We start from the raw sequence: 57,671 nt of genomic DNA on the forward strand, positions 1-57,671 counted from the left end.
ATAAGTCTGCTGCTTCGAATGAGTCGCGTGAACGAAGTGAGAAGAACATCATACACATACTAAATGAAGCACCGCCTGCAGCACCTAATAGAATCATCCAGATAACAGAATAATCTGTCCAGCCCATAATTAATCCAGCAAATCCAACGATGTAAAAGACTGCAAACATCGCAACAACAGGACGCTGGTCTTTTAGACGGCCCGCTAAAATCGGTGTAATGAATGTCATTGGAATTTGAGATACTTGCATAATGGAGAACATTAATCCAGCTTGAGCAGCTGTCATACCTTGTTCTTTAAACATCTCTGGGACCCATGCTGCAGTTGTATAGAAAATCATCGATTGGAAACCCATCGAAATCATAATGACCCATGCGAGCGGATAGCGCCACATTTGTTTCTTTTCTTTTTGAGCAGTAGTCGGTGCAATTTCTTCTTTAGAGATATTTCGTGTTTGCGGAAGCCAGATGAAAACAGCGGCAATCGCTAAAATAATCCACACACCTAAAGAACCTTGCCAACCGAATGACAATGTTGATAATGGATAACTTACACCAGCTGCAATACTGGCTGATGAGTTCATTGCGACTGTATAGATTGCTGTAAGTAAACCTACTTGGAATGGAAATTTAAGTTTGATTAGACTAGGTAATAGTACATTGCCAAATGCAATTCCGATTCCGATTAAGGTAGTACCGATAAATAATAACGATGTCACGCCACTTGAACGAAGTGCCATACCCACGACTAAGATAATCATAGATAAGAATAGAGAGCGTTCAACCGTAATTCTACGCGATATTTTCGGTACGATTGGTGACACGATAGCAAATGCAAGTAGAGGAATGGTTGTAATAAAGCCAGCTACTACATTTGAAATATGTAATGAGTTTCGAATATCCTCGATTACGGGACCAACAGATGTTAGGGGAGAACGAAGAGTTAATGCAATGAAGACGATTCCAAGTACAAGAAGCCACGTTGTCGAAGTCCATTTAAGTTTTTTTGAAGCAACATTTTCTGTAGGCGACATAACTTTCCTCCTATATGTAATATTTGATTTATCGTAACATTATGCCCCTACCTATTCAATAACAAATTCGTTTCACGAAAGTCTTAATTGTATAATAGTTGAGAGTTTTTATGTCTTGAATTCGTCTGTAGAATATATTAAGATAATAGTAGAAATAATATAAATATTGCAATGCCTCATCCGTTCGATGAGGTAGAGGTCGCAAAAAATAAAAGTAATATAGTCGAGATGTAAAAGCATTGGTGACATTATATGAAAGGATTTTTTGCCGAAGTAGTGGGTTGCTTTTACAATCAATTGCTGGGGCTGTCGCTTAATAGGTGCAGAACTGTCACATCTGTGAGGGTGTGTTGAGCTATCTTTTTCAAGGTTGATGAGTGTCATTGTGTGATTACAACCATCCAAGATTGCTTGAGATGGTATTTTTATTTTCCAGGAAATAATCACTTACGAACACCTCAACTAACATATTCCCTGCAATAAAAGGAAAGAGGAAATGAAATGAGTCGTACAAAAGCAAGTCAAGAAGCGCCTACAACTCTAAAAAGAGGATTAAAAAGTCGTCACATTATGATGATTTCACTCGGCGGTACGATTGGGACAGGTTTACTACTTGCAAGTGGTAACTCAATCGCACAGGCTGGACCAGGTGGAGCGCTATTAGCATATGGTTTAATCGGTATTATGGTATTTTTCTTAATGACAAGTTTAGGAGAGATGGCTGCGTATATGCCTGTTTCAGGTTCGTTTAGTACGTATGCAACAAAGTTTATCGATCCAGCACTTGGATTTGCATTAGGATGGAACTATTGGTATAACTGGGCAATTACAATCGCAGCTGAAATTGCAGCTGTTTCAATCGTTATGAAATATTGGTTCCCTGATACAGCTTCATGGATTTGGAGTGTATCATTCTTAGCTATTATTTTCTTGTTAAACTACTTATCGGTGAAAAGTTTTGGTGAAAGTGAGTATTGGTTCGCATTCATTAAAGTAGCGACAATTGTCATCTTCTTAATCGTTAGTATTTTAATGATTTTTGGTATCTTAGGAGGTAAAGCACCTGTTGGTTTTACGAATTTCTTTGCAGGTGATGGTCCATTCCACGGTGGATTCTTTGCGACACTCGGTATTTTCTTAGCAGCAGGATTCTCATTCCAAGGAACAGAGTTAATCGGTATTACAGCTGGTGAAACAAAAGATCCAGGCAAATCGATTCCAAAAGCAGTGAAGCAAATCTTTTGGCGTATTTTATTATTCTATATCTTAGCCATTTTAGCGATTGGCTTATTAATTCCTTATACAGATAGTCGTCTAATCAATGATGGAGAGACGGTTACGACAAGTCCGTTTACGCTTGTATTTGAAAATGCAGGTATTGCTTTTGCAGCTTCGATTATGAATGCAGTTGTTTTAACAGCGATTTTATCTGCTGGTAACTCTGGTTTATATGCTTCATCACGTATGCTTTGGGATTTAGCGATGGAAGGTAAAGCACCAAAAATCTTTAAAAAGTTAAATCGTCGCGGTGTACCATTTGCAGCTTTAATCGCAACGGTCATTGTCGCAAGTTTATCATTCTTAACATCTATTTTCGGTGAACAAGTATATATTTGGTTATTAAGTGCTTCGGGTATGTGTGGTTTTATCGCATGGTTAGGTATTGCAGCCAGTCACTACCGTTTCCGAAAAGCACTGATTGCGCAAGGGAAGAACTTAGATGAAGTATTACCATATAAATCGAGATTTTTCCCATTTGGTCCATTATTCGCATTCATCCTGTGTGCATTAGTTGTCTTCGGACAAAGTTATTTTGCATTTGAAGATGGGCAATTTAGTTGGTATGAACTACTTGTTTCTTATATTGGTTTACCGATTTTCTTCTTACTGTGGTTCGGTTATAAAATCAAAAACAAAACGAAAATGGTTAAATTAACAGAGGCAGATGTGGAACCGACTAAAAATCTTTATACAGAAGAATAGCAAAAAGCACTCGGGATTTCCGAGTGCTTTTTTATGTAGAAATAATGAATTTTGAATTATTTCCTAAAAAGAAAATCATGAATAATAGAGAAAATTATGCAAAAAATATAAACAACATTAAAATGTTATTTAAATTTATTTATTTCCTTTTTCATCCATTTTAATGGTTAATCACGAACGAAAAATTAAATAACTAATATAAATGTTCATAATAAGGCTCTATTTTCTTATTTTCAGCTTAAATATGCTCGATTCGTGTCAGAATATTTTTAATTTAAGAAATCTAGTTGTAAAAAGTATTTCCCGTGATATAATTTGTACATTCTTTAAAAAACATACACACGCATTCACTCATATAATAGTGGGAATATGGCCCACGAGTCTCTACCGATTTGCCGTAAACGAATTGACTATGAGGAAGCATGATTTATTGTCTATTTCGTATATATATGAAAAAGCTCAAAGTCATTGCTCCACTCGTAGAAGAATTGGGGCAATGACTTTGAGCTTTTCTTTATATGAGGAGATTGCATCTATTAAAAAAGGTAATTTGAATTTGAAGGGAGATCCTCATAGTGAAAGCACTTCAGGACAAAATCATTAAAGACGGTAAAGTATTATCAGCAGAAGTTTTAAAAGTAGATTCATTTTTAAACCACCAAATTGACCCAGAGTTAATGCAACAAATTGGTCAAGAATTTGCTGATTTATATAAAGATGCAGGTTTAACAAAAATCGTAACAATCGAATCTTCAGGTATTGCACCAGCAGTTATGGCTGGCTTAATCTTAGGAATCCCTGTTGTGTTTGCACGCAAACGTAAATCTGTCACATTAACAGACAATTTCTACTCAGCAGAAGTGTATTCATTCACGAAGCAAGTATCAAGCGACATTTCAGTTTCTAAAGACTTTTTAAATAAAGATGATGTGGTATTAATTATCGACGATTTCTTAGCAAACGGTGAAGCAGCAAAAGGTTTACTAAGTATCGTAGAACAAGCAGGCGCAACAACAAGCGGTATTGGAATTGTAATCGAAAAAGGATTCCAACCAGGTGGACAAGCACTTCGTGATCAAGGTCATCGTGTAGATTCATTAGCCATCATCTCTTCATTAGAAAACGGGAAAGTACAATTTGCTTAGGAGGCAACCTTTCAGATGAACAAGCTTAAACTAACGACTCTTGCGTTTCAACATCTATTAGCAATGTATGCAGGTGCAATCCTCGTACCATTAATTATTGGTGGTTCTCTTGGTATGACACCTGAACAATTAACGTACTTAGTTTCAATCGATATTTTAATGTGTGGTATTGCGACATTACTTCAAGTAATGCGCGGTAAAGTATTCGGTATTGGTTTACCACTTGTATTAGGCTGTACATTTACAGCTGTAACACCAATCATTACAATCGGTAAAGAATACGGTTTAGGTTCAATTTACGGAGCAGTTATCGCTTCGGGTGCAATTGTTGTATTAATCGGTGGTATCTTCGGTTTATTAGTTAAGTTATTCCCACCAATCGTTACAGGTTCAGTTGTAACAATTATCGGTATTACACTAATTCCAGTAGCATTCAATAACGCAGCTGGTGGCGATGCAAATAGTCCAGATTACGCATCATCAGAAAATGTATTATTAGCATTTTTAACACTTGCGATTATTATTTTATTCTATCGTTTCTCAAAAGGTTTTATGCGCTCAATTGCGATTCTAATCGGTTTATTAGTTGGTACAGTTGTTGCATCATTCATGGGATTCGTAAGCTTTGATAATGTACGTAATGCAGATATGGTACACATGGTTAAACCATTCTTCTTTGCGACACCAGAATTCAATCTTGTACCGATTGTGACAATGACTATTGTTGCGATTGTATCGTTAGTTGAATCAACAGGTTCTTACTTTGCACTAGGTGAGATGACAAAAACACCTGTAAATAGTAAAAATTTAGCACGTGGTTATCGTTCAGAAGGTTTAGCATCTGTTATCGGTGGTATTTTCAATGCCTTCCCTTATACTGCGTTCTCTCAAAATGTTGGTTTAATGCAATTAACAGGCGTTAAAAACCGCGCTGTAATCGGAATTATGGCTGTTATGTTAATCGCTCTTGGTTTCTTACCAAAAGTAGCTGCATTAACAACAATCATTCCAACACCAGTTCTTGGCGGTGCAATGATTGCGATGTTCGGTATGGTTATCTCTCAAGGTATTAAAATGTTAGGACGTGCAGTAGTAGAATCAGAAGGTAATGCGATGATTATTGCTTGTTCAGTTGGTATGGGTTTAGGTGTAACAGTTCAACCAGGCATCTTTAATTTCTTACCAGGTTCACTAAGCATCTTAACAAGTAACGGGATTGTAGCAGGTTCATTAACAGCGATTGTTTTAAATATAATCTTCAATATGATTCCTTGGAGACGTGATGAAAAAGCACCAATCGAAGAGTCGGCTCCTGTTCAAATGAAAGAAGAAGTTGTTTCTACAACAGAAAAACACGCTTAAGCGATGAAATACCTTAAAGTGCTACTCGCATTTTAAGGTATTTTTTATTATCATTAAGAGAAGGTTAAAGAGATTTGGGGTGTTTTAAAAGTGGAGTTGGGGCAAGTATTAAAAGAGATTCGCTTGAATCGTGGACATAGCCAGTTAAATGTCGCGCATAAGATCATTTCACAGGGGGTTTATTCAAAAGTAGAAGCAGGTACAAGGGACTTAGACGCAGTTGGTTTTTTGAAAATTGCGAACCGTTTGAATGTCACACCAGATGAAATTGAATTTATAAGCAATGGCTATAATTATAATGAAAAACAACAAATTTTAAATGAGTTCTTTCAACTGAATTATAATGACCCAGAGAGATTAAAAAAGATTAAAACAAAAGCGATGGACTATTTAAAACAAGGTGATGACTTAGAATTACGTGAGATTCATCTTCTTTGTGATGCCTTATTAGTCGTATCAGATTCAGAAGATTTCGATCGTGCGCGCGAACTCATTGAACCAATTTGGAGAAGGTTAAAAAAGTATGATCAATGGTATTTATACGATATTCGTTTAATTAATACGATTCTCTTTATGTATCCTCTTGATACGACGATTGCGTTTTCGCAGCGTGTACTTGAAAGGCTAAAAGATTATGAGAAGCACGAAAAGGTAGATCAGTTAAAAGATATTTATAATATCAACTTATCACTATTATTAATTAAGGCTGAACGCTATGAAGAAGCGCTTGAAGTAGTGGAGGAACGTCTTGAAAATCGCAAACGTATGAATTATACAATGTTGGCATTGCATCTTGGAAGACGCGCACTGTGTAAGAAGCTACTGCATATCCCTGGATATGAAGAAGATCAAGTATTGATGCGCTATGTTTTAGAAGCATATGAAGCGCATGATTTATTAAAACGTTTAGAAGAAGAGTTTGAACAATACACAATAGAAGGAACACAGGTTTAATCAAAAGAGGCATTTCGCTATGATGAAATGCCTCTTTGTCTGTTTAAAAATCACGTTGATTGTCCCATTCCTTCATTTGAATTTCTTCAGCAATCATTTGCAAGTCGTAAGCATCAATTTTGATACATTCATAAGCGTGATTTTCCATATACTTTTGTGCGAGTTCATACATATATTTAGGAGAACCTTCATTTTCATCATCATACACAATTAATAGTGCGTCCGAATGTGTTAAAAACCATTTGTTTTTTTCAATGAATTGCCACGGTGCTTCATAAGGTCTATTTGTAATGCTGCTTGTAAAGTTGGCGTGTTGCATGATTTCTTGATATTTCTCTTTTTTAGCATCATTCCAATTTTTCTCTTGTTCTAAAAATGGTGTGACGATGGCGAAATGTAGTTGTGGAAATTCTTTTTGTAGCGAAATGACAACATCTGCTGCCCATGTTTCGACACCTAATTGGCCACTCAACAACACCCATTCTAAACCTTGTTCGATTAAAGAACGTAGCTTTTCCTCCAAGGCCTGTTGAATGACTTGAACGCCAGGGTGCTCTTCTTGAAAAATGCCGAGTTCCTGCGCTTTATATCCTGTAAGTGCGATTTTTTTAATGACCATATACAACACCTCTCTCTTTTATTGTGCCACAATTTAATTTTAAAAAAACATTTAAATAGCAAATATAATTCTAAATATTTGTTTTTTTTCTTCTTGTTACTTTACAATAACAATGTAAGGCAATCATTTTGTAGGAGGTAGGATAGTATGAAAGCAGCAGTATGGTATGGTGTGAAAGATATTCGTGTAGAAGAAAAAGAACTAAGAGAATTACGTGACCATGAAGTAACGGTTCGCGTTGCATGGGCAGGTATTTGTGGTTCAGATTTACATGAGTATGAAGAAGGCCCTGTTTTTGTTCCTGTTGATGCACCAAATGATTTAACTGGTGAAGTCGCTCCAATTACGATGGGACATGAATTTTCAGGTGTAGTAGAAGCAGTCGGAAAACATGTAACGAAGTATAAAGTCGGTGATCGTGTTGTTGTGAATCCTACTTTAACATATGGTAAAAAACATGAAGAATTAGATATTTATGATGGTTTTAGCTTTATTGGATTAAGTGGTGATGGTGGATTTGCACATTTTGCAAATGTACCAGAAGCAAATGTATATGCCTTACCTGAGTCATTAACTTTACAAGATGGTGCATTGGTTGAACCGATGGCTGTTGCTGTACAAGCTGTAAAAGAAGCTGATATGCGTTTTGGTGATACAGTCGCTGTATTTGGTGTAGGTCCAATCGGTTTATTAACAATCATTGCAGCAAAAGCAGCTGGCGCAAGTAAAATTTTAGCTTTTGATTTATCAGATGAAAGACTAAATAAAGCAAAAGAATTAGGTGCAACCCATATCTTTAATTCAGGTAAAGTAAAGCCAGCTGAAGCTGTTCGAAAAGAAGTGCCAGATGGTGTTGATGTAACATTTGAAGTAGCAGGTGTAGGACCAACATTCCAGTCGGCTATTGAAGTAACAAGAGCGCGTGGTACGATGGTTATTGTATCGATTTTTGCTCGTCCAATTGAATGGAACCCAATGATGTTGACAAATACAGGTGTAAAAGTAACTTCTACAATTGCTTATTCACCAACTTCGTTCCAACAAACAATTGATTTAATGGGAACGGGACAAATTAAACCTCAAGGGATTATTACGTCACAAATTCATTTAGAAGAAATTGTTGCTTCTGGATTTGAAGCATTAACAAATGATAAAACGCAGGCTAAAATTCTTGTAGAATTAAGTGGAGAATTTTAAAATATTATTTGAGGAGAGAGCGTTTAGGCATCTATGTCTAAGCGCTCTTTTTTCTATTTTCTATGATTTTTTAGCAGTTTATTACCTGGGAAATAATGATATAATAATGAAAAAATACACTTTAATTTATGAGAATTTTAATAAATTTTTGAAAGAAGGGTGATGGAATATGCATGATGAAGAACCAGAATGCGAAATGGAAGAAAAACAAAAGAACGACATACAAGATGTAGCAGAAAAAGTTGAAAATTACTGTATAACACGCACAAAAAACTCAGAAGAAGCACTTGAAAGAGCTGTGTCTAATTTGATTGAAAAACACAGTCATTACAAGGAATGATCGTAGATGAATAAGCCAATACAAATAAAAGGATTAACCCGTAACTAGAACGGATTAATCCTTTTTTTATGCGAATGTATGAACTGCTTCTTCGACATACTTAGGTAGTTCACGATAAATACGGCGCTCTTTAAATGTGCATTTTTCACCATTAATAAATAGTGTAGGTACACTCTTTACACCACGCTTAATGGCTTCTGCTGTAACAGCTAAACTGATTTCTGTATTTTCTTCGATTTCTTCTTGTTCCAAATCATATTTAGAAACAAGTAAATCTTTTAATTCGTGCTGTGTTAAGTGTAGCCATTCTTCTTGTGTTTCAAATAAATCATCAATGATTCTAAGTGATTTTTCGGGCTGGTCGTATTGGAGACTAAGATGTACGAGAGTACCTAATAATAGTTCTTCACGCGGCTTATTATAAAAGTATAAAATGACTTTTGCTTTTCCCTCTTGTACTAAAGGTGGCAATAATTTTTTAGCATCTTTATAAAAGATCGCGCTTCCAGGGCAAGACATATTGTAGAAAATTTCAAATGTAACTGGTGCATCTTCTGGACCAATTAAAAAATAAGGTTGTTTCATGAATGTTTTACCTCCTGTCCTTCTTTTAATGCATTTTGTGCGAGTTTTGTAATCGTCATATCATCCATTGGTGGATTGTGTAGTCCAGCACGAACATCACGATAATAACGGTTCAATGGGTTTTGACTTTGTAAACTTTTTGCGCCAACAATACGCATCGCTAAGTCAACAATCTCAATTGCATTGTTTACGACAACATGTTTTGCTAGACCTAAATCTTGTGCAGCCGCATCATGTGTTGTAGGTTGTTCAAAATGGTCTGCAACGCTATAAAGAATGTGACGAGCTGTTTTTAACTTCACTTCGATTTGACCTAATTTATCTTGTACATGTGGTAATTCACCAATAACAGTTGGTAAGCTGTTCGGTTGATATGTGCGTGCAAAATGTAGTGCATAATCACGTGCAGCCTGTGCAATTCCTAAATAAACAGCAGGAATGTGAAGCGCCCAACCATTGATATTATTACTTCTAGGGCCATCATTCACTTCTACAAGTGCATCTGCTGGAACGATTACATCTTCTAGAATTAAGTCATGACTTGCAGTGCCTCGCATCGCGACCATATCCCATGTTTCTTCAATTGTTAATCCGTCTAATGTACTTGGAATTAAGAAGAAACCAATTGCTTGTTTTTCTTCAATCCATGCTGATGTTAAAAAATGAGTTAAGGCATAAGAGAGAGTTGTAAAACTTTTTCTTCCTGAAATATGCCAATTTCCATCAATGAACACTGCATTTGTACCAGGACGTCCTCCGCGAGTAGGACTTCCTGTTACGGCTTCACTCGCAATACGATTTACAAGTGCGCGATGTTGTGTAATTTCTTGTGCAAAATGTTGTAGCTGTTCTTCAGACCATTTCTTCTTTTCATAAATTTCACCGACAACACCAAGTTGCCATCCAATCGCAAGAGCTGTTGCACCATCGAAACTAGCTAATGTTTCTTGAAAAGAAATCATTTCTGAAATACCGAATCCATCTCCACCATACTCTTTCGGTAATGTAAGTTTGTTATAACCAATTTTCAGTAGTTCTTGAAAACTTTCGGATGGAAAACTATTTTCACGATCAGCCTCTGCACCGCGTGCTTGAATTCCCTCTTTTAATGTGTGTAATTTTTCAATGACTTCTTTTTGTGCATCATTTTTTATAAACATCGTTAATGAATTCAATTCAATCGCTCCTTTAAATTTATTATTAAAACTATCATACTACAAAATGAAAATTAAAAACATACTTTACAGGTAGGATTAATTATGTTAAATTGTCGTTATATTCTAAAAAAAGCAGTTTTATTTTAAGGTAGGTGATTTGGTGATTAAGTTGAGTGGTATTTATAAAAAGTTCCAACAGCATGAAGTGTTAAAAGGAATTGATTTAGAAGTGAAAAAGGGTGATGTTTTAACAATCATCGGGCCTTCGGGATCAGGGAAGACGACTTTTTTACGCTGTATCAATTTCTTAGAGAAGCCAGATGAAGGAACAATTGAGATTGGTTCCACTTTAAAAGTGAATGCGATAAAACCAAGCAAGAAAGATATTTTAGCGTTACGACAAAAAACAGCGATGGTTTTCCAAAACTATAATCTGTTTCAAAATAAAACAGTACTTGAAAATATAATGGAAGGTTTGACTGTCGTACAGAAAAAGTCGAAACAAGAAGCACGTGAAGTTGCAGAGCGTTTATTACATAAAATTGGTCTTGAAGAAAAGCGAGATGCTTATCCTTCTAGCTTATCTGGAGGGCAGCAACAACGTGTCGGTATTGCGCGAGCTCTAGCACTTAATCCTGAGGTCATCTTATTTGATGAACCTACTTCAGCACTCGACCCCGAAATGGTAGGGGAAGTGCTTCAATTGATGAAACAAATTGCGGCAGAAGGTATTACGATGATTGTTGTGACACATGAGATTGACTTTGCACATGAAGTATCCAATCATGTGGTATTTATGGATGGTGGTCACATTGTAGAAGAAGGAACACCAGAGGAAGTCATCGTACATCCACAAAAAGAACGAACACAACAATTTTTAAAACGATTACGAAAAAATCCAGAATACATTATTTAATAGAGGAGAATGAACATGAAATTTAAAAAATTAACAGCACTAGTGGCAACGATTGGTATTGCAGGTGGATTACTTGCTGCATGTGGTACATCAGATGAAAAAGCAAAGTCTGCAAATGGCGCGCAAATTGTAAAAGTAGCACTTAGTGATGATGTAAACCCACCATTCCTATATACAGACAAAGAAAACAATCCTGTAGGTTATGATATTGATTATTTAAACGCAGTAGAGAAGAAGTTGGATGGGAAATATGATTTTCAATATCGTTTTGGAGCAGAGGAAAGTAACTTAATCGGATTGAGTACAAAGAAATCAGATTTTGCGATTAACTGGTTTTTTAAAAATCCAGAACGTGAAGCGAAGTTCTTATATGGTAATCCAGAGTATGGCTATTCAATGACAGCATTAATCGTAAGAAAAGATGAAAAAAATATTGAGAAGTTAGAAGATTTAAAAGGAAAAAAACTAGCACCAATGGCTCCAAGTGGTGGCTTACGCACGATTTTAAATAACTATAACGAGCAAAATCCAAAAACAGCAGTTGAGATTGAAACAATCGATCAGCCATCTAATGCGGATAACTTAAAAGGATTAGCAGATGGCAAATATGATGCAGTATTTTTAAATGTTTCAACATTTAAGGCTGTACAAAAAGAATTAAAGTTAGAAGATTTAAAAGTGGGGGGTATTGTATCAAAAGAGCCAGTCTTTATCGTGTATAACAAACAAAATGAAGCAATTCAAAAAGATATTAATGAAGCGACAAAAGAATTAACAGAAGATGGTACATTATCGAAATTAGCTGAGAAATGGTTCGAAGTCGATTTCTTCAAAGATGTTGATTATATCAACCAAAAACAATACCAGTTTAACAAATAATAGAGACATCGTGACGGAAGTGTAGCGCATTTCCGTTTTTTTATTCGTATGATTGGAGGGGAAATCGAATGGGATCACAACAATGGGGAATACTATTTGCTCAAATTATGGAACGATTACCGATTACAATTGCGATGCTTATTGCCGCACTAATACTCGGTTTAATACTTGGAACAATAATCGCGATTATTCAAATTAAGCGTATTCCCTTCTTACATCAATGTATGACACTTTTCATCTCATTTTCAAGATGTACACCACTATTAGTCCAACTATTTTTAGTGTATTTTGGTGTGCCTCAACTATTGTCAGCTTTCGGTATTTATATTAATGACCTTACGCCATTTATTTTTGCAGTAGTCACATTTGCTTTACATATTTCAGCATATTTAGCCGAAGTAATTCGCTCTGCTTATTTAGCTGTCGGAGAAGCACAATTAGAAGCTTGTTATAGTATCGGTATGACGTATACACAAGCGTTACGTCGCGTTATTTTACCACAAGCTTTCGTATTGGCACTTCCAAACCTCGGAAATACCATTATTGATTTATTCAAAGATACGTCACTCGCCTTCACAATTGGCGTAGTCGATATTATGGGACAAGCGCGTCTTATTATTGGGAATAATTATGGTTTAGGTATGTTTAAAGTGTACATTATCATTTCCCTTATTTATTGGGGCGTATGTATCATCATTGAAATTATCATCCATCAAATTGAACAGCGCTTTAAAAAAGGGCGCGTGAATGTAGCGAAAACGTAGAGGAGGGAGCATATGACAGTTTTTGATTGGGAGTTTGCCATTGATCACATACCAGAAGTATTAAAGGGTGTACCCATCACTTTATTAATTGCAGTAGTATCGATTGTGATTGGTTCATTCGTCGGTTTGTTTATGGCACTTATACGTGTATACCGTGTGCCTGTTTTAAATCAAATGACATTAGTATTTATCTCGTTCATTCGTGGAACACCATTATTAGTGCAATTATATGTATTTTTCTATGGTATTCCTGCTCTTGTAGAAGCACAGGAATGGCAAGTGAATCCAGATAAAATTTCACCTTTATGGTATGCATTCATCGTCTATTCAATGAACGCTGCTGCCTATACAGCGGAGATTTTTAGAGCTTCTTTAAATTCCATTGCAGCAGGGCAACTAGAAGCGTGTCATAGTGTAGGTATGACAACATGGCAAGGATTAAGACGCGTTGTCTTCCCTCAGATGATGATTATGGCATTACCGAATATGGGGAATATTTTTGTGAATTTAATTAAATCGACTTCGCTAGCCTTCGCGGTAAAAGTAGTTGAGATTATGGCGATTGCGAAAATGTTAGCGAACCAAGGATATAACTTCTTAGAGATGTATCTTGTCGCGGCAGTAATCTACTGGGTGATTTGCTTATTACTAGAAGTAATTTTCCACTATACTGAAAAACGTCTAAGTATCTTTAAAAGAGCTGTGACAGTTTAAAAATACTTTTGAAGGTGTCCAAGCCTTCAAAAGTATTTTCTTTTATAATAAAAGAAAAGGAGGAAGTAATATGAAATCAATTGCAGTTTTTTGCGGTTCACGCTTTGGTAATAACCCAGTTTATGAAGTATATGCGAAAGAGGTTGGTACCTATTTAGCAAATGTAGGTATTCAGCTCGTGTATGGTGGTGCAAAAGTAGGGGTTATGGGAACAATTGCAGATGCCACACTAGCAGCTGGTGGAGAAGTCATTGGGGTCATGCCAAAATCATTAGAAGAAAAAGAAATTTCACATGAAGGATTGACCGAACTTCATATTGTGGAGAGTATGCATGAGCGTAAAAAGATGATGATGGATTTAGCAGATGGTTTTATTGTATTTCCAGGTGGGATTGGCACAATGGAAGAATTTTTCGAAGTGTTTACATGGAATATGATTGGTATTTTACATAAGCCATGTGCCTTGTTGAATGTAGCAGGTTATTATGAAGGACTCATTCAAATGCTAAAGCATATGGTGGACGAAGGATTTTTACAGCAGCAAACCAATCAAACGCTTATTGTAGAAGAAACAGTAGAAGCTGTGGTAGAAAAAATGGTCGAACAAAGTGCCACATTAAAATAATACAAAAAAAGACACATCGTTATATGAACGTGTGTCTGTTACTGTAATAAGTAACTATATTTATACCATAATGGTTTGACAACATATAAATAAACCGGAATGGCAATAATTAGATAAAGAAATAGTTTGAAAATCACTTTGAAAAAAATCTTGAAAAAGAGCACAAATAATAAAATCGCAACGATTACCGCGATCATAAATGACATAATGAAGACTCCTTTCTCTTCATTTACTAAGACTACATTGAGCAGTAGAAGTTGCGTCATTTTCACACATTAATTGTGAACAATTTATGTGTGTGGAAATCAAACAATATGAGAAAAGGAGAAATTCCATATGCAATGGCATTCCTCCTTTTTCTCTATAACTATACTTTAAATTGACGTACGTGATTTTGTAATTCTTCTGCCATACGTGATAAGTTTGAAGCAGAAGATGAGATTTCTTCCATTGAAGCAAGTTGTTCTTCAGAAGCAGAAGCCACATTTTGAATATTTGCTGCTGAAGCTTGTGCGATATGAGCGATTTCTTCGATTGAAGCATCGACTTCTTCCACACTTGCAGACATTTCTTCTGATACTGCTGAAGCTTCTTGCGTTTGAACGGTTACTTCTTCAATTAATTGACGGATTTTTTCGAAGCCTTCTTTTGCTTCTAATACAACTGCTAAACCTTCTTTTACTTCATCTGTACCTTTTTCCATTACGTTCACTGCATGATCAGTTGAGCTTTGAATACGTTGAATTAGTTTTATGATTTGGTCTGCGGACTCTTTTGATTGCTCAGCGAGTTTACGAACCTCTTCTGCTACAACGGCAAAACCTTTACCATGCTCACCTGCACGAGCTGCTTCAATCGCAGCATTTAATGCAAGTAAGTTCGTTTGATCTGCAATGGATGTAATCACTTCAATAATTTTGCCAATCTCTTTTGAATGTTCACCTAAATCTTTAATGACTGTTGCAGAATTATCTACAGCCGAACTAATTGAGTTCATTTGCGTATTCACTTTTTGAATCGATTGATTACCGCGTGAAGCTTCATGACTTGTTTCAACAGCTAATTCGGATACAGCTGAAGTTGTTTCCGCCACACGTTGGATACCGATTGCCATTTCGCGCATCGCAAGTGAGCTTTCGTTTGCACCTTGACCTTGTTCTTCTGCACCATTTGCAACATCTTGGATGGATGCTGTAATTTGTTCTGTTGCGCGTTTTGTTTGTTCAGCACCTGCAGTTAATTGCTCAGAAGCAGAAGCCACTTGTTGCGAGTTCATGTTTACTTGTTCAATTAAACGACGTAAGTTGCCTTTCATCGTATTGAATGAAGTAGCTAGCTCACCAATCTCATCGTTATTTTTGATTTCAATATCTTGACCGTTTAAGTCACCTTCAGCAATACGTTTTGAAGCACTTGCGATATATGTAATTGGACGTGCAATTAGTCGACCGATGAATAGCGCAATACCAATGCCTAAAAGAATCGCAATAACACCTAAAATGATTAATTGTATTGAGATTGTTTTTACTTTTGATGTAGTTGTTTTATTGTCCATTTGTAACAATTTATTTTGATGGTCCATTAATTTACTTACTTGATCATCAAATTTAAGTGCAATATCACGACCTGTAGTTGCGACAAGTTGTGTATATTCTTTTGTTTTGTTTTCTGCTTTTAATGCAAATGCATCAGCAGTAAAATCACGAAATTCTTTCTCAGTTGTACCTAAGTCTGTTAATAATTTTCTTCCTTCAGGATTTTTAAAGTTGCTTTCTAAATTATTATAAAGTGCTTGGAAGCTATCTTGTGCTTTTTGATTTGTATTTAATTGTTGTTGATCGCCAGTCAAAAGATAGCCACGCATAGATGTTATTTCTTGTTTTACGTTGATTTGTAAATCTTTAACGTCCATTGTTTTTTGAACTTTATCACTTAAAAGTTCCGTGTATTGTTTATTAATGTTATTTAGTTCGTAAAAGCTAAGCGTTGTGATAGCGACAAGGATGGCTAATACTACGATAAAGCCACCAAAAAGCTTCCTATTGATTGTCCACTTCATATGAAGTTCCTCCTAGTAAGTTGTAGTGTCATCGAATAACTTTAAAATTGTTCGTCATCTGTTTGCTATGTATCCTTAAATACCTAAAAAGAAAAATAATTTTTTAATAGAAATTTAAGTAGTTTTAATAAATTCCCTTGATGTAATTTATTAAAGAAAACAAACGAATATTGGTTCACATCGTGTAAATAAAAGCTTGCATAGATAAATCATCTTCTAAAATAAACGCTATAGAAGTTATATGTAAGTTCAAAATTAATATTTATAAAACTTGTATATAACTTTATACCTAAAATAATAAGTGGAATTCATCCTATTTTTGCAATGCTTTTTTACCTTGAATATCATACAATATACTGTGACGTAAATCTATTTATAGTCACTGGAAAATGAAAAAATTTAAAAAAGTGGGTAGTAAAGTCTTATAGGGAGAAAAATATAATAGAGTACATCTTTAGTATTAACTTTTTTAGTACAGTTGTTAAATGATGAAAAGTGACATAAAAAAGACACCCACCGAAGTGAGTGTCTTTGAAATGTAAAATAGAGAAGCCGCCTTTGCCGTAAGTTGATCATATTGAAAGTTTTAAACCACCACTCCTAAAAGTGGGTGTTCGCAGAGTCGCTCATGTATGTCCTCCTAGCTAAGAGGCTTGCCAGTCCTTACTCAATCTAAAACTCCCTATTACAGCTTAAAGGTTAAAACTTAATACTATTACGAACAATGCAGCTTGTATTAATAATATACGCTAGAATCACGATTCATGCAAACATCTTGTTCGAGTTAAGGTGCTTCTTGAATCGCTTGTTCTGTCAGCTTTATAATATCGATGGTTGTATCTTCTTTCATGACATCTTTTAGCATCGTATTTTTAAAATAGTCTACACTATTAGGTAATGGAAGATTTAAAATTTTCTTGAGTGCAATTTGATACATCTTCACAAATTCAATATCTTTATTCCCGCGTTTTAATTCCGCAAAAGATTCATAGAATTGATCGAGTTTATCGCTTAATTCAAGTAAGCGACCTTCAATGGTTTCGTCCTTACCTTCCTTCATGCGATGTTTAAATGTCGCTTGAAATTCTTTTGGAATTTCTTCCTCTATATAATGTTCCACCATTTTTTCTTCAACAAGTGCAATCATATTTTTTAATTCAGGTGAAGAATGTTTTACGGGTGTTTTAATATCACCGATGAATATCTCACCATAGTCATGGTTGATAGTTTTTTCGTAAAGTGATTTCCAATCAATCGTTGCACCATGCATTTCCTCTAATGTAGCAAAGAACATCGCATATTGAGATACTTTCCAAGAGTGCGCCGCCACGTTATGTTCTTCAAATTTGAAGCGTCCAGGCGCGCGAATAATACGTTCTAAATCATTTAAGCTTGTAAAAAATTTATGAATACCCATTGTGACCTCGCTCCCTTCCTTTCATTTCACTATACCGTATTTTCTTCTAAAAGAATATTGATTTGCAGAACCTTTACATGAGCTTTAGAAATTGAGAAAATAAAGTGGAATGACAGAAGATAAGAGGAGGGCAGAATTGTTTCGGCAATTCTTATGCCAATGTTATATCTGACAATTATTTATATACATGTATTAAGCGCTATTTTGTCGATTGGCCCATTCTTTGTGTTATTTCCTGTATTAAAAAAGATGGAGAAAACATCAAATATGGATATGTTTCGTGCCTATGCACACGCTTTTCAATCTGGAATCACTGTTGTGAAACATGCAGGTCACGTACTAATCGTTTTTGGTTTACTTGCGATGTGGTTAGGTCCTTATAATTGGGATACACCGTGGATTTTAACAACGATGATTTTATTAGTGGCATCAGTTGTTTATTTAGCGCGTGCTTTTAAGCCAACGATGCGTACGCTAGACACGCCACAATTTCAACAGCAAAAGTTCGTACGCAATTTACGACGAGGCGCGATCATCTATACTATCTTACTCTGTATTATGCTGTGGTTAATGGTTACAAAGCCAATCTTATGGTAATGAAAAGAGGATGGGACATAAGTGTAAAAACACCATCCTACATGAGCATAAGAAAAACTGGAATCGCGCTATTGTGCGGTTCCAGTTTTTCGTTGTGAACTCTAAAAAAGGAAAATGAGATGTTCTGTCCCATCCTCTTTATAATTATTTTGTATGAATTGCTAAAATCTGTTCTTTTGCTTCTTCAATTGTTGATAGAATAGTTACTTCTTCTGGAAAATGCCCTGATGACGTTAAGTCATTTGGAACAACGATACAAGGAATTTTTGCAGCTACAGCTGATTTTGCACCATTCTCAGAGTCTTCAATCGCAATGCATTGTTCAGGCTCTAAATTGAGTGCAAAGAGTGCTTCTTCATAAATTTCTGGATGTGGTTTAACATGAACAACATCATCAGCACATCGAATCGCTTCAAAATAATGGGCAATGCTATGTTTATTAATAAATTCTGCAATAAACTTTAATTGGCTACCTGATGCAATTGCCATACGTACACCCTGTTCGTGAAGTGTGCGAAGTAAATCTGTAATACCATCTTTCACAGGTAAATCAACTAAACGTTCATTTACACGTTTTTCGGCAAAAGGTGATAATTCGTCACGTGTAATATGAGCATCTACATGTGTTGTTAAGTAATCATAAAGTGATGTATCTTGTGTACCGATACATGCTTGAAAAACTTCTAAAGGTACTTCATATTCATATCGTTCTTGAATAAGTTCTTGGTAAACGTCAATCCATAATGCTTCTGTATCGACAATTGTTCCATCAAAATCAAAAATGACTGCTTCCATTTTTAATTCCTCCTTTATAAAAAGTGAAAAAACTTTTCAAATAATACTTTTCGAAATATACTGTTAGAAATAGCATAACATAGAATAGTTTCGAACTGTAAAGGAAAGGGGTGCCATCTAATTGGAAAATAAAAAGAAAATGAAACGCTTATCAATCATGAGTATCGTATGTGTATCAATTGTAATGTGTTGTGAGATCGTATTCCACTTAGAGAAGGCACTGGATTTATCAACAATTAAGTATTTTTCATATTTACAAGTAGCTACATATTTCATTGCAGCAATTCCCTTTACATATGCGCTGTTCTTATATATACAAATAAAAAAGCAACAAAACGTGAAATAAAATTTCAGATTGAGTGGTTTTGTTTAGACAATACTACAAAAATCCCTATAGGATCGACCATTGAAAAAGTCATCTTATAGGGATATTTTATTATGGGTTCAAACCATAAATGCCTTGCAAATGTTTTAAAAGACCAAGTTCGTTATTCGTATATTCGGTTACTTCTGTTGCTTGCTCTTGTACCCAGAGAGGCGCATTTTTCATTGCTACAGAGCGACCTGCTTTATGGAATAGTGGTAAATCATTTCCGCCGTCTCCAAAAGCAATTACATCTGTGAAAGATAGGTGATTTTCTTCTAGAATTTTTGCAACACCAGTAGCTTTTGTAATATGGCGACCACTAATATCAATTAAATCAATTGCGGAAAAAGCCGCAGTAAAAGGTAGGATTTTTTCTAAAATACGTAGTTCACCTAAAAAGTCAGCTAATATATCATGATTTTCTTTAAAGAATAGAATCTTTTCAACATCTTTTGTATCAACATCTTTTGTCCATTCGGGTGATGTATAGCCATGTACGGTTAATTCATGTGCGCGATCACGCATAGGCGAAATTTTCGCGGTTGTACGTCCATCGTGATGGTGAATTTCATGATGGATTTCGTGTACGAGTGATAAATCAATGAGTGTTTCTACAGCTTTTGCTTCAATGGATTCGCGATAGATTTCTTTTCCACCAAAGTGTACGTTCATTCCATTTGAATTAATAATGCCGTCAACTTCAAAATCAATTGGAATTGCTAAGCGCATTTCATACATCGTTCGCCCTGTCGCAATACATACTAGAATACCTTTTTTTCGAAGAGCTTGTAAGTAATCTGAGAGTTCAGGATCTACTTTACGGGCATTGTTCAATGTTGTGCCATCTAAATCAAGTACTATCATTTTAGGTTCCATGTTCATCGACTCCTTACTTTTTCGTTTCAATTGACTTTTCAACTTCAGGAACGAGGTCTTTAATCAATTGTGTCGCAGTTTTCCCACTTTTTTTATGATTTTCTACGAGTGATACAATTAAATAATTCTTTTTTTCGGCATTGAATGCAAATACGAAACTATTCTCTATACCCTCTGTACCTTGTTCAAGCTTTAATTCAGCAGTTCCTGTTTTAGCTGCTAATGGTAATTTTAGTGAAGCTAGGTTATGAGCTGTACCATTCGGGTCTTTCACTACTTGTAAAAGAGCTGCATTTACTTGGTCGACTGCTTTTTTGGATACTGCTTCAGAGGTTTTAGATTTTTCATTCACTCGAATATGTGGTTGTACAATTTTTCCGTCATTTGCAAAAGCACTGTATGCGACTGCCTGTTGGATAGGTGACATGAGTAGTTGTCCTTGTCCATAAGCTGTATCAGCTAATAAAATATCACTCTTGAATTGTTTATCCGTTGAAATTTGGGCAGGTGTCATAGCAAAAGGTAGATTGAAATCTTGTCCAAAACCAAATTTTTTTAAACCAGCACGTAATCGATCCTCTCCAAGCTCTAGACCTTCTTGAGCAAAGAAAATATTATCGGAATAAATGAGCGCTTTTTTATAATCTACTTTTTGATTCTCTGTAACGCGTGTAATTTTATAATTCCCCCAAGAACCATCTTTTTGCCATTGTAGCCCATCAATTGTACGTACGCGATTAGCTTTTAATGTTCCCGCATCAAATCCAATTGCTGCTGTAATAGCTTTCATTGTTGAGCCAGGCGCATAACGCTGTGTAAATCGATTTGTGAACGGTCTTTCAGGGTCATTCGCATATTGGTCATACGTTTTTTGCGATAAGCCACGTACCATCTGATTCGGATCAAATGATGGCTTCGAAACTAGCGCCATTAACGCACCGTTTTGTGGCTCCATAATGACAGTAGAACCCGTAGCTTTTTCTAAATCTTCGTATGCACGTTTTTGCATTAAGGCATCGATTGTTAAACGAATTTTTTCACCATTCTTTACCTTACTCTCAAGTAATACCTCTTTTACTTTACCATCTTTATTCACTAAAGAGATACTTCCTCCATCTGTACCACGAAGTTCCTTATCATAAGCTCGTTCTAGCCCTGTTTTTCCAATAATTGCGTCAGAAGAAAGAGCTGGATTCTTTTTAATATCCTCTGCTGTAACCGTTCCTGTGTAACCAATTAAATGAGCTGCCGCTGCACCAAGAGGGTAGTAGCGTGTAGTTGTTGCGGCATATTGTAATCCATCCATCTTTTGAACATCTTCATCAGCTACTATTTTAATAGGAACAAATAAATCATCTTTTACCCATCCTTGCGCTAATTTTTGTTCGACACTCTCTGTTGAAACATCTAAAAATTTCGCGATTTTTTCGATTCTTTTTGTGCGTGTCGAATCATTTCCTAATTCTTTTGGAATGATACCAGCGCGAAATGCTTTTTTATTTGTGGCTAAATCAAAACCATTTACATCTACTAAATCACCACGTATCGCAGTAGTTGTTTGAAATGAGATGCGATCAGTTGGCTTCATATTCGGAAAGATTAAAGATGTTTTCCAATCAATCTGATATGTACCATCTTGTTTGATTAGTTTTGTTGAATATGAAAAAGACGTTGTTTTTCCAATAGCCGTTTCAAATACAGCTTGATAACTCAACTTTTGATCAGATACTTTCATATTTGAAATTTGAATTTTACTTACACCAATTCCTCCAAAAACATTCGTATATTTCTTCACAAAGTCATCTTTTGTATAACCTTGTTGTTTTAAAGAATCTATTGTTACCTGTTTTACAAGCTCTGTATATTTCTTCTTTTCGAAGTTTTGCGTCCATTGTGTTGCTGCTTTTTCCTGTGCTTTTTGATCTTTTTGTTGTATGAAAACATAGATTCCGACAATTGCAAGAATTATAACAGCAAGTACGCTGATGATCATTACTATTTTTTTGTTCATTTTCCCGCCTCCTTCTATTTATTATGAAGGATTCATGCAAAGTTTGCACAAAGAAAGACTACCGTTTTTTAACAAATTGTAAAAAAATAAAAAAATTTATCGAAAAATGCGTGATTTTCTCAAAAAATATATTATAATTCTATTTAAGGAAGAAAAATTGTTTAGTTTAAGAGAATTTCTGTTAAGGATAGATAGGGCAATCATTTTTTAAGTAAAGAGAGCGGACATTCATTATCAAATAATTGAAGTCGTAGCCTCTATTCTGCAACGTCTATTTCTAAAAATAGAAACTCTGGAAAGAGAGGGGAGTAATGATGTTTGATCAATATGCTTTTGGTGAGCAGCTAAAGTTACTAAGGGAGCTTAGCAATCACTCAATGTTGTCTTTGGCAAAAGAAATCGGCACGTCAGCGAGTCGTATTAAAAGTTGGGAGGTTGGTGAGAGCATTCCTTCAGCGAAATGGATTGTTCGATTGAGCCAAGCTTTAAAAATTTCTGCAGACGATTTATTATTAAATATTATGAGTGATGTACCAACACCGCAAAATGATATTGAATATAGCAGAAGAAAGAATGTGTTACTTCGTGATTTGAGTTCCATTTTACCAGAGCTGACGAAGCAGGATTTACTAGAACTTTATACGTTAGCTGAAATGAAAGTAACGGTAAAAAAAGAGATGCCAATTGAAGAAGCCATTCGTGCATAATGAATGATTAAAAAGAGAGGTTACGAGCAAGCGTAATGTCTCTTTTTCTTCGTTTCACGTCTTACATATAAAGGGTATGATATACATAATGTATGTTACCTCGAAAGAAATGGCTGAAAATACTTATAAAATAAAGCACTTTATATTAAAAGATTCGTTATAATTAATAGGATGATAAAAAATATGTAAATGGGGGAGACGGGTGAAAATAAATCGTTCAAAAATCTTTCAATGGATTAAAGTTATTTTACCGATTCTCTTAATGCTTTTTGCGATTCACGAATTGACCAAAATTGTAAGAGAAGCAAATGGAGCTCAAATTGCGCGGCAACTTGGTTCAATTGATGTTCGGACGCTAGCATTAATCGCAGTTGTGCCGCTTTTTTTAGCTTTTCCAATGTTTTTTTATGATTTTTTTATTATGAAAAAACTGAAGTTAAAAATGCCAATCAAAAGGCTTATGAAAGAATCTTTAATAATTAATTCATTTTCAAACTTAATCGGATTTGGTGGCTTAGTAGGTGTACTTTTGCGTACACATTACTTTAAAAAGCCAGACATGGATAATACGACATTCTTTAAAATGATTGCCTCTGTAACGCTCTTTTATTTAGCAGGGATTTCACTATTTGCGGATTTATTATTAATTTTCTTCCGTGATATTCGAATTTTTACAGAGCATCCTTTCTTACTATATGTAGCTGCATTTATCGGTTTATATACACCGTTTTTAATTGTGCGCGCGATTGTTCAGCTACTGCGTAAAAAAATGACGAGACATCAATTGCTAGGCGATGTTGCACTAACATTTGTATCTATTTGTGAGTGGCTAGGTGCTTTCACAATGCTCGTTATTTTAACAAAATTACTTAATATTGATGTGCCTTTAATCGATTTATGGCCGATGTTTGTTATTGCTTCAGCAGCCGGTATTGTCAGTATGATCCCTGGAGGATTAGGCTCTTTTGACTTAGTTTTCATTTGGGGAGCTACGAGTTTAAATATTCCTTCAGAATCTGTATTAGTATTATTACTATTCTATCGTGTTGGATATTATGCAATTCCGTTCTTAGCTGGGTTGGTTCTCTTTATTCGTGATATTTGGCGTTCATTCAATAGAGGTTATAATAGCATTCCAAACTTACTATTAGAACGTACGATGCATATTATTGCGACAGCACTCGTATTTTTAGCTGGTTTAAGTTTATTAATCTCAAGTGTTGCACCGGGTGCAATCGAAAAAATAAAGTATGTGAGAGAACTTACATCATTACCTTTTATTAATGTATCGCATCAAGTATCGGTTATGACAGGCTTTCTACTATTAGCCTTATCAAACGGAATCTCTTATAAGGACCGCCGCACATTTAAAGCAACACTGTTCGTCTTATTATTTGCGGCTGCGCTTTTCATTGTAAAAGGTATTCAATATCGACAAGCACTCTTTATGATTTTTGTAGCGCTATTACTGTACTTTGCACGCAATCGTTTCTATCGTACGAGTTATGTAGAGACATGGGGACGCAGTATTTTCAATACATTCGTTATTACGGTTGTATTACTAAGTTATTTAGTGATTGGTATTATTGTGAAGTCGGATTTACGTCACCACCTTTCCGAACATGTACAAGGGATTATTATTCGTAACCCTGATGACTTATTTAAAAGTGCATTAATTGGATTGATTGTTATTGGGGCAGTAGTTCTGTTTGAACGATGGCAGCGCAATCGAACCCAATTCAAGCGTGTCTATCTAGTTGAAAATCAAGATGGAGTAGCAAAGCATATCGCAAAATATGGTGTGACAGAAGCGCATCATTTTGAACAGCATATGCATCAATGTATTTTTTGGAATAAACAGCGTAATGTTCTGTTCTCTTACCGTATTACTGCAGATAAATTTATTGTGCAAGGCGATTTGATTGGTGATCAAAAGCACTTTAAATCATCGATTGAGGAATTTATTGCCTTTGCAGATTACTATGGTTATACACCTGTATTTTATGAAGTCAGTGATTCATTCATTCCGTATTTATACGGATACGGCTATAACTTTTTTAAACTAGGTGAAGAAGGAAATGTAGAGATTTCAGAAGTTGTTTTAACGCATGAAGAAAAAGAGCAATATAAACAGTTACAAAAAGAAATGCAAGAAGTTGGTTATACATTTGAATGGTTAGAACCGAAATTTTCTGAAACATTTATACGAGAGTTAGCAGAACTTTCAGCTATATGGCAAGGCGATAAAGAACAAATTGGTGAACATTATGTATTTAATGAGAGCTATTTAAATAATGGTCCAATCGTTTTATTACGAAACAAACAACAAGAAATTGTCGCATTTGCAAATTTAACAGAATTAGATGGTCCAAAGCATACGATTGCGATTAGTTTATTGCGTTCGACACAAACAGACATGCCAGCACATGCACTTGATTATTTGTTAGTCTGCTCGTTAATTGCAACGAAGGAAAAAGGTTATCGATATATTAATATTGGAATGGTTTATTTAAAACATGTTGGTGTATCTAAATATGCGGGAATTTCAGAGAAAATTGCAGCTCAGATTTTAGTGAATGCACAAGAATCTGGGAATAAAAAAGACTTACGTTATTTGAAAGAGCAATATGCGAATGAGTGGCGACCAAAATATATTGCCTATCGTAAACGACGCTCGTTACCATTTACGATGCTACAAATTTTAATGTTAATTGGTGATAATAAAATTGCGAGTAAGCGAAATCAACTTATCGCAATGCGAAATTTAAAGAAAAAACAACGAAATTAAGTTTAATGAGGTGCGGTTATGACAGAATTGACAGTAGAACAACAGATTTACGATTGGTTTCGTCATTTTCATGAACATCCAGAAGTAAGTTGGAAAGAGTATGAAACAACAAAAACATTAGCTTCGATTATGGAAGAACTACAAGTGGAGTATCGTTTATTCGGTGATATTCCAGGTTTAGTTGCAGAAATTGGTACAGGAGATGAAATTATCGCTGTTCGTGCAGATATCGATGCCTTGTGGCAAGAAGTAGATGGTGTATGGCGCGCGAATCATTCATGTGGGCACGATGCGAATATCACAATGGTGTTAGGAGCATTAATTCGTTTGCGAAATGAACCATTAACACATCGTGTTCGTTTCATTTTCCAACCTGCAGAGGAACTAGGAAATGGGGCTGTTGCAGCTTATGAACATGGGGCTGTTGACGGTGTATCTCATTTATTCGGTGTTCATCTACGTCCAATTGAAGAATTACCACTTGGTAAAATTGCGCCAGCGATTCACCATGGAGCAGCGTATTTCTTAGAGGGAAGCATCAAAGGTATTGATGCACATGGTGCTCGACCACATCAAGGCAAAAATGCACTGGATGTTGTCATGGCTGTTCATCAAATGCTAAATAGTTTGCACTTTTCACCGTTCGAACCACATTCAGCGAAATTAACCAAAGTAGTTGCTGATGGTGGAAGTACGAATATCATTCCAGGGAGTGCGACGTTTGCGATGGATCTGCGTGCGCAAAGTAATGCTTTATTAGATGATATGAAAACAGCTATCCATAAAGGGTTGCAAGCTATTCAACAACAGTTTGACATCGATTTAGAGTGGCGCTTTTATGATTATACGCCAGGAGCAGAAGTTTCTGAAGAAGCGGCACAGATGGCAAAAGAAGCAATTGTTGAAACGCTAGGTGAAGAATTTTGCACAGAAGCGATCCATACACCGGGAGCGGATGATTTTCATTTTTATACAGTGAAGAAGCCAGAGCTAAAGGCTGCGATGTTAGGTGTAGGAGCGGATTTAGCACCTGGTTTACATCACCCACATATGACATTTGACCAACAGGCTCTAGTAGATGCGTCAAAAGTATTGGCTACATTATTAAAGAAAACACCACGAAAATAAAATACATTTCGACCACTTAATCAAATTGATTAAGTGGTTTTTTATACATTTAAATAAATTTTTATTCGTTTTATTGTATTTGTATTGTTTAGCTATTACAAATAAAAATACTGTCTATGTAATCGTTTTCTTTCTGCTTTGGTGCAAAAATTTTGCATTGACCTCTTTCCACTCACCGGATATTCTTAATTCTAGTGAATGTTTTCATTTTTCAGACAGATAAAGGGGATGAGATGGATGAAAAGAGAAATTAAAGCAAGATGGACGATTTTAACGTTCTTTGTCATGATTACATCGATGGCTGTAGCGGTTGCTGTTTTGGGGACAAGCCCGCACGTACCACTTGTTATTGGTACAGTAACAGCAGCGATTGTGGCGATTGCTCATGGTTTTAAATGGTTAGAAGTAGAAGAAATGATGTATAAGGGGATTAAATTAGCACTTCCAGCGGTTGTCATCATCATGCTTGTTGGTTTTACAATTGGCGCATGGGTTGGTGGCGGTGTCGTTGCGACGATGATTTTTTACGGTTTGAAATTAATCTCACCTGCATGGTTCTTAGTAACAATTCTATTATTATGTGCGATTGTAGCATTAGCAATCGGTAGTTCATGGTCTACAATGGCAACTGTGGGGGTTGCTGGTATGGGTATTGGACTAAGTATGGGTATTCCTGCACCAATGATTGCAGGAGCAGTTATTTCAGGCGCTTATTTCGGTGATAAGATGTCACCATTATCAGATACAACAAATTTAGCTTCTGGTTTAACAGGTACACAATTATTCGATCATATTCGTCACATGCTCTATACGACGATTCCAGGATTAATTATTTCATTAATTGTTTTCGGTATTTTAGGTCGTAAGTTTGCAGATGTGAATATGAACTCTGAAAGTATTTTAACGACATTACGTGTCTTACAAGAGACGTTTTATATCTCACCATGGTTATTAATTGTGCCTGTAGCAGTTATTTTCATGGTAGCCAAGAAAATTCCGGCTATTCCGGCATTACTTGCAGGGATTGTGATGGGTTTCTTATTACAAATTACGGTTCAAGGCGGTTCAACAAAATTTGCACTTGAAACATTACAAAGTGGTTTTGTTTTAGAATCAGGTAATGAATTAGTTGATAAACTATTCAATCAAGGCGGATTAGATGGCATGATGGGTACGGTATCAATGACGATTATCGCGATGACATTTGGTGGTATTTTAGAGTACTCAGGTATGTTGAAATCATTAATTCAAGTCATTATGAAATGGGCAAAATCAACAGGTAGTCTAGTAGCATCTACGATTACAGCTTGTATTTTTACAAATGCGACTTGTTCTGAACAATATATCTCAATTGTCGTACCATCGCGTATGTTTGTAAAAGCTTACCGAGATCGAGGGTTACATTCTAAAAACTTATCACGCGCGTTAGAAGATGGTGGTACTTTAACGTCTGTATTCTTCCCGTGGAATACATGTGGTGTATTCATTTTTGCAACGTTAGGTGTAAGTGCATTTGAATATGCGCCATATGCTATTTTAAACTTTGTTGTACCAATTATTTCGATTATTTATGCTTATGTAGGTTTTGCGATTGTTAAATTAACACCTGAAGAATTAGAAGAAGCAAAACAAAAAGAAATCGAAGAAGAAAAAGCATTAGAACCAAGTGCATTATAAATGTAAAAAAGCAAATCGTCTCTTATTGGCGATTTGCTTTTCCAGTATTAAGAGCCAATCCAAGTGTAAACTGCACGTGGCCTACCTTTTTTGTATGTCATTTCAGAAGAAATAATTGCTAAATAACCATGTTCTAATAGTTTTTTAATCATGCGCTCAGCGGTGCGTCTTGTTACATGTAGGTGATCTGCAACATCTTGTGCAGTAAAGTGCTTTGTATGGCGTTCCTCAATGAATGAACTCATTTTTGAAAGACTGAGTACACTTAATTTTGTACGTTCAGCCATTTCTTTTTGCTTCTCACTATCAAATTTGAGTGGCAAAATCGTTTGATGAGTTGGGTAAGGACCTAATAAACGACTATATTCATCAAGAATGTAGATTTCGTCGGTTTTTGTAAATTGAAGAGCATCTTGTGCATGTTGAAGTGCTTCTGAAATCGACTCACCATAGCCGAAACCCATTTGATACGGTTTTTTAAAATAGGCGAGACAGGCTTTTAACTGTTTTTCATTGTGTAGTAGTTGTTCTAAGTGACCAATTGTTGTGTATAATTCCATACGATGTGTATTTTGCCTTGTATAATTTGCATGGATGGCTTGCGTAAAATGAATGAAAGCAGCCTCATCTTCTGGATGAATTTTTAAGACACCTGCTGTCATACGGTTGGCATTTGATTTTTGCAAAAGAACAGAATCACGCATTTTTTCTAACTTTTGAATGGTTGCAGAAGTCGATTCTTGCATACGCATAACAGGATAACCATTTGCTTTTAACTTTTCATATAATTGGTGTACGCTAGTAATAATCAGTTGTATATGCCCTTCATCGTATAATGTTCGATGACGTTGTTCCACGTCTACTTGTGTTGCATCATGAATATATGGAGGAGTATCAAGCTGATGAATGTCTTGTAAAATAGACGTAACGAATGTTGGTTCAATCACATCAATGGAGATTTGATTGAGCGGAATATGATATTTGGTTATAGCAGCTAATAATGTAGTAGAGATGGTAGCCTCATCTTGTATAAAATGTGTATAAGGAATACGAAGTGAAGGCAACAAAGGTTTCACTTCTAAATACGGTAAAAAGCCACCAATAATAAGTGCATCACATGGTTGTAATTCATGTAGTAATTGTGTTGCTTGTTCCGGTTCTTCATACACATAAAAATCTAGTTGGATATCCGCTATTTTTTGTGCGATACTAGAAATGTATTTTTGATAAGCTTGTGAGCTGATTAATGCCATTCGAATGTGCATGGTCATCTTCCTTTGCTTTTTATTTTCGTTATTTAACGACAACTAAACGACATCTATTATAAAGGAGTTTTTTATCTATGAAAATTAAAGAAATTGAGCTATTTGCTATTAACTTACCATTAATCGATCCATTTATCATCAGCTATGCGACATATGATTCAATCCAATCGATTATCGTGAAAATGACGACAGATGATGGAATTGTTGGATATGGTGAAGCAGTTCCAGATGAACATATTACAGGGGAAACGTGGGAAAGTACATTCCAAGTTTTAAAAAATCATTTAGCACCAGCCGTAATTGGTTTAGATCCACGTCAATTTGAGAAGTTACATGATGTGATGAATCATGTTGTAAAACCAGCACCAGCAGCCAAAGCAGCAATTGATATCGCTTGTTTCGATATTGCAGGAAAGTCGATGAATGTACCTGTGTATCAATTATTAGGTGGCCGTTATCATGAGAAATTCCCGATTACACATGTATTATCAATCGGAGAACCAGAAAAAATGGCTGAAGAAGCAGCTCAGAAGATGGAACTTGGTTATACATCGTTTAAAATGAAGGTCGGAACAGAAGTAGCAAAAGATGTAGCACGTATCAAAGCAGTACGTGAACGCGTAGGTCAAGATATCGCAATTCGTGTTGACGTTAACCAAGGATGGGGTAATGCAGCAACGACATTAAAAGCGCTTCGTGGTATGAAGGATTTAAATATCGATTGGTTAGAACAGCCTGTAGAAGATAATGATATTGACGGTCTAGTTGAGATTAAGGCGAAATCAGATATTACATTGATGATTGATGAAGGTTTACGTAGCGAGCGTGATATGCGTGAAGTCATCGCAAAACGTGCAGCAGATAAAGCGAATATTAAACTAATGAAATGTGGTGGTATTTACCCAGCCATGAAGTTAGCTGTAATGGCTGAAATGGCGGGGATTGAATGTCAAATCGGTTCGATGGTTGAATCATCAGTTGGTTCAGCTGCTGGATTCCACGTAGCTTTCTCAAAAAAAATTATGGGTAGTGTTGAATTAACAGGACCAATTAAATTTTCAAAGGATATCGGAAACTTGAAGTATGATATTCCATTCATTCAATTGAATGAAAAACCTGGACTTGGTGTAGATGTTGACGAAGCAGTTCTTCACGAATTAACAGCATTTTCAGAGAAGATTACAGGGTAAGGGGTAACAGATATGACATATTTTTTAACAGGTCACTTAGGAGAAACACCTTTTGCTGTTCGTTATTTAACAATGGATGACTTACAGGCAATCGAAGCACTTCAGCAACGTGTATATGAAGCATTGCCTGTTCGAAGTGTCCTTCAACCATTAACGACAGAAGAATTTGAAGCGATTCTACAAGATGAAAAGATGATGATTGGTGTTTTCGTAGAGGAGGAAATGATTGGCTTCCGCGCACTATTAAATCCACTAATAGAAGAAGAACATCTAGGATATGATTGTGGTGTTCCAGAAGATCAATTCCATCGCGTACTTTATCAAGAGATTTCCAATGTAGCACCAGAATATAGAGGATATGGTCTACAAAAGAAAATGGCGCAATGGTCGATGGAACGAATCGATCAAACGCGTTATGACTATGTATGTTCAACAGTTCAACCATACAATATTCCAAGTTTAAAAGATAAATTTTCTCAAGGTCTAGTTGTAAAAGCCTTGAAAATTAAATATGTAGATAAATTACGCTATGTATTTTTCAAAGATTTACGCACTCCAAATCCAACATATGTAAAAAAAGAGACCATTGTCATGCGTGATACAGAAGGTCAACAAAAATTATTGAAAAATGGCTTTGTAGGGACAAAAATGTACGAAGAAAATGATGAATGGTATGTAGTGTATGAGAAATAAAAAGTATATAATAAGATAACTATTATATAAGGAGTGTTATCTACACATGAACAAAATCCCTGTAATCATCGACTGTGACCCAGGTATCGACGACACAATGATGCTGACATTAGCATATGCGCGTCCAGAACTAGATATTAAATTAGTAACAGTTGAGGCTGGTAACTTAACAATTGATAAAACAACTTATAACACATTAAGTTTCCTAACATACATTCAAAAAGAAGTAGAAGTTGCAAAAGGAATCGAGCAACCAATGTTCCGTAAACAAGAGGTAGCAGAAGATATCCATGGTGAAGGTGGACTTGGTAATGTAAAATGGGCAGACCCTGTTTTACAAGCAAGTGACCGTACAGCGATTCAAGCGATGTGCGATGTTTTAATGAACGCTGAAGAGCCAATTACGATTGTTGCAACAGGCCCATTAACGAATGTGGCTGCTTTATTATTTGCACATCCAGAAGTGAAACCATTCATTAAACAGATTTCTTGGATGGGCGGAGCAGCAGTTGGTGGTAACATGTCAACAGTAGCTGAATTCAATGCATATGTTGATCCGCACGCAGTGGAATTAGTATTCCGTTCGGGTGTTCCAATTATTATGAGCGGTTTAGATGTAACGCATAAAGCCTACATTACACGCGATGAAATGACACGCTTACGCAATTTAGGTACACCATTCGCTGAAAAAGTAGCAGATATGATGAACTTCTATACATTCACACAATCTCAAACACCATTTAACCCACCTGGATTTGAAGAACAAATTCGTGTGCATGATGTGTGTGCAGTTGCGTGTCTAGTTGAACCAGAGTTATTTAAAGGTGATGATTACTTTGTCGAAGTTGAGTTGAATGGCTCACTAACACAAGGAGCAACATTGGTTGATTTCGCAAAGAAAACAGGAAAAGAACCAAATGTTCATGTATTACACACAGTAAATCGTGACGGCTTTATCGATTTATTCTTTAATGCAGTCACAACAGTAGGTCAAACACTTTAACAAATTGTTCCATGTGAAACAATTATAAAAAAATAAAAAACAGAGTGGTTAATAAATCATTCTGTTTTTTTTTATTTTTTTAAACTTTTACTAGAAGTGTAATCGTCTAATCTATTGTGTGAATGAAATGAATAAAAGGAGTCTTAAAGATGAAAGATCTAGAGAAGGAACAGTTTTTTGTGTCCTTTATAAAAGAGAATAAAAAGCGTTTTTATTTACTTGCTTATAGTTATGTGAAAAATGAACAAGATGCATTAGATATTATACAAGATAGTATTCATAAAGCTTTGAAATCACTTTATAAAGTGAAGGATTTACAATCCATAAAAAGTTGGTTTTATAAAATTGTTATCAGAACAGCAATTGATTTCTTAAGAAAAAATAAAAAAATGTATGTAATGGAAGATGTATTTTTAGAAAATAACTTACCCCCTTACAATAATTCTTATGAAAATTTTGATCTAAAAAAATCTTTGGATGAACTACCTTTAAAATATAAAGAAGTAATTATATTAAGATATTTTGAAGATATAAAAATTGAAGACGTGGCGAATATCTTGGGTTTAAATATCAATACAGTTAAATCGAGATTATATAAAGCTTTAAAGATATTAAAACTTAACTTGGAAAACGAGGAGGATTTATAGTGGATCAAAAAGATATAAAGAAATTGAAAAAATATTATGAACAGGAGGATATACCAGAACAACTAGATTGGATTATTGAAAAGAGTTTGAAGAAAAAAAGAAGAAAAACTTATTGGAATAAAATCTTAATAGGAGCTATAGCAGCGATTGCATTATTTGCTACGACAGTTAATATAAGTCCGGTCTTCGCCAAAAAAATAGCAACGATTCCATTGATGAATCAAATTGTAAAAGTGTTAACTTTCTCAAAATATGAGGTAGAGGAAGAAAATTATAAATTACATGTTGAAGTTCCAAATATAAAAAGTGATTCAAGAGAAATTCAAGAACTAAATAAGAAATACAATGAAGAAGGCGAAAAGCTATATAAAGAATTCAAAAAAGATATGGATGATATGAAAAAGAGTGAACAAGGGAATATGGGGATAGAAAGTGGCTATAAAGTTGTAACACAAACTGACAATCTTTTATCCTTATATCGTTACGAAGTGAATACAGTAGGTTCGTCGTCAACAACACGAAAATACGATACAGTGGATCTTAAGCAAGAGAGAATAATTACATTACCAAGTTTATTTGTAAATGATACGTATGTAAATATTATTAGTGAAAATATAAAAGAACAGATGAAAAAACAAGTGGTCGAATCTAAAAATGAAAAAATTTATTGGGTTGAAGGGGGAGGGATTCCTAAAAAAGAATTATTTGATCCATTTAAATCAATTCATCGAAACCAAAGTTTTTATATTAATAATCATAATAAATTAGTTATTGTATTTGATAAGTATGAAGTTGCACCAGGTTTCATGGGAATATGTGAGTTTGAAATTCCTACTAAAACTATTCAATCCATTTTATTAAATAATAAATATATTCAATAAAAAATAAGGACAGGTTATGTAATTCATAAACCTTGTCCTCATTCTATTTTGTGTGCTTTTCTTTTCATTTGAAATGCCACCTATTTTAATTTAATATTCTCAGCAATTGAATTAATGTAATAACTAAAGCAATCGTCACAACAATACCAAGTACGAATAATACGACTAAACGACGTGGTGCTTTTTCCATACGACGACGACCATAATGCACTAGCTCTCTCCAAGCGAACCCCCATACAATTAAATCGATGACTGCTAAAATAAGAATCCATATAACCATCTCATCACCTCTTACTATTAATTGTAACATAAAGTAAAAAAAATGAAGCATAAATTTTCAGATTTCTTTCGATTTATACCCATATCGATTCCCTAAAGTGATGAAGAATAATCAAATCATCTGTTTTAGGTATAAAATGACGGAATAATCTAGAATTTTGAAATGAAAAAGATCTTTCACTCTAATAGAGAAAAAGATCTTTTTTACTTATTAAGATTGAATTAATTCAACAATCGAACTGTAAATTAAGAATAGATTAAGTGCAACCGTAATAGCCGCAATTACCCAACTTGTATAGGTCACCCATTTTCGATTCACTAAACCACCCATGATTTTAGGGTTACTCGTGAAAATAATGAGTGGTATTAAAGCGAATGCGATACCAAATGATAGGATTACCTGACTCCATACTAAAGCAACAGTGGCATTTAAACCGAGTGCGATAATGAGAATAGGTGGAGCCATCGTAATCGCACGACGTAAGTAGAGTGGAATTCGTCGATTAATAAACCCTTGCATAACGACATCACCAGACATCGTACCAACAGCTGAACTTGCTAAACCAGCAATTAATAATCCTAGGCCGAATGATACTGCAGCTGTAGGACCGATTAATGAGCCGAGTTCATGGTAGGCAACATCTAAATCGCTGACATCCATTCCACGTTTATGGAATAAAGCAGCCGCAATGACTAACATCGATATATTAATTGCACCTGCAATAACCATTGCGATGACAATATCGAAAAACTCAAATTTGAAAATCTTTTTCTTTTCTGCTTCAGAACGTCCAATTACTCGACTTTGCGTTAGAGAAGAATGGAGGTAGATGGCATGTGGCATAACCGTTGCCCCTAAAATCCCTGTAGCAAGTAAGATGGAACCAACACCATCAAAAGAGGGGAACAGTCCAGATAATACTTCCGTTGGCTTCGGATCAGCTAAAAATGTTTGGAAGGCAAAAGCCATCACAACCATCATAACCATACCGGATACAATGGCTTCAAATGTACGAACACCACGTCTTTGAAGCTCTAAAATACCAAAAGCAGCCACCGCGGTTATAAGAGCAGCTGGTAACATAGGAATTTTAAATACTAGGTAAAGTCCAAGAGCTGCACCGATAAATTCGGCTAAATCGGTTGCGATGATGACAATTTCTGCTTGAATCCAGAGCATAATCGATGTTTTTTTCGAAAAATTATCACGTGCGACTTCAGGTAGGTTACGCCCTGTCGCAATGCCAAGTTTAGCTGATAAAGATTGAATCAATACCGCCATTAAGTTAGAAACGACAATGACCCATAAGAGTAGATAGCCATATTCAGAACCTGCGGTAATATTCGTCGCAAAGTTACCAGGGTCAATATAGGCAACTGCTGCAATGAATGCAGGACCTAAAAAGGGAAGAATCTGTCTGAAACCTTTAATCTCACCGCGTAAGACAGCATTTGCGGATAAAGGTGTTTTTTGTTTGTTTTTCATAGTCTGCGCTCCTTAATCTGTGTGAACGACAAAAAGTTGTTTTAGGGAAACTTTATGTTGCAAGTGTATAATAGAATCTCATAATTTGTAAAGTATGAACTCACTGTAGTATTCCCGTTTTAAACTAAAATAAAAAAAGAAATCAATGGAATAAATGATTTCTTCTTTCGTGTATTATTTTAATGGACAAAAACCACAAGCCAGTAAACCCGGAACGTCTTTTGAAAAACAGCAACTCTTTCTAACAGGTAAGTGAATGAGTGTGGAAGGGTGTTGTCCGCCTGTATAAGTGTGAAAACGTGAATGTTCACTAATTCCTTCCCATACAACATCTCCTTCAAGAAAATCTAAATATATTCTGGCCTCTTCTTCTGTCGCATGACTTGAAAGAAGCGTATGGTAATGCCATAAAAGATAACCAAATACATTCTCCCAGTGCGTTAAGACGGATACGCCGCCTAGCTTTTTTAGTTGTGAGAAAATCTGATGACATTGCTCAAGTAGAATGGTATGTACAGCTTGTTCGCGCTCATCTTCATCAATCATGTCCCAATCTTCGCTACGTGTGAACATACAAATAGAAGGACGACCGAATTCTTCTCGTACGCCAAATTGTAAGTTTTCGAACTTCCCCATCCACATTTCGTCATAGACGGTGAGCATATAAAATTGCATGGAGATGAACATACCGTAGCGTCTTGTGAAGTACGAAATCGCAACTGCATCTTGGTCGCTTTGGCTAACTGCTTTCCATATATTTTTAGCATCTTCTAAAAAGTCATCATCTAATAATTGTTGTAAATTAAATAAAAAAGGTTGTTCTACATCTACATAATTACTATATGCATGTAGTTGTTGTAATTGGTCTTGTGATAAACGTGTCATATTTCTCCCCCTTATACCAACTATACACGAAAAAAGTTTAATAAATCTATTGACTATTTAATTGATAACGATTATCATTATCATATAAACAAATTACTTCTCCTCGAAAATAGAAATACAGAGGACATTAGCCACTTTTCTCCAAAAAGAGCTGATGAAGAATAACAGAGTATTCATAACCCCCCTCAAAACGTTATGGAATAGCTCGGTATAGCATAGAACCAACAGGGATTCGCCACTCTGTTGGTTTTTTTATTGTTCTCATAAAAAAGAGGTCGCTAGGATGAGCAACCTCTTTGTATCGCTAAATAGCATTTTTGTTCATGAGCATCGTGTGATAACTGTGAAGTAGCATACCGAAAATAATAACGAGTAAACCAACAAGTGCAAGTGGAGCAGGAAGTGGGATACCGAGTAGAATCATTTCACCGATAATAACGAAAATAATTTCAGCAGATTGAGTTGCTTCAACTGCCGCAAGCTTTCCTTGATTGTCGCGTACGCGGTCTGTCGCAATGAAGAATAGAATAGTCGCAATAATACCCGAACTAATCCCCACGATGAATGATTGGAATACTTGTGAGCTACTTGGTGCACCTACAGTGAAGCTGGCATAGATAGCGAGTATAATCCATGCAGGCATCGACATAATCGTCATCCCGAGTACACGTTGGAATGTATCAAGTCGACCATCACAGACTTCCATCATTTTACGATTACCAAGTGGATAGGCAAAGGCAGCGATAATGACAGGTAACGTACTAAGTAAGAGCGCCTTTTTTGAAACAGTTGCGGCACTTGGAATTTGAATTAAGATGATCCCAACTAATATAATGCATGAAATAAGGAGTGATTTAAACGGAATTTTCTGACGATTTTTTTTCTGTTCAATATGTATAAAAAACAGTGGAGCGAGTAATACGCCCGCAATAATAGTGAATTGCCATGTCCCTGATACAAGCCAACCTGGTCCATATGCAGCAGCATAAGTCAGTGGTGCATAAAATAGTACGAAACCTACAAAACTCCAAAGTAGCCAAGCACCTGTATTTTGTTTAATTTCTTTTGTCATCTTAGGCAGCCCACGACGAGCTGCCACGATGATCAAAAGAAAAGGGAGCATGAAGAAATAACGCAGAGACGAACTCCATAACCAACTACCACCCTCTAATTCCATCGCACGATTCAAAATGAATGTGACGGCGAAGAAGAGGGCAGCAAAAATACCGATTACAATTTCTTTCATACCCAAACCCCTTTCAAACGCGATTAAGCGCGTTGTTCGTATAACTTCACGATTTCTAAAATAACTTCTGTTGCTTTTTCCATTGTTTCAGCAGATACATATTCATATTTACCATGCATATTTTCGCCACCAGCAAAAATATTTGGTGTTGGTAAGCCCATGAATGATAGTTGAGAACCATCTGTACCGCCGCGAATCGCTTTTTTAATCGGTGTAATACCTAAATTTAACATTGCTTCTTCCGCAAGGTCAACGATGAATTTTACAGGCTCAATTTTTTCAGCCATATTGTAATATTGGTCATTCATCTCTAATTGAACGGCATCTTCACCATATTCTTTTTGAAGTGCTTCAAAAGCTTGTTGTACAAGTGCTTTTTTCGCTTCAAATTTTGCACGGTCATGGTCACGAACGATGTAGTGTAATGTTGTTTTTTCAATTGAACCGTTAAATTCCATTAAATGAATGAAGCCTTCACGACCTTCTGTTAATTCAGGTACTTCGTCTTTTGGCATCATCTCTTGGAATTTAATTGCGGCTGTCATTGAGTTAACCATTTTATTTTTGGCGCTACCTGGGTGTACGTTTGTACCGAAAGTTGTTAATTTGACACCAGCTGCATTAAAGCTTTCGTATTCTAATTCACCTAGTGGACCACCATCCATTGTATAAGCATAGTCTGCATTGAAGCGCTCAACGTCAAATGCGTGTGGACCGCGACCGATTTCTTCGTCTGGTGTGAATGCAACACGTAATTCACCATGTTTAATCTCTGGATGTTCGATTAAGTATTCCATTGCAGTCATAATTTCGGCAATCCCTGCTTTATCATCTGCACCTAGAAGTGTTGTACCATCTGTAGTAATCAATGTTTGACCTACATAATTCGCCAGTTCAGGTGAATTTTCTGGTGATAGAACGACTTCTTCATTTAATTGAATCGCTTTTCCATCATAGTTGTCATGACGGATCGGATTCACATTTGTCCCTGTGTAATCAGTTGTTGTATCAACATGTGCTAAAAAGCCGATTGTTGGAATTTTTTTATCTGTGTTGGCAGGTAGTGAAGCGAATAGGTAACCATTCTCATCCACCATTACATCTGACATACCAATTGCTTTTAGCTCTTCTTCTAATACATGAAGTAAATCCCATTGTTTAGATGTTGAAGGTGTTGTCTCACTTGTTTCACAAGATTGTGTATCAATTTTCGCATAGCGAATTAAGCGTTCGATTAATTTTTCTTTCATTTGTAGCATCCTCCTTAATTGTTGAAGCATTGCTACTATTCTAACACTTTCTTACGGATTTCGAAATGTTCAGGAAAATGAAAAATAAATAAAAATTGTGCAAATAAATAAGTCCCCAATATCCACTGTGTTGCACCGTCAATGGTTGTCACAAACATATTAATCATAAAAATAGAATCCGACACAATAAGAAGGAAGGCGCTGAATAATAGAACCCATTTGCGCGTTTGAATCGCCGCCCACCCAATTGTGAGCATAACGGCGATATAGAAAAGGACAACAAGACCTAAAAGAATAGCCCCACTTTTAAAAATATTCCCGCCCACCCATGCAGCAAGCAGAATTCCATAAAATAATAAACAGAGCGTCGCAATTTTAGATGGTGCTGTTTGACGGAGTGTTAAGCATGCACGAATATAAAAAAGGTGACCGATTAAGAAGAAGAATAAACCGATGATAAACCAAGGGTGTGTGAGTTGACCGGCAATGAAGAATAGCAAACCAAATAGGATAAAACGATCATAGGGAGCTGTTTCCAGCGTTTTTGAAGTGAAGACAATAAGTAAGAGGCAAATTGTTGGGATTGTTGGGATAAGGATATCGTAAAAGTATGAAACTTCTTTTGGTAAGAAGAATAAATAAAGAATACTAAATATGAATGCTGTAATCCAAAGTGTATGTTCTTTCATAGATCAACCTCCTCGTATGAAGTCATATTTGAATATACCCCGAATTTGTGAATTCAAGAGGTTTTGAAACTTTTTCCTTCGCTTCACGTAAATAATGCAAGAGGAAAGGGAGGTTTTTTACAAAATGACGATGACTTTTATCATTGCAGTCGCATTAGCCGCTGTAATCGGCATATTAATTGTTCCGATTTCTAGTCGAATGAAGGACGGTAGCTTCAATTTTAAATTTAAAGCATTATTTTTCATTGGTATTTTACTTGTAGCATCCATTGCGACCATGATTACGCTATACATAACGATGATGGATTTAAACTGGACAGCAGTATGGCCTGTTGTAGCGATTGTCGCATTTGCGGGTGCTTATCTATCAACAGGGTTCGAGCGAAAGATTAAAGGGTTAATTGGCTTAGCTGGTATTGGTGTCGCAGCTTATATGCTCTCTGCACCGATGATGAATGCAGATGAAAAATATGAATCAGCTAAGATGAAAACAGAGGTCGAATTAAAAGCATTCGACGAAACAAAAACACCAGCGAGCGTACCGCCAAAATATGCACGCAACAAGATGAAAAAAGCTTTTGGTCAAGTACCAAATACAAGTTACTATGAGCTTGGAAATTTACAAATTCAAAAAATTAATGATGACTACGTTTATGTTGCGCCTGTTGAATTCTCAGATGCTTTCAAATGGTTCAAAGGGAAAACAACACCGGGTTACTTCGTATTAAGCGCGACAGATTCATCAGCGAATCCAAAATTTGTTGAAAAAGAGATGAAATATGTTCCATCTGCTTACTTAAATAATCATGTTGCGCGTTATATGCGTCTACACAACCCGTTAACTATTTTCAACGGAGATGTTCAACTTGAAATCGATAATGATGGTACACCGTATTATATTCGTACGTATGGTGACTTCATTTCGGCACGTAATGGTTTTAAACCACAAGGGATTGTCATGGTGAATGCACAAAATGGTGACATCAAAAAATATAAATTAAAAGACGTTCCAAGCTTTATAGATGGAGCAGTTTCACCAGAGGCTGTGAGCTTACAAAATAGTTATTTCGGTAATTATGTACATGGTTATTGGAACACGATTTTCGGTAAAAAAGACATTAAAATTCCTTCAGATGAAGGTGTAGAAGCAAATGTTAGCCCTGTATTTGATGAGAATGGCGAGATGTATTACTTCACTGACTTTACAAGTCCAAAAGAAGGCGTGGACTCCATGCTTGGTTATTCATTAACGAATGCACGTACAGGTCAAGGAACGTATTACACAGGTAATAGTGATGAATCGTATATGGATTCAGAAGGGGCACTGCAAGTAGTTGAAAAGAAATTCGTTGAGAAAAAATGGTCGGGTTCTATGCCATTACTTTATAACTTCTATGGTGAAACAAGTTGGCTAGTACCTGTATTAGATTCAAATGGTTTCTTACAAAATTACTATATCGTTTCAGCAGCCAATCCTGAAATTGCTGTGACAGCAACGACACCAAATGAAGCGCTTCGCCAATATAAAAACGTTCTAAGTCGAACAGGTACGAGTACAGTAAACGGTAACTCGACGAAAAAAGAAAAACAGGGTGAAGGAACTGTACTACGCGTATATAAAGAAACAGCAGGAGACTTCACGAATGTTACATTCCTTCTAGATGACGAGACGAACTATACAGTGAGTTCAGAAGTCGCTCCACTTGCAGTCTATTTACAAGAAGGCGATAAAGTGAAATTCACGTATTTAGCAACATCGGAAGTATTCCAACAAGTAAAAGAATTAACAATCACGACATTAAAGCCAAAAGAAAAGAAGACAAAAGAGTAACGTAAAGTACTAAATGAACAGAGGAATCGCATACGATGTGGTTCCTCTCTTTTTAACTGAATGATGCTATACTAAAGCTATAGGTTAAAAAAGGAGTATTTAGTATGCAAAGTAAAAATAAAACAGTTGTACGCTCAATGGAAATACTTAATTTATTTATAAATCATGCGAAATTAACATTTAATGAAATTATCGAATTATCAGGAATACCGAAAACATCTGTCTATCGTATGTTGCAATCGTTAGAGGAGATGGGTCTGTTAGATAAAGATGCGAACGGGAAATATAGTTTAGGCATTCTTTTTTTACGCTTCGGACATCTTGTTTCTGAACGAATTGATTTACGCCAAGTGGCATTACCAGCGATGGAGAAGTTACATCAGGATTTAGGAGAGGCTATCAACCTCATTATTCGTGACGGTGATGAAGCAGTTTATATTGAAAAGTTACAGTCGATTCAACCGGTTCGTCTTTATACAACAATTGGTCGCCGTACACCTCTTTATGCAGGTGCTTGTGCAAGAGCCATTCTGTCGTTTTTACCACCAACGGAACGAGAAGACTATTTGAAGCGAGTAGAATTAACAGCTTATGCAAAGGGAACCATCACGTCAGAAGAAGCACTTCGTCATTCGATTTCTGAAACGAGAAATAAAGGATATACGGTGAGTTTTTCAGAGCTAGAAGATTTTACTGCAGCAGTTGGCGTCCCAATTTTTAATCATTTAGGTGAGGTTGTTGCAGCGATTAGTATTGCAGGAATTGAAACGAATTACGCAGAAGAACATCTTGCTGTATTCATTCCAAAAGCAAAAGAAGCAGCACTCGACATCTCTTTAAAATTAGGTTATCGCCCAGAAGTATAACGAATTAAAAAAGTAGGTGACGAATGAAGATGAAAAAGATCATATTAGGAACACTAGGTTCTATACTACTGATTATAGGAATTATATTAAATCGCACCCATTCTGTTGATTCGGGAATAGCGATGATTATAGGAATTTTTGCAGGGATTTTAATTGGTGCAATGTTTGGAGTAAAAGAAAAGTAGGTGATGTTCATGAAAAAAACATTAATCTATGTAACACTATTCGTTTTAATCGTGCTGATTGGTTGGATAATTTATGATACGATGAAAATCCCTACGTAGGGGAAAATTTAAATAATTTAGGAGATATAAGATGATGGATCAACAAGGACAAGAAAAGTTTTTACAGTTCATTTTAGAACGAGTGCAAGAAGGAAAAGAAGAGGAAGCACGCGCAATACTTCTAGAAAACTTTAAAAAGCAAGATGAAGGTACATTCTCACAACAAGATATTCAAGAATTCGTTCCTAAAATGCTCCTTTTATTAAAACCAGAAAAATTACAAGAAGTTCAACTGATTGCACAACAATTTGCTAGTAAGTATGGTTACTAATAAAATACGCGTTTGAAATAGAAGATGAGATATCAGTGTAGAAACACCATCTCATATGAGCATAAGAAAAATCGGAATCGCGCCATAATGCGGTTCCGATTTTTTGTTTAGAACCCTAAAGAAGGAAGGGGAGTGTTATGTCTCATTCCACACTTTTTATATGTATCAAGTATAATAAATAGGAAAGGAGTGGAAATAGTGGATTTTAGAGAAAAGTTAGCAAAATATCTGACAATTTTTGCGCAAGTGGGTTTCCTACTATCATTTGCTTGTAAAGTATTCATTGGATTACAAGGAATACAATCGACAGTTGTGACAAGTGAACGGACATCAATCGCATGCTCTTTATTTATTTTCTTGTACGTTATAACAAAATTTATCATTAAACCAAAAACTAAAAATGATGTATTTGATTCAATACATTAAACATATATTTTTATCAATTAGTAAAGGGTGATTAAGTGTTCCATTATATTTTGAGGTAGAATAATTTTTTTAAAAGTTTAGTTTCTAGTGGAACAAAAAATAATATGATAGGGAATGGATAGGAAGAATAATTCACTTATAGCTATGTTATCTATTTACTATATAGATGATAAAGTTATAAAAATATATAGAAAGGACGGTGTGCTAATGGATATTGTGATTAAAGTGTTGAGTACATTAGTAGCTATTGAGTTTCTATTTATTATGTACCTAGAAACATTAGCAACTAGTTCAGATCGAACATCTAAAACATTTAATTTTACGAAGAAAGAATTAAGCAGCGATAAAATTAAGCTACTTATGAAAAATCAAGGTATTTATAACGGTCTTATTGGTTTAGTTATTTTATATGCAGCTTTTATCTCAGATAATGGACAGGAATTACTTATAATTAATATGATTTACATTGTTTTAGTGGCGTTATATGGTGCATATTCTAGTTCAAATATAAGCATATTTTTTAAACAAGGAACCTTAGCTTTGATTACGTTACTGGTTTTAGTTTTTTCTTAAAGTTTTTGATTGAATTTCATTCTAAAAAAGGGCTTCGACATATACAATGTCGAAGCTCTTTGGCTTTTAAATTGAATTTTATAGAATCCCTAAATGCTCGTCACGAATATCCGTTACAAACATATGTCCAGGTGCATGTGTAATCATTAAATCGGGTTTTACATGCATAGCAATTGCTTGAGGCGTAACACCACAAGCCCAAAATACAGGTACTTCGCCTTCTTTAATGGTTACTGCATCACCGAAGTCGGGTTTTGAAAGATCTTGAATACCGATTGTTTCAGGATTACCAATATGAAGCGGCGCACCATGAACAGAAGGGAAGCGTGAAGTTACTTGAACTGCACGTACTACGTCTGCTTCAGGAATCGGACGCATTGAAACAACGGTCGGACCTTCGAAAAGTCCAGCAGGTGTCGTAGCGATATTTGTTTTATACATCGGTACATTGCAGCCCTCTGAAATATGACGTACATCAATCTCGTTATTCAGTAGTGCATTTTCAAAAGAGAAACTACAACCGATTAAGAAGCAGACAAAATCATCTGACCAGTAATCATATAAATCCGTTACTTCTTCAACGAATACACCTTTTTTATAGACGCGATATTTTGGAATATCTGTACGAATATCTGCATCTTTAGCGATTCCTTTTGGTGCGACTTCACCAGGTTCGATTACATCTAAAATTGGACAGGCTTTTGGATTTCGTTGTGCAAATAAGAGAAAATCAAAAGCGTGTTCCTTTTTTAAAATAGCTAAATTTGCCTGTGCATAGCCAAGTGCATGACCAGCTGTTGGACCTGTAATCTGCTTTTCGCGAATTAACTTGCGAATTTCAGCAGGTGATAAGTTTGCGTAATCCATTCTCGTTCACTCCTTATTTCATTAGTAATTGAATTTGTTCAACCAATGTCATGTAGCCAAGTGTTCCCATTGATACGACAACAAGGATCCCTGTAATCGTTAGCCATTTTGGATGTTTATAATCGCCCACGATGGATTTTTTATGAACAGCAATTAATAATGTGCCAAGTGCGATTGGTAAGATTAGACCGTTTAATGCACCAGCTAATACAAGTACATTGACAGGTTTACCAACTGAGATGAAGACAAGAGCTGAAATCGCGATAAACGCAATAATAATCCAGTTTTCATACTTAGCAATATTTTTATGGAATGTTTTAATGAATGATACAGATGTGTAAGCAGCGCCGACAACTGAAGTAACAGCTGCAGCCCACATAATCACACCGAAAATACGGAAACCAGCAGTACCTAAAGCACTTTCGAATACAGAAGCAGCAGGGTTATCTGCAGCTAATTTAACCCCTTGTGATACAACACCTAATACAGCTAGGAATAGAAGAACACGCATAACACCTGTTACAGCAATCCCTGTAATCGAGCTTTTATTCACTTCTGGAATTGCGCTTGTGCCTTTTAATCCAGCATCTAGTAAACGGTGACCACCTGCGAATGTAATATAACCACCGACAGTACCACCCACCAATGTCACAATGGCAAAAATACTTAATTCCGTTGGTACGAATGTACGAATCACTGCCTCACCAACAGGCGGTGCTGTTGAAATCGCTACGTACATCATCAGAAGAATCATAATACCACCAGCTACTTGTGCAGCGCGGTCCATAATTTTGCTTGCCTCTTTGAATAAGAAAATAATAATGGCAAAAATCGCACTTAGTGCAGCGCCAGTTGTTACATCAAGTCCAAGCATTGCGTTCAGACCAAGACCAGCACCGGCGACGTTCCCGATATTAAAAGCAAGTCCACCAAAAACAATTAAGATGGCTAGAACGAATCCTAGACCAGGTAGTACTTTATTCGCAATCTCTTGCCCGCGCAAACCCGATACGACAATAATGCGCCAAACGTTCATTTGCGCAAAAACATCGAGTAAGAGAGAGATTAAAATAACGAAACCAAAGCTCGCGCGTAGTTGATCTGTGAAAATCGTTGTTTGTGTTAAAAATCCAGGACCGATTGATGATGTGGCCATTAAGAATGCGGCACCTAATAGGACACTAGCGCCAGCTTTCTTTTTTGTCGATGACTGTGTATGTAAGTCGACTTTTTCCATATGAAACTCCCCTTTGTTCTAACGGAACGGTGTAACTTGAATCCCACTCTCCGTTAATCGTTGATGAATGAATTGTGCAAATTGTAGTGCGTGTACGCCATCCCCATGGATACAAACGGTATTTGCGACAATTGGATAACTTGTTTGTTGAACGGTTTGAACCGTTCCTTTTGTAATCATGTTCAATACTTGTTCAACAGCTTGATGGTCATCTGTAATAAGTGCATTTGGTAATGTACGAGATGTTAACGAGCCATCAGCTTGATAGGTACGGTCCGAAAATACTTCACTCGCTGTTTTGAGACCGATTTTTTCACCTGCTTTAATGAGTTCACTTCCCGAAAGGCCATATAAGACAAATTCAGGATTCACTGCGTAAATCGCTTCTGCAATAGCAGTGGAAAGGCTTTCATCTTTTGCTGCTAAATTATACAGTGCGCCATGTGGTTTGACATGTTCTAATTTTCCACCGAAAGCAGTCGTCAAAGCTTGTAATGCCCCGATTTGGTACGTGACAATGTTGAAAACTTCGTGTGGTGATAGATGCATCGCATTGCGACCGAAACCTACTAAGTCTGGAAACCCAGGATGTGCCCCAATTTTGACGTTCTTTTCAAGTGCTAGCTCTACTGTTTTTCGCATGACATGTGGATCACCAGCGTGGAAACCACAGGCGATATTGGCTGACGTAACATAATCTAATATTAATTCGTCATTGCCCATTTTGTATGCGCCAAAGCTTTCACCTAAATCGCAGTTCAAGTCGACTTGAAACATGATATCAACTCCTTTATCCCCATTTTAGTCCGTAATTCAGTTTATTAGTTCCGTTTTAAGAAACTTATGTTTCGAATAATACCATAAAATAAAAAGTGTGTATAGCTTGAATAGTCCGATATTTTAAAAAATAATTGCGAAAATAATTGAATAATTCTATAATTATTCCTATATTCAGAATTAAAATTCCGAAATTCGGGAAAAGGGGTGACGACATGCGATTTAGTGAATACACAACAATATCGCCAATGGGAGATGCTGCAATTCGTATTGAATTTAACGAAGCGATGAGCGTTCAACAGTATCATATGATGCAATTATTGATTCAACATATAGAGGATGCGGAGTTACCGTATGAAGAAATCGTACCATCGTTTCAAGTGATTACGGTTTTGTTTAACCCACTAGATGTGAAGAAGAAAATACACAATCGACAAAATCCATATCAGTGGTTAGAAGAAAAAATCTGTATTATTCTACAGCAAGAAATAACTGTTACAGAACAGATGGAAGAGGTAGTTGAAATTCCTGTTTGCTATGGTGGTGAATTTGGACCTGATTTAGAAGAAGTCGCAAACTATCATGGCATCACGCCAGGAGAAGTGATTCAAAAACATACAGAACGTGATTATTTTGTTTATATGTTAGGGTTCGCACCAGGGTTCCCGTATTTAGGCGGACTAGACGAATCATTAGCAACACCAAGAAAACAAACACCACGTTTGAAAATTGAAGCAGGATCTGTTGGGATTGCAGGTTCACAAACAGGGGTGTATTCAATTGAAACACCGGGTGGTTGGCAAATCATCGGACGTACACCAACAGCTTTATTTACACCAGAAGCAGAAAATCCTACCTTATTACGAGCAGGTGTCTGGATTCGATTCTATCCTATTTCAATTGAAGAATATCATGCGCTGAAAGGAGAAAGTCTATGTCAATCACTTGCTTAAAAGCTGGCACACTTGCAACAATCCAAGATATTGGACGAATCGGCTATCAAAATATTGGCGTTATTGTAAGCGGGGCGATGGATTCTTTTGCACTTAAAATTGCTAATCGTTTATTAGGGAATCATCAGCACGAAGCGTGTATCGAAGTAACGATGCGCGGTACGGTATTTCATTTTTCAGAAGATACGTATATTGCGATTACAGGTGGTGACTTAACACCGACAATTCAGGGGATGGATGTACCACAGTGGCGACCTGTACTCGTTCGCGCTAATCAGACACTCCGCTTTAAAGGTGCAAAAAAAGGGTTGAGAAGTTATCTTGCTGTGCAACATGGTTTTTTAATAGAAGAAAAGCTTGGAAGTAAAAGTACATACTTGCGCGCAAATATGGGCGGTCTAAATGGAAGTGCGCTTCAAGAACAAGATGAAATACAGTTAATGAATACAAATTGGGATACACCTGTATTACCGATTGAAAACGGATATTTTAGTACAGTTTCGTGGCATGTCCGACCTGATTTTTATAAAAAAGCACGTAAAAGACATCGTATTCGTTTCGTCGAAGGGAACGAATATCAATGGTTCACAACAGCTACACAACAAAATTTTGAACGTGTTCATTTTGATGTTGCTATGTCATCTGACCGTATGGGGTATCGTTTAAAAGGATTTAAGCTTCAAAAAGATGTGCAACAAGAGATGGTTTCAGAAGCAGTAACGAATGGAACGATTCAAGTAGCGAATGATGGACAACCCATCATTTTATTAGCAGATCGTCAAACAACAGGTGGTTATCCTCGAATTGGGCAGGTGATTTCAGCTGACTTACATCGTTTCGGGCAAATGAAGCCAGGTGACCAAATTCGTTTTGAACGCGTGACACTTGATGAAGCATATGAAGCTTTATATGATTTAGAACAACAACTAAATCATATTGAAGTATCGATTCAATTGAAAAAATAAAAAGAAAGAATCGCACAATCGTAAGTGTGATTCTTTCTTGTATTTAGACTATTTCCACGTGAAGCCTTGTGAAGCAAGGAAATCTTTAATGAATGGACGTTGCTGGTTTACTAAGTAATCCGCCATTTGTTTCGTCCAGTTCGTTACTTTTTGATTAGCATTACGGTTTAAGTAGTACTCGCCAAGTTCTTTATCATATTGTGTTAATAGTGCGTCATATTTTTCTACGTCATAACCATTTTCATGTACAATTGCTTCCACTGGTAAACGTGGTTTTGTATCATTTGTTTTCGTTGGTTTGCCGATTGTCATCGCAAACATCGGGAAGACGTATTCAGGTAGGTTGAATAATTCGCTAATTTCTTTTGGATTATTACGTGCGCCACCAATATAACAAATACCGTAGCCTTCAGCTTCAGCTGCGATGACGAAGTTTTGAGCAAATAAGCTAACATCTGCTACACCGACTAAGACATTTTCAGCTGAATCAGCTGTAATATCAATATCGTATTTTTGACCAGCAATTTGAAGGCGCTTGAAGTCTACACAGAATAGGAAAGAAGCGCCAGCTGTTTTGAATTGGAAATCATTATTCGATAATTCGCCAAGTTTCGCTTTTTTCTCAGGATCTGTCACATGAATCACACTATATGCTTGTACAAAGTGTGATGTTGCAGCCATCTGTGCAGTTTCGATTAAATCATATACCACTTCTTTTGGAATTTCTTCGCCTGTATATTTACGGACAGAAGTATGACTACGTAATAATTCTTTTACTTGATTCATGATTCATTCAACTCCTATTGTCATTTGTATTCAAAGACTATGCTACCATAAATGCTCATCTTATTCGAAAACCTTTGATTCATTTTTTAATTTTTTTCTTCTATGTTACTTTTAAATAATTTTTGCATTTTAAAAGAATTAAATCAGTATAATAAAAATTTTCAGAAAAAAGATTGACGAATGAAAAATAGATGACTATACTAGATAGAAATTGATGGAAACATTATATGTTTAAAACCTTTATCAAGAGTGGCGGAGGGATAGGCCCTGCGATGCCCAGCAACCAGTTTCTTTTTTGAAACCAAGGTGCTAATTCCTACAGATTTTTTATCGGATCTGACAGATAAGGGGAGGACCATGTTCGATACAGCCCTCTTCTTACCTAAGAAGAGGGCTTTTTTTATAAAATCCTTCTCCTATAATTCCTTATTCCGATGTCCATCATCATAATTCATTTTAGGAGGAATCATATATGACAGAATTCAAAAAAGAAACATTAGCCGTACATGGCGGACAATCACCAGACCCCGTAACAGGAGCGATTGCAGTACCTATTTACCGTACAACTGCATATCAATTTAATGATTCAGAACATGCTCGTAAATTATTTGCTTTAGAAGAAGCAGGCAATATTTATTCACGCATTATGAATCCAACAGTTGATGTGTTTGAAAAACGTGTTGCCTTATTAGAAGGAGGAACAGCAGCAGTCGCTCTATCTTCAGGTATGGCTGCTATCTCATTTAGTATTTTAAATATTGCACGTGCAGGAGATCATATTGTAGCTGCGAATAGTTTATATGGTGGCACGTACAATTTATTTGCGAATACACTTCCACGTTACGGTATTACAACAACATTCGTTGATGAACGCGAGCCTGAGAAGTTTGCAGAAGCGATTCAAGAGAACACAAAAGCGCTATATGTTGAAACAATCGGAAATCCAAGTTTATCAGTAGTTGACTTAGAAGCATTTGCAAAAATTGCACACGAACATCAAATTCCACTCATCGTCGATAATACATTCGCTTCACCAATTGGCTGCAACCCGATTGAACATGGTGCAGATATTGTGATTCACTCGGCAACAAAGTGGATTGGTGGACATGGTACAACAATCGGTGGAATTGTAGTGGATGCAGGGAAGTTCGACTGGACACAGGGTAAATTCCCAGACTATACAGAACCAGATGCTTCTTATCATGGTATTCGCTATGGTGTGGATGCACCGAATGCAGCGTTTGCAACACGTTTACGCGTTCAATTATTACGTGACTTCGGTCCGACATTAAGTGCAGATGCAGCCTTTAACTTCTTACAAGGTTTAGAGACACTTCATTTACGTGTGCCACGTCATAATGAAAATGCACAAAAAGTAGCGACATTCTTACGCAACCATGAACAAGTGGAATGGGTACACTATAATGGGTTTGAAGATAGCGAGTATGCGCCACTCGTAGAAAAATATTTAAAAAATGGTGCAGGTTCTGTTTTAACATTTGGCATTAAAGGTGGGCGTGAAGCAGGTCGCAAGTTCATTGATGCGATTGAACTATTCTCACATGTAGCCAATGTAGGCGATGCGCGTTCATTAATTATTCATCCAGCTTCAACAACACATCAACAATTAAATGAAGAAGAACTTATTCAATCAGGTGTGCCAGAAGAACTCATTCGTTTATCAATCGGCCTTGAAAATGCAGAAGATCTAACTCATGCGTTAGAGCAAGCATTCCAACAAGTAACAGTGGTCGCAAAATAGGTTCTAAAACCAGTTATATATAATAGAAGGAACTGACTCAATCCGTTGTAGGCAGTTCCTTTTATTTTCTAAAATTCAGTATTTAGTGACCTCTTAGAAAAAACAATTGTCCTTCTGAAAAAGAATTTTCTTGAAATATGTCTTTAAATACGTTAGAATTTTCATTAAGTTGTGAAATGAACGTTCAAAATAAACAAATTAAATTTAATCATTGGAGGCGAACAATATGACAGCAGTGAAGGTGGCAATCCTAGGGTTCGGAACGGTAGGAGAAGGCATTTTTAACATTTTGAAAGAAAAGCGAAAGCAATTGAAAGAAACACTGGGTGTGGACATCGAAGTAGCAAAAATTTTAGTCCATAATGTTTCAAAAGAGCGCGAAGGTGTAGATGCGTCTTTATTAACGAATCGTTTTGAAGATATTTTAGCATTGCCGCAATTAGACGTTGTCTTTGAAGCAATTGTTGGAGAAGAACCAGCATATGGTTATTTAGATGCAGCAATTGAAAAAGGGGCGCACGTTATTACTGCAAATAAAGTCATGTTTGCTAAATTTGGTCAAGCGCTACAAGAGAAGGCGAAAAAATACGGTGTACAAGTAGGTTTTGAAGCAACTACTGCAGGTGGTGTACCGGTAATTAAAACAATGGAGACAATCTTACGTGTGAATGATGTATTACACATTCAAGGTATTTTAAATGGCACATCGAATTATATCTTAACGCAAATGCGTACAGAAGGTATTTCATTCGAAACAGCTCTAAAGAATGCACAAGACTTAGGATATGCAGAAGCAGATCCATACAATGATATTTCAGGACAAGACGCTTTCAAAAAGCTAATGATTTTAAGTGCGCTTGCATTCGGTAAACAACCGAACTGGGAAGATGTAAAAGTGGTAGGTATTTCTGAAATTACATTGGAACAAGTACAACAAGCAGATGCAAATGGCCAACGATATCGTCATATTGCAGAAGTTTCTATTGATGAAAACGGTAAAATTCATGCAGAAATTGGACCTCAACTTGTTGATGCAGCACATCCGTTATATGCAATTGATGGCGTCGATAATGCAGTCGCACTTGATACGAACTATATCGGTAAGATTACATTAGTAGGTCCTGGTGCAGGTATGTATCCAACTGCTTCTGTAATGGTAGAAGATTACGCGAGTATGCTATCGAAACAATCGGTTGTTGTACCCGTTTGAAAGTCATAGCAAAATATAAGAAAAGCCAGAATTACGCTTTATTACGTGATTCTGGCTTTTTGTTGTGAACTTGATTTAGTTAGCAGTTACTTCATCGATAAATGCTCTCATGAATTTTTCAAGTGAAACAAGAGCTTCTAATAATGTGCCATCTTCTTTAAATCCTTCAATAGCAGTAAGTGCAATATTAATCTCCCACAGTCCTTCATTACCTGAAAAGCTAGCTGAAGAAGCACCGAAAATTGAACGTAAATGAGTGTGTAAATATTCTTTAATCGCAGTAGCATATTTTTTCTGTAAACGTAAACCAAATAAAGCAGTATATGCATCGAACATCTCATCATATTCAAATACAACAGCATCCATCTTTAATTCTTCAAAAAGTGGTGATTCCATATATAAAAACTCTTGATCATGTTCTTTTAGAAAGTGAATAGGTGAAGCTAAAAAATCTGCACCTTCTGTAGCAATTAAATCATCTGTTTGTTTATGACAGCGTTCAATTTGTGTAATTTCCATGTAAAACACTCCGTTTCTCTGTTTGTTCTTTTTGTATTATAGCATGAAAGAGAGTAGACAGTTTTTTTCTGAAAAGAAGAGAAGTTAAAATTTTTTGAAAAAAAGATTGTTTTTTCTAATATTTTGAATATATAATCTTAATTAGGTCATCTGATGACCTAATGTTATATTGAATTTTTTCAAAATATCGAAAATTCAATACGTAACGATGTACATAAGGGGGAGAAAAAATGACATTCACGCAAAATTTCACCGCTGTAGGGGACAGCTTATGGTGGACGGCGCTTGTAGCTATTATTCCAATACTTTATTTTTTCTGGGCACTTGCCATTAAAAAGATGAAGGGGCATATCGCAGGTCTTACCACGTTATTAATCGCACTTATTCTAGCCGTTGTGGCATTTGACATGCCTGTTAAAACAGCCGTTATGTCAGCAAGTCAAGGTGCAGTCTATGGACTTGTGCCAATCGCTTGGATTATTGTCACATCTGTATTTTTATATAACATCACAGTAAGAGTAGGACAATTTGATATTATTCGTTCATCTGTACTTTCAATCACAGAAGACCGTCGTATTCAAGCATTATTGGTAGCGTTTTCTTTTGGTGCGTTTTTAGAAGGAGCAGCAGGATTTGGTGCGCCTGTAGCAATATCAGCTGCATTACTAGTCGGTTTAGGGTTTAATCCATTATATGCAGCAGGTTTATGTTTAATCGCAAATACGGCACCCGTAGCATTCGGAGCAATTGGGATTCCAATTATTGCGATGGAAGGACCAACAGGTATTCCAGCATTAGAAATTTCAAAAATGGTTGGACGACAGTTACCAATCTTATCAATCTTCATTCCATTCTTCCTTGTATTTATTATGACGGGATGGAAAAAAACAATCGAAGTATTACCAGCAGTTCTTGTATCAGGTATTACATTCGCAGTAACACAATTTTTATCTTCAAACTTCTTAGGACCTGAGTTACCAGACGTACTTTCTGCATTAGTGTCACTTGTAGCATTAGCAGTATTCATGAAGTTCTGGCAACCAAAAACAATTTATCGTTTTAAAAGTGAAGAGCAAACAGCAACATTACAAGTTGAAAAATATTCAGCAGGTAAAATCTTTAAAGCATGGTCACCATTTATCTTATTAACAGCTTTAATCTCGTTATGGGGTATTCCAACAATCAAAACAGCTTTAACAGGACATTATGAAGGAAGTAACGCAATTTTAAGCGCTGTTAATTCACTTGGTAAATTCCTAACATTCACACCTGAAGTACCTTTTGTAAATAATCAAATTATCGATGGTATGACAGAATTACCGATTGCGGCTGTTTATAAATTAGAGTTATTAGGCGCAGCAGGTACGGCCATCTTTATTGCGTGCTTCATTACAAAATTCATCTTTGGTATGAGCTTTAAAGTATGGGGGCAAACATTATTTTCAACATTAAATGAAATCAAGTTCCCAATCGTTACAATTTGTGCGGTAGTTGCTTATGCTTATGTAACGAATGCAGCAGGTATGATGACGACACTTGCACTTGTGTTAGCAAAAACAGGCGCATTATTCCCATTCTTCTCACCTGTACTTGGTTGGTTAGGCGTATTTATCACAGGTTCAGATACATCAGCGAACGTAATGTTTGCGAAGTTACAACAAGTAACAGCAGGGCATGTAGGAATGGATCCAGTATTAGCACTTGCAGCGAACTCATCTGGTGGTGTAACAGGTAAGATGATTTCACCACAATCCATTGCAGTTGCAGCAGCAGCTGTTGGATTAGTCGGACGTGAATCAGAGTTACTTCGTTTCACATTAAAATATAGTATTATTCTATTACTATGTATTTGTATCATTACGTTTTTACAAAGTAATGTATTAGGTTGGATGGTTCCTTAATAGTTAAACAATAAAAAAAGAGAAATCGTCGTGTGATTTGGCATGACGGTTTCTCTTTTTTGTATTAGTCTTCATCTTTTACATCGATATCTTCAGGAATCGGCGTATTTTTCCATACTTCAATCTCGTGTTTTACTTGTTCAAGTTGTTCAAAATATGTGTCAAATTGTTGTGTATTAATTAAAAAATCCTGTCCGTCATGAACCGAGTGAATGCGTCCTTCTAACACATAGCGCATGACTTGTGATTCGGGCATATTAATCTCTTTTGCGGTTTCGGCAATTGTTTTATACATTGAAACACCTACCTTCTATTGTAGTATAATGCAAAACATATCTTGCCTCAATAAAACTTTAATTGGTATATTTAAGTAGAATAGGGGATTGGAGGAATATATAATGAAGGCGATACCATACATACTCGTGTTGTGTGCAGCTGTTTTATGGGGAACAGTTGGTACAATACAAACATACTTAACAGAAGGCATTCATCCTGTTCCGATTGCGATGATGCGTTCATTAATTGGTGGAGGAATCTTATTAATCATCGCGATTCTTTTGAAAAAGATAGCATTTCGAACGTGGTCTTGGAAACAAACTTTTTTCGCTGCATTGTCGATGGCTTTGTTCCAACCACTTTTTTTTACATCTGTACATTTAACAGGTGTCGCAGTAGGAACAGTTGTGACGATTGGTAGTTCACCGATTTTTGCGGGCTTAATTGAATGGCTCTTTTTAAAAACAAGACCAACTAGAACATGGGCATTTGCGACATGCTTTGCGATTATCGGTTGTGTACTGTTATTTACAAGTAAAGGCGAAACAACAATTGTCCCAAGTGGCATTCTATGCGCTCTTTGCGCTGGAGTTGCATTTGCAACCTATACAAATGTTAGTAAAGTATTGTTAGAAAAAGAAGCAGCATTACCTTCTGTTGCGATGACATTTACGATGTGTGGCGTCATCTTGTTACCATTTTCACTCTTTTTAGGCGTCGAGTGGATTGGGATTCCGAGTAATTGGCTACCACTCTTTGTGATGGGTGTAGCAGGCACAAGTATTGCCTACTTATTATTTTTACGCGGGTTACATGCGATTTCATCTTCTGCAGCAGTTACACTATCACTGGGGGAACCATTAACTGCGGCATTATTAGGCGTCTTTTTAGTAGGTGAAAATTTAAGTCTTACCGCATGGGTTGGCGTAGCCTTTTTATTAGGTGGTATACTTGTTGTGACGTTAAAAGGAAAGCAGCCAGTGGAATCTTAAGAAAATCTTCATATATTTCCTAAGTAGATGTTAAGAAATAAACGATATAGTAAGAGTAAGCAAAAGAGCAGGAGGAATACAGATGGAATACACAATTTTAGTAGCAGATGATGATCAAGCCATTCGAGATGGTATTGAGATTTACTTAAAAAATGAAGGTTATCATGTACAAAAAGCAGCTGATGGTCAAGAAGCATTAGAGATTTTAAAACAACATGAAATTCATTTGATTATCATGGATGTGATGATGCCAAATTTAGATGGCATTGCTGCTACGTTTAAAATACGTGAAGACCAAAATATTCCGATTATTATGCTCAGTGCGAAAGTAGAGGAAACAGATAAAATACTTGGTTTATCTATGGGAGCAGACGACTATATCGGCAAGCCTTTTCATCCTTTAGAATTATTAGCACGTGTGAAGTCACAATTACGTCGTTACATGCGTTTTGGGTCATACGAACAAAAAGAGCAACGTTCAAACGAAATTGTTGTGGATGGTCTCGTATTAAATAATGACACTAAAACGATAACGGTCGATGGGGATGAGGTCAAACTCACACCAATCGAATTTAAAATTACACAACTATTAATGGAGCATGTAGGGCGTGTTTTTTCCATTGATGAAATTTATGAGCGAGTTTGGAAAGAAGCTGCTTATAATGCAGATAATATTGTGGCGGTACATATTCGAAAAATTCGAGAGAAAATAGAAGTCAATCCCAAAAACCCGAAATATGTGAAGGTGGTGTGGGGAGTTGGATACAAGATCGACAAGTCTTAAATCAGTGATTGCCTCTTTAGCGGCACTTAGTTTAGCGATTATTTGTTTGATTTATTGTTCTCAAATTTTCTTCCATGAATGGGGTAACCCGAATGTACTACTCGCGAAATTAAAAATGTTGGGAGAGAATGTGAATGGCTAAATGGATGAAACCGTTCATTTCATTAAGTATGGCACTTGCG

59 protein-coding genes, 1 other RNA gene and 3 riboswitches (2 of these 63 cut by a window edge) are annotated in these 57,671 nt (G+C 36.1%); of the genes, 36 read left to right on the forward strand and 24 right to left on the reverse strand.

Translation table 11 applies throughout. From position 1 onward, the window contains the following. On the reverse strand, window positions 1–1,033 hold the 5' portion of the coding sequence (locus tag ACKVQX_RS10380) for a CynX/NimT family MFS transporter (protein ID WP_409136289.1). The gene continues 179 nt to the left of window position 1, outside the view; only the first 1,033 of its 1,212 coding nucleotides appear in the window; the start codon lies at window positions 1,031–1,033; its stop codon lies beyond the left edge, outside the window. Window positions 1,034–1,218: 185 nt separating this feature from the next. Then, a riboswitch (Lysine riboswitch) is annotated at window positions 1,219–1,399 on the forward strand. A 135-nt stretch (window positions 1,400–1,534) separates the two neighbouring features. On the opposite strand from ACKVQX_RS10380, the gene ACKVQX_RS10385 reads away from it, so the two are divergent. From ACKVQX_RS10385 to ACKVQX_RS10400, 4 genes are all read left to right on the forward strand, one after another. Beyond that, entirely contained in the window at window positions 1,535–3,016 is a 1,482-nt protein-coding gene (locus ACKVQX_RS10385) for an amino acid permease (protein WP_068456461.1), read from the forward strand. Between the two features lie 331 nt (window positions 3,017–3,347). Continuing rightward, window positions 3,348–3,449, forward strand: a riboswitch (purine riboswitch). 142 nt (window positions 3,450–3,591) lie between these two features. Beyond that, entirely contained in the window at window positions 3,592–4,161 is a 570-nt protein-coding gene (locus tag ACKVQX_RS10390; RefSeq protein ID WP_068456457.1) for a xanthine phosphoribosyltransferase, read from the forward strand. 15 nt (window positions 4,162–4,176) lie between these two features. Beyond that, window positions 4,177–5,523, forward strand: coding sequence for a nucleobase:cation symporter-2 family protein (locus ACKVQX_RS10395; protein ID WP_087680951.1), 1,347 nt, complete (start codon window positions 4,177–4,179; stop codon window positions 5,521–5,523). Between the two features lie 90 nt (window positions 5,524–5,613). After that, window positions 5,614–6,477 carry a helix-turn-helix domain-containing protein gene (locus tag ACKVQX_RS10400; RefSeq protein ID WP_068456450.1) on the forward strand — a complete coding sequence of 288 codons (864 nt, stop codon included), beginning with the start codon at window positions 5,614–5,616 and terminating at the stop codon, window positions 6,475–6,477. A 43-nt stretch (window positions 6,478–6,520) separates the two neighbouring features. Here ACKVQX_RS10400 and ACKVQX_RS10405 read toward each other — a convergent pair whose 3' ends face one another. Beyond that, window positions 6,521–7,096, reverse strand: coding sequence for an SLOG family protein (locus ACKVQX_RS10405; RefSeq protein ID WP_409136290.1), 576 nt, complete (start codon window positions 7,094–7,096; stop codon window positions 6,521–6,523). Between the two features lie 147 nt (window positions 7,097–7,243). On the opposite strand from ACKVQX_RS10405, the gene ACKVQX_RS10410 reads away from it, so the two are divergent. Continuing rightward, on the forward strand, window positions 7,244–8,293 hold the full coding sequence (locus ACKVQX_RS10410; protein ID WP_087680950.1) for a 2,3-butanediol dehydrogenase: 1,050 nt from the start codon (window positions 7,244–7,246) through the stop codon (window positions 8,291–8,293). 169 nt (window positions 8,294–8,462) lie between these two features. After that, window positions 8,463–8,633, forward strand: coding sequence for a hypothetical protein (locus ACKVQX_RS10415; protein WP_325921988.1), 171 nt, complete (start codon window positions 8,463–8,465; stop codon window positions 8,631–8,633). A gap of 66 nt (window positions 8,634–8,699) precedes the next feature. On the opposite strand, the gene ACKVQX_RS10420 is transcribed toward ACKVQX_RS10415, so the two are convergent. Beyond that, window positions 8,700–9,218 (reverse strand): thioredoxin domain-containing protein, encoded by a 519-nt coding sequence (locus ACKVQX_RS10420; protein WP_409136291.1) that lies wholly within the window; start codon window positions 9,216–9,218, stop codon window positions 8,700–8,702. Continuing rightward, window positions 9,215–10,378, reverse strand: coding sequence for an acyl-CoA dehydrogenase family protein (locus ACKVQX_RS10425; protein ID WP_121176571.1), 1,164 nt, complete (start codon window positions 10,376–10,378; stop codon window positions 9,215–9,217). Before ACKVQX_RS10425 ends, ACKVQX_RS10420 begins: the two co-directional genes overlap by 4 nt. A gap of 157 nt (window positions 10,379–10,535) precedes the next feature. Between ACKVQX_RS10425 and ACKVQX_RS10430 the strand changes: the two genes are divergently transcribed. The 5 genes from ACKVQX_RS10430 (at window position 10,536) to ACKVQX_RS10450 (ending at window position 14,273) form a co-directional block, all read left to right on the forward strand. Further along, window positions 10,536–11,291: an amino acid ABC transporter ATP-binding protein gene (locus ACKVQX_RS10430; RefSeq protein WP_068456438.1), complete on the forward strand. Its 756-nt coding sequence runs from the start codon at window positions 10,536–10,538 to the stop codon at window positions 11,289–11,291. A gap of 15 nt (window positions 11,292–11,306) precedes the next feature. Further along, complete coding sequence (locus ACKVQX_RS10435; RefSeq protein WP_087680949.1) at window positions 11,307–12,170, forward strand: transporter substrate-binding domain-containing protein; 864 nt, start codon at window positions 11,307–11,309, stop codon at window positions 12,168–12,170. A gap of 68 nt (window positions 12,171–12,238) precedes the next feature. After that, on the forward strand, window positions 12,239–12,934 hold the full coding sequence (locus ACKVQX_RS10440) for an amino acid ABC transporter permease (protein WP_068456425.1): 696 nt from the start codon (window positions 12,239–12,241) through the stop codon (window positions 12,932–12,934). 12 nt (window positions 12,935–12,946) lie between these two features. After that, on the forward strand, window positions 12,947–13,648 hold the full coding sequence (locus ACKVQX_RS10445) for an amino acid ABC transporter permease (protein WP_068456421.1): 702 nt from the start codon (window positions 12,947–12,949) through the stop codon (window positions 13,646–13,648). A gap of 70 nt (window positions 13,649–13,718) precedes the next feature. Beyond that, window positions 13,719–14,273 (forward strand): TIGR00730 family Rossman fold protein, encoded by a 555-nt coding sequence (locus ACKVQX_RS10450; RefSeq protein ID WP_068456419.1) that lies wholly within the window; start codon window positions 13,719–13,721, stop codon window positions 14,271–14,273. Between the two features lie 38 nt (window positions 14,274–14,311). Here ACKVQX_RS10450 and ACKVQX_RS10455 read toward each other — a convergent pair whose 3' ends face one another. The 4 genes from ACKVQX_RS10455 to ACKVQX_RS10470 form a co-directional block, all read right to left on the reverse strand. Continuing rightward, window positions 14,312–14,479 (reverse strand): hypothetical protein, encoded by a 168-nt coding sequence (locus ACKVQX_RS10455; RefSeq protein WP_156422380.1) that lies wholly within the window; start codon window positions 14,477–14,479, stop codon window positions 14,312–14,314. 161 nt (window positions 14,480–14,640) lie between these two features. After that, a complete protein-coding gene (locus tag ACKVQX_RS10460; RefSeq protein WP_409136292.1) occupies window positions 14,641–16,332 on the reverse strand; it encodes a methyl-accepting chemotaxis protein in 1,692 nt (563 codons plus the stop codon). Window positions 16,333–16,877: 545 nt separating this feature from the next. Continuing rightward, window positions 16,878–17,068: non-coding RNA, 6S RNA (ssrS, locus tag ACKVQX_RS10465), on the reverse strand. Window positions 17,069–17,116: 48 nt separating this feature from the next. Further along, window positions 17,117–17,749 carry an HD domain-containing protein gene (locus ACKVQX_RS10470; protein ID WP_068456413.1) on the reverse strand — a complete coding sequence of 211 codons (633 nt, stop codon included), beginning with the start codon at window positions 17,747–17,749 and terminating at the stop codon, window positions 17,117–17,119. Window positions 17,750–18,016: 267 nt separating this feature from the next. Between ACKVQX_RS10470 and ACKVQX_RS10475 the strand changes: the two genes are divergently transcribed. After that, window positions 18,017–18,346 carry a hypothetical protein gene (locus ACKVQX_RS10475; RefSeq protein WP_231726959.1) on the forward strand — a complete coding sequence of 110 codons (330 nt, stop codon included), beginning with the start codon at window positions 18,017–18,019 and terminating at the stop codon, window positions 18,344–18,346. Between the two features lie 144 nt (window positions 18,347–18,490). Here ACKVQX_RS10475 and ACKVQX_RS10480 read toward each other — a convergent pair whose 3' ends face one another. Then, entirely contained in the window at window positions 18,491–19,141 is a 651-nt protein-coding gene (locus ACKVQX_RS10480) for an HAD family phosphatase (protein WP_068456408.1), read from the reverse strand. A 121-nt stretch (window positions 19,142–19,262) separates the two neighbouring features. On the opposite strand from ACKVQX_RS10480, the gene ACKVQX_RS10485 reads away from it, so the two are divergent. Then, complete coding sequence (locus ACKVQX_RS10485) at window positions 19,263–19,487, forward strand: hypothetical protein (RefSeq protein ID WP_087680944.1); 225 nt, start codon at window positions 19,263–19,265, stop codon at window positions 19,485–19,487. 90 nt (window positions 19,488–19,577) lie between these two features. Here the strand turns inward: ACKVQX_RS10485 and ACKVQX_RS10490 are convergent, their stop codons facing one another. Both ACKVQX_RS10490 and ACKVQX_RS10495 read right to left on the reverse strand, forming a co-directional pair. Next, a complete protein-coding gene (locus tag ACKVQX_RS10490) occupies window positions 19,578–20,384 on the reverse strand; it encodes a Cof-type HAD-IIB family hydrolase (RefSeq protein WP_409136293.1) in 807 nt (268 codons plus the stop codon). 13 nt (window positions 20,385–20,397) lie between these two features. After that, window positions 20,398–22,395 (reverse strand): penicillin-binding transpeptidase domain-containing protein, encoded by a 1,998-nt coding sequence (locus tag ACKVQX_RS10495; protein ID WP_409136294.1) that lies wholly within the window; start codon window positions 22,393–22,395, stop codon window positions 20,398–20,400. Window positions 22,396–22,706: 311 nt separating this feature from the next. On the opposite strand from ACKVQX_RS10495, the gene ACKVQX_RS10500 reads away from it, so the two are divergent. The 4 genes from ACKVQX_RS10500 (at window position 22,707) to nhaC (ending at window position 28,695) form a co-directional block, all read left to right on the forward strand. Continuing rightward, window positions 22,707–23,102: a helix-turn-helix domain-containing protein gene (locus ACKVQX_RS10500; RefSeq protein WP_231726958.1), complete on the forward strand. Its 396-nt coding sequence runs from the start codon at window positions 22,707–22,709 to the stop codon at window positions 23,100–23,102. Window positions 23,103–23,304: 202 nt separating this feature from the next. Next, entirely contained in the window at window positions 23,305–25,890 is a 2,586-nt protein-coding gene (mprF, locus tag ACKVQX_RS10505; protein ID WP_368634301.1) for a bifunctional lysylphosphatidylglycerol flippase/synthetase MprF, read from the forward strand. An 18-nt stretch (window positions 25,891–25,908) separates the two neighbouring features. Further along, entirely contained in the window at window positions 25,909–27,018 is a 1,110-nt protein-coding gene (locus ACKVQX_RS10510; protein ID WP_325943480.1) for an amidohydrolase, read from the forward strand. A 237-nt stretch (window positions 27,019–27,255) separates the two neighbouring features. Beyond that, entirely contained in the window at window positions 27,256–28,695 is a 1,440-nt protein-coding gene (nhaC, locus tag ACKVQX_RS10515; RefSeq protein WP_068456388.1) for a Na+/H+ antiporter NhaC, read from the forward strand. A gap of 47 nt (window positions 28,696–28,742) precedes the next feature. On the opposite strand, the gene ACKVQX_RS10520 is transcribed toward nhaC, so the two are convergent. Further along, the gene (locus ACKVQX_RS10520; RefSeq protein ID WP_068456384.1) at window positions 28,743–29,960 is read right to left on the reverse strand and encodes an HTH domain-containing protein; all 1,218 of its coding nucleotides are present in this window, start codon (window positions 29,958–29,960) and stop codon (window positions 28,743–28,745) included. Between the two features lie 77 nt (window positions 29,961–30,037). Between ACKVQX_RS10520 and ACKVQX_RS10525 the strand changes: the two genes are divergently transcribed. From ACKVQX_RS10525 to ACKVQX_RS10545, 5 genes are all read left to right on the forward strand, one after another. Continuing rightward, window positions 30,038–31,150 (forward strand): mandelate racemase/muconate lactonizing enzyme family protein, encoded by a 1,113-nt coding sequence (locus ACKVQX_RS10525; protein WP_068456381.1) that lies wholly within the window; start codon window positions 30,038–30,040, stop codon window positions 31,148–31,150. Window positions 31,151–31,162: 12 nt separating this feature from the next. Continuing rightward, window positions 31,163–31,843 carry a GNAT family N-acetyltransferase gene (locus tag ACKVQX_RS10530; RefSeq protein WP_409136295.1) on the forward strand — a complete coding sequence of 227 codons (681 nt, stop codon included), beginning with the start codon at window positions 31,163–31,165 and terminating at the stop codon, window positions 31,841–31,843. A 46-nt stretch (window positions 31,844–31,889) separates the two neighbouring features. Continuing rightward, window positions 31,890–32,846 (forward strand): nucleoside hydrolase, encoded by a 957-nt coding sequence (locus ACKVQX_RS10535; protein WP_409136296.1) that lies wholly within the window; start codon window positions 31,890–31,892, stop codon window positions 32,844–32,846. 149 nt (window positions 32,847–32,995) lie between these two features. Beyond that, entirely contained in the window at window positions 32,996–33,493 is a 498-nt protein-coding gene (locus tag ACKVQX_RS10540) for an RNA polymerase sigma factor (RefSeq protein WP_087680940.1), read from the forward strand. Continuing rightward, complete coding sequence (locus tag ACKVQX_RS10545) at window positions 33,493–34,374, forward strand: DUF3298 domain-containing protein (RefSeq protein WP_336663773.1); 882 nt, start codon at window positions 33,493–33,495, stop codon at window positions 34,372–34,374. The genes ACKVQX_RS10540 and ACKVQX_RS10545 overlap by 1 nt, the downstream gene beginning before the upstream one ends. Before the next feature lie 85 nt (window positions 34,375–34,459). Here the strand turns inward: ACKVQX_RS10545 and ACKVQX_RS10550 are convergent, their stop codons facing one another. The 6 genes from ACKVQX_RS10550 to ACKVQX_RS10575 all read right to left on the reverse strand — a co-directional run bounded on the left by ACKVQX_RS10550 (window position 34,460) and on the right by ACKVQX_RS10575 (window position 40,209). Next, the gene (locus ACKVQX_RS10550) at window positions 34,460–34,654 is read right to left on the reverse strand and encodes a hypothetical protein (protein ID WP_068456372.1); all 195 of its coding nucleotides are present in this window, start codon (window positions 34,652–34,654) and stop codon (window positions 34,460–34,462) included. A gap of 210 nt (window positions 34,655–34,864) precedes the next feature. Further along, window positions 34,865–36,139: an Nramp family divalent metal transporter gene (locus ACKVQX_RS10555; RefSeq protein ID WP_087680938.1), complete on the reverse strand. Its 1,275-nt coding sequence runs from the start codon at window positions 36,137–36,139 to the stop codon at window positions 34,865–34,867. 174 nt (window positions 36,140–36,313) lie between these two features. Next, window positions 36,314–37,024 carry a siderophore-iron reductase FhuF gene (locus ACKVQX_RS10560; RefSeq protein ID WP_325943478.1) on the reverse strand — a complete coding sequence of 237 codons (711 nt, stop codon included), beginning with the start codon at window positions 37,022–37,024 and terminating at the stop codon, window positions 36,314–36,316. A gap of 304 nt (window positions 37,025–37,328) precedes the next feature. Beyond that, window positions 37,329–38,270: a multidrug resistance efflux transporter family protein gene (locus ACKVQX_RS10565; RefSeq protein ID WP_409136297.1), complete on the reverse strand. Its 942-nt coding sequence runs from the start codon at window positions 38,268–38,270 to the stop codon at window positions 37,329–37,331. A 23-nt stretch (window positions 38,271–38,293) separates the two neighbouring features. After that, complete coding sequence (pepT, locus tag ACKVQX_RS10570) at window positions 38,294–39,520, reverse strand: peptidase T (protein WP_121176483.1); 1,227 nt, start codon at window positions 39,518–39,520, stop codon at window positions 38,294–38,296. Between the two features lie 35 nt (window positions 39,521–39,555). Then, window positions 39,556–40,209, reverse strand: a complete 654-nt coding sequence (locus ACKVQX_RS10575) for a lysoplasmalogenase (RefSeq protein WP_342302752.1) — start codon at window positions 40,207–40,209, stop codon at window positions 39,556–39,558. 124 nt (window positions 40,210–40,333) lie between these two features. Between ACKVQX_RS10575 and ACKVQX_RS10580 the strand changes: the two genes are divergently transcribed. From ACKVQX_RS10580 to ACKVQX_RS10600, 5 genes are all read left to right on the forward strand, one after another. Next, window positions 40,334–42,040, forward strand: coding sequence for a hypothetical protein (locus tag ACKVQX_RS10580; RefSeq protein ID WP_409136298.1), 1,707 nt, complete (start codon window positions 40,334–40,336; stop codon window positions 42,038–42,040). A 104-nt stretch (window positions 42,041–42,144) separates the two neighbouring features. After that, window positions 42,145–42,906, forward strand: a complete 762-nt coding sequence (locus ACKVQX_RS10585) for an IclR family transcriptional regulator (protein WP_087680933.1) — start codon at window positions 42,145–42,147, stop codon at window positions 42,904–42,906. A gap of 29 nt (window positions 42,907–42,935) precedes the next feature. Further along, a complete protein-coding gene (locus ACKVQX_RS10590; RefSeq protein ID WP_409136299.1) occupies window positions 42,936–43,091 on the forward strand; it encodes a hypothetical protein in 156 nt (51 codons plus the stop codon). Between the two features lie 130 nt (window positions 43,092–43,221). After that, entirely contained in the window at window positions 43,222–43,461 is a 240-nt protein-coding gene (locus tag ACKVQX_RS10595; RefSeq protein ID WP_409136300.1) for a hypothetical protein, read from the forward strand. A 633-nt stretch (window positions 43,462–44,094) separates the two neighbouring features. Then, window positions 44,095–44,460 carry a DUF1304 domain-containing protein gene (locus ACKVQX_RS10600; RefSeq protein WP_285215748.1) on the forward strand — a complete coding sequence of 122 codons (366 nt, stop codon included), beginning with the start codon at window positions 44,095–44,097 and terminating at the stop codon, window positions 44,458–44,460. A gap of 78 nt (window positions 44,461–44,538) precedes the next feature. On the opposite strand, the gene ACKVQX_RS10605 is transcribed toward ACKVQX_RS10600, so the two are convergent. The 3 genes from ACKVQX_RS10605 to ACKVQX_RS10615 are packed head-to-tail and all read right to left on the reverse strand — an operon-like array spanning window position 44,539 to window position 47,341. Continuing rightward, window positions 44,539–45,327, reverse strand: a complete 789-nt coding sequence (locus tag ACKVQX_RS10605; RefSeq protein ID WP_343174275.1) for a putative hydro-lyase — start codon at window positions 45,325–45,327, stop codon at window positions 44,539–44,541. A gap of 13 nt (window positions 45,328–45,340) precedes the next feature. Next, window positions 45,341–46,564: an NRAMP family divalent metal transporter gene (locus ACKVQX_RS10610; RefSeq protein WP_087680927.1), complete on the reverse strand. Its 1,224-nt coding sequence runs from the start codon at window positions 46,562–46,564 to the stop codon at window positions 45,341–45,343. Window positions 46,565–46,582: 18 nt separating this feature from the next. After that, window positions 46,583–47,341, reverse strand: a complete 759-nt coding sequence (locus ACKVQX_RS10615) for a LamB/YcsF family protein (RefSeq protein ID WP_087680926.1) — start codon at window positions 47,339–47,341, stop codon at window positions 46,583–46,585. A gap of 215 nt (window positions 47,342–47,556) precedes the next feature. On the opposite strand from ACKVQX_RS10615, the gene pxpB reads away from it, so the two are divergent. Together pxpB and ACKVQX_RS10625 are read left to right on the forward strand one after the other, a co-directional pair. Next, a complete protein-coding gene (gene pxpB / locus ACKVQX_RS10620; protein ID WP_121176465.1) occupies window positions 47,557–48,294 on the forward strand; it encodes a 5-oxoprolinase subunit PxpB in 738 nt (245 codons plus the stop codon). After that, window positions 48,276–49,259 carry a biotin-dependent carboxyltransferase family protein gene (locus ACKVQX_RS10625; protein WP_121176462.1) on the forward strand — a complete coding sequence of 328 codons (984 nt, stop codon included), beginning with the start codon at window positions 48,276–48,278 and terminating at the stop codon, window positions 49,257–49,259. Before pxpB ends, ACKVQX_RS10625 begins: the two co-directional genes overlap by 19 nt. Before the next feature lie 48 nt (window positions 49,260–49,307). Here the strand turns inward: ACKVQX_RS10625 and nfsA are convergent, their stop codons facing one another. Next, window positions 49,308–50,045, reverse strand: coding sequence for an oxygen-insensitive NADPH nitroreductase (gene nfsA / locus ACKVQX_RS10630; RefSeq protein ID WP_068456325.1), 738 nt, complete (start codon window positions 50,043–50,045; stop codon window positions 49,308–49,310). A 237-nt stretch (window positions 50,046–50,282) separates the two neighbouring features. Next, a riboswitch (SAM riboswitch) is annotated at window positions 50,283–50,395 on the forward strand. Between the two features lie 122 nt (window positions 50,396–50,517). Here nfsA and ACKVQX_RS10635 point away from each other — a divergent pair. Together ACKVQX_RS10635 and ACKVQX_RS10640 are read left to right on the forward strand one after the other, a co-directional pair. Next, complete coding sequence (locus ACKVQX_RS10635) at window positions 50,518–51,807, forward strand: O-acetylhomoserine aminocarboxypropyltransferase/cysteine synthase family protein (RefSeq protein WP_087680923.1); 1,290 nt, start codon at window positions 50,518–50,520, stop codon at window positions 51,805–51,807. A 226-nt stretch (window positions 51,808–52,033) separates the two neighbouring features. Continuing rightward, window positions 52,034–53,017, forward strand: coding sequence for a homoserine dehydrogenase (locus ACKVQX_RS10640; protein ID WP_121176460.1), 984 nt, complete (start codon window positions 52,034–52,036; stop codon window positions 53,015–53,017). A gap of 75 nt (window positions 53,018–53,092) precedes the next feature. Here the strand turns inward: ACKVQX_RS10640 and ACKVQX_RS10645 are convergent, their stop codons facing one another. Further along, window positions 53,093–53,536 (reverse strand): hypothetical protein, encoded by a 444-nt coding sequence (locus tag ACKVQX_RS10645; protein WP_336663777.1) that lies wholly within the window; start codon window positions 53,534–53,536, stop codon window positions 53,093–53,095. Between the two features lie 230 nt (window positions 53,537–53,766). On the opposite strand from ACKVQX_RS10645, the gene ACKVQX_RS10650 reads away from it, so the two are divergent. After that, window positions 53,767–55,437, forward strand: coding sequence for a lactate permease LctP family transporter (locus tag ACKVQX_RS10650; RefSeq protein WP_087680920.1), 1,671 nt, complete (start codon window positions 53,767–53,769; stop codon window positions 55,435–55,437). A gap of 64 nt (window positions 55,438–55,501) precedes the next feature. Here ACKVQX_RS10650 and ACKVQX_RS10655 read toward each other — a convergent pair whose 3' ends face one another. Then, window positions 55,502–55,732, reverse strand: coding sequence for a DNA-binding protein (locus ACKVQX_RS10655; RefSeq protein ID WP_068456310.1), 231 nt, complete (start codon window positions 55,730–55,732; stop codon window positions 55,502–55,504). 103 nt (window positions 55,733–55,835) lie between these two features. Here ACKVQX_RS10655 and ACKVQX_RS10660 point away from each other — a divergent pair, with 103 nt between their 5' ends. The 4 genes from ACKVQX_RS10660 to ACKVQX_RS10675 all read left to right on the forward strand — a co-directional run. Further along, entirely contained in the window at window positions 55,836–56,705 is an 870-nt protein-coding gene (locus ACKVQX_RS10660) for an EamA family transporter (protein ID WP_409136301.1), read from the forward strand. A gap of 82 nt (window positions 56,706–56,787) precedes the next feature. Beyond that, window positions 56,788–57,489, forward strand: coding sequence for a response regulator transcription factor (locus ACKVQX_RS10665; RefSeq protein WP_068456305.1), 702 nt, complete (start codon window positions 56,788–56,790; stop codon window positions 57,487–57,489). Then, complete coding sequence (locus ACKVQX_RS10670; RefSeq protein ID WP_156422379.1) at window positions 57,464–57,631, forward strand: hypothetical protein; 168 nt, start codon at window positions 57,464–57,466, stop codon at window positions 57,629–57,631. The genes ACKVQX_RS10665 and ACKVQX_RS10670 overlap by 26 nt, the downstream gene beginning before the upstream one ends. Continuing rightward, on the forward strand, window positions 57,624–57,671 hold the 5' portion of the coding sequence (locus tag ACKVQX_RS10675) for a HAMP domain-containing sensor histidine kinase (protein WP_325943466.1). 2,136 nt of this gene lie beyond the right edge of the window; only the first 48 of its 2,184 coding nucleotides appear in the window; its start codon is at window positions 57,624–57,626; its stop codon lies beyond the right edge, outside the window. Before ACKVQX_RS10670 ends, ACKVQX_RS10675 begins: the two co-directional genes overlap by 8 nt.

This window comes from Kurthia sp. ISK08, from assembly GCF_046159805.1.
GTDB classification, from domain to species: domain Bacteria; phylum Bacillota; class Bacilli; order Bacillales_A; family Planococcaceae; genus Kurthia; species Kurthia gibsonii.

What these genes read in the sequence shown, in the direction of transcription:
- ACKVQX_RS10395 (WP_087680951.1), top strand. Translation starts at nt 4,177, where the DNA reads ATGAACAAGCTTAAACTAACGACTCTTGCGTTTCAACATCTATTAGCA.
- ACKVQX_RS10415 (WP_325921988.1), top strand. Translation starts at nt 8,463, where the DNA reads ATGCATGATGAAGAACCAGAATGCGAAATGGAAGAAAAACAAAAGAAC.
- ACKVQX_RS10610 (WP_087680927.1), bottom strand. Translation starts at nt 46,564, where the DNA reads ATGGAAAAAGTCGACTTACATACACAGTCATCGACAAAAAAGAAAGCT.
- ACKVQX_RS10535 (WP_409136296.1), top strand. Translation starts at nt 31,890, where the DNA reads ATGAACAAAATCCCTGTAATCATCGACTGTGACCCAGGTATCGACGAC.
- ACKVQX_RS10440 (WP_068456425.1), top strand. Translation starts at nt 12,239, where the DNA reads ATGGGATCACAACAATGGGGAATACTATTTGCTCAAATTATGGAACGA.
- ACKVQX_RS10470 (WP_068456413.1), bottom strand. Translation starts at nt 17,749, where the DNA reads ATGGGTATTCATAAATTTTTTACAAGCTTAAATGATTTAGAACGTATT.
- ACKVQX_RS10615 (WP_087680926.1), bottom strand. Translation starts at nt 47,341, where the DNA reads ATGTTTCAAGTCGACTTGAACTGCGATTTAGGTGAAAGCTTTGGCGCA.
- ACKVQX_RS10445 (WP_068456421.1), top strand. Translation starts at nt 12,947, where the DNA reads ATGACAGTTTTTGATTGGGAGTTTGCCATTGATCACATACCAGAAGTA.
- ACKVQX_RS10385 (WP_068456461.1), top strand. Translation starts at nt 1,535, where the DNA reads ATGAGTCGTACAAAAGCAAGTCAAGAAGCGCCTACAACTCTAAAAAGA.
- ACKVQX_RS10655 (WP_068456310.1), bottom strand. Translation starts at nt 55,732, where the DNA reads ATGTATAAAACAATTGCCGAAACCGCAAAAGAGATTAATATGCCCGAA.
- nhaC (WP_068456388.1), top strand. Translation starts at nt 27,256, where the DNA reads ATGAAAAGAGAAATTAAAGCAAGATGGACGATTTTAACGTTCTTTGTC.
- ACKVQX_RS10600 (WP_285215748.1), top strand. Translation starts at nt 44,095, where the DNA reads ATGGATATTGTGATTAAAGTGTTGAGTACATTAGTAGCTATTGAGTTT.
- ACKVQX_RS10490 (WP_409136293.1), bottom strand. Translation starts at nt 20,384, where the DNA reads ATGGAACCTAAAATGATAGTACTTGATTTAGATGGCACAACATTGAAC.
- ACKVQX_RS10580 (WP_409136298.1), top strand. Translation starts at nt 40,334, where the DNA reads ATGACGATGACTTTTATCATTGCAGTCGCATTAGCCGCTGTAATCGGC.
- ACKVQX_RS10625 (WP_121176462.1), top strand. Translation starts at nt 48,276, where the DNA reads ATGTCAATCACTTGCTTAAAAGCTGGCACACTTGCAACAATCCAAGAT.
- ACKVQX_RS10480 (WP_068456408.1), bottom strand. Translation starts at nt 19,141, where the DNA reads ATGGAAGCAGTCATTTTTGATTTTGATGGAACAATTGTCGATACAGAA.
- ACKVQX_RS10520 (WP_068456384.1), bottom strand. Translation starts at nt 29,960, where the DNA reads ATGCACATTCGAATGGCATTAATCAGCTCACAAGCTTATCAAAAATAC.
- ACKVQX_RS10635 (WP_087680923.1), top strand. Translation starts at nt 50,518, where the DNA reads ATGACAGAATTCAAAAAAGAAACATTAGCCGTACATGGCGGACAATCA.
- ACKVQX_RS10560 (WP_325943478.1), bottom strand. Translation starts at nt 37,024, where the DNA reads ATGACACGTTTATCACAAGACCAATTACAACAACTACATGCATATAGT.
- pepT (WP_121176483.1), bottom strand. Translation starts at nt 39,520, where the DNA reads ATGAAAGAAAAATTAATCGAACGCTTAATTCGCTATGCGAAAATTGAT.
- pxpB (WP_121176465.1), top strand. Translation starts at nt 47,557, where the DNA reads ATGCGATTTAGTGAATACACAACAATATCGCCAATGGGAGATGCTGCA.
- ACKVQX_RS10420 (WP_409136291.1), bottom strand. Translation starts at nt 9,218, where the DNA reads ATGAAACAACCTTATTTTTTAATTGGTCCAGAAGATGCACCAGTTACA.
- ACKVQX_RS10665 (WP_068456305.1), top strand. Translation starts at nt 56,788, where the DNA reads ATGGAATACACAATTTTAGTAGCAGATGATGATCAAGCCATTCGAGAT.
- ACKVQX_RS10550 (WP_068456372.1), bottom strand. Translation starts at nt 34,654, where the DNA reads ATGGTTATATGGATTCTTATTTTAGCAGTCATCGATTTAATTGTATGG.
- ACKVQX_RS10590 (WP_409136299.1), top strand. Translation starts at nt 42,936, where the DNA reads ATGAAAAAGATCATATTAGGAACACTAGGTTCTATACTACTGATTATA.
- ACKVQX_RS10525 (WP_068456381.1), top strand. Translation starts at nt 30,038, where the DNA reads ATGAAAATTAAAGAAATTGAGCTATTTGCTATTAACTTACCATTAATC.
- ACKVQX_RS10565 (WP_409136297.1), bottom strand. Translation starts at nt 38,270, where the DNA reads ATGAAAGAAATTGTAATCGGTATTTTTGCTGCCCTCTTCTTCGCCGTC.
- ACKVQX_RS10460 (WP_409136292.1), bottom strand. Translation starts at nt 16,332, where the DNA reads ATGAAGTGGACAATCAATAGGAAGCTTTTTGGTGGCTTTATCGTAGTA.
- ACKVQX_RS10435 (WP_087680949.1), top strand. Translation starts at nt 11,307, where the DNA reads ATGAAATTTAAAAAATTAACAGCACTAGTGGCAACGATTGGTATTGCA.
- ACKVQX_RS10585 (WP_087680933.1), top strand. Translation starts at nt 42,145, where the DNA reads ATGCAAAGTAAAAATAAAACAGTTGTACGCTCAATGGAAATACTTAAT.
- ACKVQX_RS10405 (WP_409136290.1), bottom strand. Translation starts at nt 7,096, where the DNA reads ATGGTCATTAAAAAAATCGCACTTACAGGATATAAAGCGCAGGAACTC.
- ACKVQX_RS10425 (WP_121176571.1), bottom strand. Translation starts at nt 10,378, where the DNA reads ATGTTTATAAAAAATGATGCACAAAAAGAAGTCATTGAAAAATTACAC.
- ACKVQX_RS10475 (WP_231726959.1), top strand. Translation starts at nt 18,017, where the DNA reads ATGGATATGTTTCGTGCCTATGCACACGCTTTTCAATCTGGAATCACT.
- ACKVQX_RS10555 (WP_087680938.1), bottom strand. Translation starts at nt 36,139, where the DNA reads ATGAAAAACAAACAAAAAACACCTTTATCCGCAAATGCTGTCTTACGC.
- ACKVQX_RS10540 (WP_087680940.1), top strand. Translation starts at nt 32,996, where the DNA reads ATGAAAGATCTAGAGAAGGAACAGTTTTTTGTGTCCTTTATAAAAGAG.
- ACKVQX_RS10595 (WP_409136300.1), top strand. Translation starts at nt 43,222, where the DNA reads ATGATGGATCAACAAGGACAAGAAAAGTTTTTACAGTTCATTTTAGAA.
- ACKVQX_RS10605 (WP_343174275.1), bottom strand. Translation starts at nt 45,327, where the DNA reads ATGGATTACGCAAACTTATCACCTGCTGAAATTCGCAAGTTAATTCGC.
- ACKVQX_RS10645 (WP_336663777.1), bottom strand. Translation starts at nt 53,536, where the DNA reads ATGGAAATTACACAAATTGAACGCTGTCATAAACAAACAGATGATTTA.
- nfsA (WP_068456325.1), bottom strand. Translation starts at nt 50,045, where the DNA reads ATGAATCAAGTAAAAGAATTATTACGTAGTCATACTTCTGTCCGTAAA.
- ACKVQX_RS10455 (WP_156422380.1), bottom strand. Translation starts at nt 14,479, where the DNA reads ATGTCATTTATGATCGCGGTAATCGTTGCGATTTTATTATTTGTGCTC.
- ACKVQX_RS10660 (WP_409136301.1), top strand. Translation starts at nt 55,836, where the DNA reads ATGAAGGCGATACCATACATACTCGTGTTGTGTGCAGCTGTTTTATGG.
- ACKVQX_RS10530 (WP_409136295.1), top strand. Translation starts at nt 31,163, where the DNA reads ATGACATATTTTTTAACAGGTCACTTAGGAGAAACACCTTTTGCTGTT.
- ACKVQX_RS10495 (WP_409136294.1), bottom strand. Translation starts at nt 22,395, where the DNA reads ATGAACAAAAAAATAGTAATGATCATCAGCGTACTTGCTGTTATAATT.
- ACKVQX_RS10640 (WP_121176460.1), top strand. Translation starts at nt 52,034, where the DNA reads ATGACAGCAGTGAAGGTGGCAATCCTAGGGTTCGGAACGGTAGGAGAA.
- ACKVQX_RS10500 (WP_231726958.1), top strand. Translation starts at nt 22,707, where the DNA reads ATGATGTTTGATCAATATGCTTTTGGTGAGCAGCTAAAGTTACTAAGG.
- ACKVQX_RS10410 (WP_087680950.1), top strand. Translation starts at nt 7,244, where the DNA reads ATGAAAGCAGCAGTATGGTATGGTGTGAAAGATATTCGTGTAGAAGAA.
- ACKVQX_RS10575 (WP_342302752.1), bottom strand. Translation starts at nt 40,209, where the DNA reads ATGAAAGAACATACACTTTGGATTACAGCATTCATATTTAGTATTCTT.
- ACKVQX_RS10450 (WP_068456419.1), top strand. Translation starts at nt 13,719, where the DNA reads ATGAAATCAATTGCAGTTTTTTGCGGTTCACGCTTTGGTAATAACCCA.
- ACKVQX_RS10510 (WP_325943480.1), top strand. Translation starts at nt 25,909, where the DNA reads ATGACAGAATTGACAGTAGAACAACAGATTTACGATTGGTTTCGTCAT.
- ACKVQX_RS10650 (WP_087680920.1), top strand. Translation starts at nt 53,767, where the DNA reads ATGACATTCACGCAAAATTTCACCGCTGTAGGGGACAGCTTATGGTGG.